The 55863-nt window shown below is 61.2% G+C and carries 60 protein-coding genes and 1 tRNA gene (1 of these 61 cut by a window edge); 45 read left to right on the forward strand and 16 right to left on the reverse strand.

The window, feature by feature from the left end; genetic code table 11:
• Positions 1 to 803 precede the first annotated feature (803 nt).
• From ASD50_RS16700 to ASD50_RS16775, 16 genes are all read left to right on the forward strand, one after another.
• The gene (locus ASD50_RS16700; RefSeq protein ID WP_056243429.1) at positions 804 to 2177 is read left to right on the forward strand and encodes a site-specific DNA-methyltransferase; all 1374 of its coding nucleotides are present in this window, start codon (positions 804 to 806) and stop codon (positions 2175 to 2177) included.
• Positions 2174 to 2728, forward strand: coding sequence for a hypothetical protein (locus ASD50_RS23425; RefSeq protein ID WP_056243431.1), 555 nt, complete (start codon positions 2174 to 2176; stop codon positions 2726 to 2728). The genes ASD50_RS16700 and ASD50_RS23425 overlap by 4 nt, the downstream gene beginning before the upstream one ends.
• Entirely contained in the window at positions 2670 to 4499 is a 1830-nt protein-coding gene (locus ASD50_RS16710) for a phage terminase large subunit family protein (protein ID WP_162252032.1), read from the forward strand. The genes ASD50_RS23425 and ASD50_RS16710 overlap by 59 nt, the downstream gene beginning before the upstream one ends.
• 2 nt (positions 4500 to 4501) lie before the next feature.
• The gene (locus tag ASD50_RS16715) at positions 4502 to 4723 is read left to right on the forward strand and encodes a phage head-tail joining protein (RefSeq protein WP_056243434.1); all 222 of its coding nucleotides are present in this window, start codon (positions 4502 to 4504) and stop codon (positions 4721 to 4723) included.
• 2 nt (positions 4724 to 4725) lie between these two features.
• Positions 4726 to 6177, forward strand: coding sequence for a phage portal protein (locus tag ASD50_RS16720; RefSeq protein ID WP_200952427.1), 1452 nt, complete (start codon positions 4726 to 4728; stop codon positions 6175 to 6177).
• Positions 6178 to 6196: 19 nt separating this feature from the next.
• Positions 6197 to 8155 (forward strand): ClpP-like prohead protease/major capsid protein fusion protein, encoded by a 1959-nt coding sequence (locus ASD50_RS16725; RefSeq protein WP_082549707.1) that lies wholly within the window; start codon positions 6197 to 6199, stop codon positions 8153 to 8155.
• A gap of 66 nt (positions 8156 to 8221) precedes the next feature.
• Positions 8222 to 8572: a DUF2190 family protein gene (locus tag ASD50_RS16730; protein WP_056243439.1), complete on the forward strand. Its 351-nt coding sequence runs from the start codon at positions 8222 to 8224 to the stop codon at positions 8570 to 8572.
• Positions 8573 to 8579: 7 nt separating this feature from the next.
• Positions 8580 to 9161, forward strand: a complete 582-nt coding sequence (locus tag ASD50_RS16735; RefSeq protein ID WP_156465141.1) for a hypothetical protein — start codon at positions 8580 to 8582, stop codon at positions 9159 to 9161.
• A complete protein-coding gene (locus tag ASD50_RS16740) occupies positions 9158 to 9817 on the forward strand; it encodes a hypothetical protein (RefSeq protein WP_056243442.1) in 660 nt (219 codons plus the stop codon). Before ASD50_RS16735 ends, ASD50_RS16740 begins: the two co-directional genes overlap by 4 nt.
• A complete protein-coding gene (locus tag ASD50_RS16745; protein WP_056243444.1) occupies positions 9810 to 10358 on the forward strand; it encodes a class I SAM-dependent methyltransferase in 549 nt (182 codons plus the stop codon). Before ASD50_RS16740 ends, ASD50_RS16745 begins: the two co-directional genes overlap by 8 nt.
• On the forward strand, positions 10355 to 11167 hold the full coding sequence (locus tag ASD50_RS16750) for a hypothetical protein (RefSeq protein WP_210168937.1): 813 nt from the start codon (positions 10355 to 10357) through the stop codon (positions 11165 to 11167). Before ASD50_RS16745 ends, ASD50_RS16750 begins: the two co-directional genes overlap by 4 nt.
• Positions 11164 to 11505 carry a hypothetical protein gene (locus ASD50_RS16755; RefSeq protein ID WP_056243448.1) on the forward strand — a complete coding sequence of 114 codons (342 nt, stop codon included), beginning with the start codon at positions 11164 to 11166 and terminating at the stop codon, positions 11503 to 11505. The genes ASD50_RS16750 and ASD50_RS16755 overlap by 4 nt, the downstream gene beginning before the upstream one ends.
• Complete coding sequence (locus ASD50_RS16760) at positions 11502 to 11957, forward strand: hypothetical protein (RefSeq protein ID WP_056243451.1); 456 nt, start codon at positions 11502 to 11504, stop codon at positions 11955 to 11957. Before ASD50_RS16755 ends, ASD50_RS16760 begins: the two co-directional genes overlap by 4 nt.
• Before the next feature lie 45 nt (positions 11958 to 12002).
• Positions 12003 to 12530 carry a hypothetical protein gene (locus ASD50_RS16765; protein ID WP_056243452.1) on the forward strand — a complete coding sequence of 176 codons (528 nt, stop codon included), beginning with the start codon at positions 12003 to 12005 and terminating at the stop codon, positions 12528 to 12530.
• On the forward strand, positions 12530 to 12925 hold the full coding sequence (locus ASD50_RS16770; protein ID WP_056243454.1) for a hypothetical protein: 396 nt from the start codon (positions 12530 to 12532) through the stop codon (positions 12923 to 12925). The genes ASD50_RS16765 and ASD50_RS16770 overlap by 1 nt, the downstream gene beginning before the upstream one ends.
• 2 nt (positions 12926 to 12927) lie before the next feature.
• On the forward strand, positions 12928 to 13125 hold the full coding sequence (locus ASD50_RS16775) for a hypothetical protein (RefSeq protein ID WP_056243455.1): 198 nt from the start codon (positions 12928 to 12930) through the stop codon (positions 13123 to 13125).
• On the opposite strand, the gene ASD50_RS16780 is transcribed toward ASD50_RS16775, so the two are convergent.
• Positions 13126 to 13413 carry a hypothetical protein gene (locus ASD50_RS16780; RefSeq protein WP_056243457.1) on the reverse strand — a complete coding sequence of 96 codons (288 nt, stop codon included), beginning with the start codon at positions 13411 to 13413 and terminating at the stop codon, positions 13126 to 13128.
• Between the two features lie 53 nt (positions 13414 to 13466).
• On the opposite strand from ASD50_RS16780, the gene ASD50_RS16785 reads away from it, so the two are divergent.
• A complete protein-coding gene (locus tag ASD50_RS16785) occupies positions 13467 to 14108 on the forward strand; it encodes a DUF6441 family protein (RefSeq protein ID WP_056243459.1) in 642 nt (213 codons plus the stop codon).
• A 7-nt stretch (positions 14109 to 14115) separates the two neighbouring features.
• Here ASD50_RS16785 and ASD50_RS16790 read toward each other — a convergent pair whose 3' ends face one another.
• Positions 14116 to 14388, reverse strand: a complete 273-nt coding sequence (locus ASD50_RS16790) for a helix-turn-helix domain-containing protein (RefSeq protein WP_244484559.1) — start codon at positions 14386 to 14388, stop codon at positions 14116 to 14118.
• A gap of 151 nt (positions 14389 to 14539) precedes the next feature.
• Here ASD50_RS16790 and ASD50_RS16795 point away from each other — a divergent pair, with 151 nt between their 5' ends.
• From ASD50_RS16795 to ASD50_RS24335, 18 genes are all read left to right on the forward strand, one after another.
• Entirely contained in the window at positions 14540 to 15151 is a 612-nt protein-coding gene (locus ASD50_RS16795) for a hypothetical protein (protein WP_056243460.1), read from the forward strand.
• A gap of 124 nt (positions 15152 to 15275) precedes the next feature.
• Entirely contained in the window at positions 15276 to 17972 is a 2697-nt protein-coding gene (locus ASD50_RS16800; protein ID WP_056243462.1) for a hypothetical protein, read from the forward strand.
• Positions 17973 to 18180: 208 nt separating this feature from the next.
• On the forward strand, positions 18181 to 18624 hold the full coding sequence (locus ASD50_RS16805) for a hypothetical protein (RefSeq protein ID WP_056243464.1): 444 nt from the start codon (positions 18181 to 18183) through the stop codon (positions 18622 to 18624).
• A gap of 3 nt (positions 18625 to 18627) precedes the next feature.
• The gene (locus ASD50_RS16810; protein WP_056243466.1) at positions 18628 to 20388 is read left to right on the forward strand and encodes a hypothetical protein; all 1761 of its coding nucleotides are present in this window, start codon (positions 18628 to 18630) and stop codon (positions 20386 to 20388) included.
• Positions 20388 to 20792, forward strand: a complete 405-nt coding sequence (locus ASD50_RS16815; protein WP_056243468.1) for a hypothetical protein — start codon at positions 20388 to 20390, stop codon at positions 20790 to 20792. The genes ASD50_RS16810 and ASD50_RS16815 overlap by 1 nt, the downstream gene beginning before the upstream one ends.
• Positions 20792 to 21457, forward strand: a complete 666-nt coding sequence (locus ASD50_RS16820; protein ID WP_056243470.1) for a hypothetical protein — start codon at positions 20792 to 20794, stop codon at positions 21455 to 21457. Before ASD50_RS16815 ends, ASD50_RS16820 begins: the two co-directional genes overlap by 1 nt.
• Positions 21458 to 21472: 15 nt before the next feature.
• Entirely contained in the window at positions 21473 to 22045 is a 573-nt protein-coding gene (locus tag ASD50_RS16825) for a hypothetical protein (protein WP_056243472.1), read from the forward strand.
• On the forward strand, positions 22042 to 22740 hold the full coding sequence (locus ASD50_RS16830) for a hypothetical protein (protein WP_056243476.1): 699 nt from the start codon (positions 22042 to 22044) through the stop codon (positions 22738 to 22740). Before ASD50_RS16825 ends, ASD50_RS16830 begins: the two co-directional genes overlap by 4 nt.
• An 11-nt stretch (positions 22741 to 22751) precedes the next feature.
• A complete protein-coding gene (locus ASD50_RS16835) occupies positions 22752 to 23057 on the forward strand; it encodes a hypothetical protein (protein ID WP_056243478.1) in 306 nt (101 codons plus the stop codon).
• Positions 23058 to 24026, forward strand: coding sequence for a putative Ig domain-containing protein (locus ASD50_RS16840; protein ID WP_056243480.1), 969 nt, complete (start codon positions 23058 to 23060; stop codon positions 24024 to 24026).
• 489 nt (positions 24027 to 24515) lie between these two features.
• Positions 24516 to 24758, forward strand: a complete 243-nt coding sequence (locus tag ASD50_RS16845) for a hypothetical protein (protein ID WP_056243482.1) — start codon at positions 24516 to 24518, stop codon at positions 24756 to 24758.
• The gene (locus ASD50_RS16850) at positions 24748 to 25344 is read left to right on the forward strand and encodes a lysozyme (protein ID WP_056243484.1); all 597 of its coding nucleotides are present in this window, start codon (positions 24748 to 24750) and stop codon (positions 25342 to 25344) included. Before ASD50_RS16845 ends, ASD50_RS16850 begins: the two co-directional genes overlap by 11 nt.
• Before the next feature lie 56 nt (positions 25345 to 25400).
• A complete protein-coding gene (locus tag ASD50_RS16855) occupies positions 25401 to 25661 on the forward strand; it encodes a hypothetical protein (protein WP_056243485.1) in 261 nt (86 codons plus the stop codon).
• A gap of 167 nt (positions 25662 to 25828) precedes the next feature.
• Positions 25829 to 26215, forward strand: a complete 387-nt coding sequence (locus tag ASD50_RS16860) for a hypothetical protein (RefSeq protein ID WP_056243487.1) — start codon at positions 25829 to 25831, stop codon at positions 26213 to 26215.
• A 124-nt stretch (positions 26216 to 26339) separates the two neighbouring features.
• A complete protein-coding gene (locus tag ASD50_RS24140; RefSeq protein ID WP_274533331.1) occupies positions 26340 to 26465 on the forward strand; it encodes a hypothetical protein in 126 nt (41 codons plus the stop codon).
• Positions 26462 to 26554, forward strand: coding sequence for a cell envelope integrity protein CreD (locus ASD50_RS24145; RefSeq protein ID WP_162252033.1), 93 nt, complete (start codon positions 26462 to 26464; stop codon positions 26552 to 26554). Before ASD50_RS24140 ends, ASD50_RS24145 begins: the two co-directional genes overlap by 4 nt.
• A gap of 31 nt (positions 26555 to 26585) precedes the next feature.
• Positions 26586 to 26933 (forward strand): hypothetical protein, encoded by a 348-nt coding sequence (locus tag ASD50_RS16870; protein WP_056243837.1) that lies wholly within the window; start codon positions 26586 to 26588, stop codon positions 26931 to 26933.
• A 328-nt stretch (positions 26934 to 27261) separates the two neighbouring features.
• Positions 27262 to 27543 carry a DUF982 domain-containing protein gene (locus ASD50_RS24335; protein WP_056243491.1) on the forward strand — a complete coding sequence of 94 codons (282 nt, stop codon included), beginning with the start codon at positions 27262 to 27264 and terminating at the stop codon, positions 27541 to 27543.
• Positions 27544 to 27830: 287 nt separating this feature from the next.
• Here the strand turns inward: ASD50_RS24335 and ASD50_RS16880 are convergent, their stop codons facing one another.
• The 8 genes from ASD50_RS16880 to ASD50_RS16915 form a co-directional block, all read right to left on the reverse strand.
• Positions 27831 to 28355 carry a ferritin-like domain-containing protein gene (locus ASD50_RS16880; protein WP_056243494.1) on the reverse strand — a complete coding sequence of 175 codons (525 nt, stop codon included), beginning with the start codon at positions 28353 to 28355 and terminating at the stop codon, positions 27831 to 27833.
• Between the two features lie 223 nt (positions 28356 to 28578).
• Positions 28579 to 29406: a Ku protein gene (locus ASD50_RS16885; RefSeq protein ID WP_056243840.1), complete on the reverse strand. Its 828-nt coding sequence runs from the start codon at positions 29404 to 29406 to the stop codon at positions 28579 to 28581.
• Between the two features lie 161 nt (positions 29407 to 29567).
• Positions 29568 to 29753: a hypothetical protein gene (locus ASD50_RS16890; protein ID WP_056243496.1), complete on the reverse strand. Its 186-nt coding sequence runs from the start codon at positions 29751 to 29753 to the stop codon at positions 29568 to 29570.
• Positions 29753 to 29995 carry a hypothetical protein gene (locus ASD50_RS16895; protein ID WP_056243499.1) on the reverse strand — a complete coding sequence of 81 codons (243 nt, stop codon included), beginning with the start codon at positions 29993 to 29995 and terminating at the stop codon, positions 29753 to 29755. Before ASD50_RS16895 ends, ASD50_RS16890 begins: the two co-directional genes overlap by 1 nt.
• On the reverse strand, positions 29992 to 30726 hold the full coding sequence (locus ASD50_RS16900; RefSeq protein WP_056243500.1) for an SOS response-associated peptidase: 735 nt from the start codon (positions 30724 to 30726) through the stop codon (positions 29992 to 29994). Before ASD50_RS16900 ends, ASD50_RS16895 begins: the two co-directional genes overlap by 4 nt.
• A gap of 8 nt (positions 30727 to 30734) precedes the next feature.
• On the reverse strand, positions 30735 to 31007 hold the full coding sequence (locus ASD50_RS16905) for a hypothetical protein (protein WP_056243502.1): 273 nt from the start codon (positions 31005 to 31007) through the stop codon (positions 30735 to 30737).
• A gap of 376 nt (positions 31008 to 31383) precedes the next feature.
• A complete protein-coding gene (locus ASD50_RS23235) occupies positions 31384 to 31806 on the reverse strand; it encodes a hypothetical protein (RefSeq protein ID WP_056243504.1) in 423 nt (140 codons plus the stop codon).
• Positions 31807 to 31906: 100 nt separating this feature from the next.
• Positions 31907 to 31982, reverse strand: a tRNA-Thr gene (locus ASD50_RS16915).
• A 224-nt stretch (positions 31983 to 32206) separates the two neighbouring features.
• On the opposite strand from ASD50_RS16915, the gene ASD50_RS16920 reads away from it, so the two are divergent.
• On the forward strand, positions 32207 to 33451 hold the full coding sequence (locus ASD50_RS16920) for a hypothetical protein (RefSeq protein ID WP_056243506.1): 1245 nt from the start codon (positions 32207 to 32209) through the stop codon (positions 33449 to 33451).
• A gap of 10 nt (positions 33452 to 33461) precedes the next feature.
• Here the strand turns inward: ASD50_RS16920 and ASD50_RS16925 are convergent, their stop codons facing one another.
• Both ASD50_RS16925 and ASD50_RS16930 read right to left on the reverse strand, forming a co-directional pair.
• Positions 33462 to 35060, reverse strand: coding sequence for a cisplatin damage response ATP-dependent DNA ligase (locus tag ASD50_RS16925; RefSeq protein WP_056243509.1), 1599 nt, complete (start codon positions 35058 to 35060; stop codon positions 33462 to 33464).
• A 58-nt stretch (positions 35061 to 35118) separates the two neighbouring features.
• Positions 35119 to 36129 carry a ligase-associated DNA damage response exonuclease gene (locus ASD50_RS16930; protein WP_056243511.1) on the reverse strand — a complete coding sequence of 337 codons (1011 nt, stop codon included), beginning with the start codon at positions 36127 to 36129 and terminating at the stop codon, positions 35119 to 35121.
• Positions 36130 to 36260: 131 nt separating this feature from the next.
• On the opposite strand from ASD50_RS16930, the gene ASD50_RS16935 reads away from it, so the two are divergent.
• Positions 36261 to 37175 (forward strand): class I SAM-dependent DNA methyltransferase, encoded by a 915-nt coding sequence (locus ASD50_RS16935; RefSeq protein ID WP_056243513.1) that lies wholly within the window; start codon positions 36261 to 36263, stop codon positions 37173 to 37175.
• Between the two features lie 754 nt (positions 37176 to 37929).
• Here the strand turns inward: ASD50_RS16935 and ASD50_RS16940 are convergent.
• A complete protein-coding gene (locus tag ASD50_RS16940) occupies positions 37930 to 38409 on the reverse strand; it encodes a VOC family protein (protein WP_056243516.1) in 480 nt (159 codons plus the stop codon).
• 199 nt (positions 38410 to 38608) lie between these two features.
• On the opposite strand from ASD50_RS16940, the gene ASD50_RS16945 reads away from it, so the two are divergent.
• Positions 38609 to 41335, forward strand: a complete 2727-nt coding sequence (locus ASD50_RS16945) for a ligase-associated DNA damage response DEXH box helicase (RefSeq protein ID WP_056243843.1) — start codon at positions 38609 to 38611, stop codon at positions 41333 to 41335.
• Positions 41332 to 42045: a ligase-associated DNA damage response endonuclease PdeM gene (gene pdeM, locus ASD50_RS16950; RefSeq protein WP_056243518.1), complete on the forward strand. Its 714-nt coding sequence runs from the start codon at positions 41332 to 41334 to the stop codon at positions 42043 to 42045. Before ASD50_RS16945 ends, pdeM begins: the two co-directional genes overlap by 4 nt.
• A gap of 98 nt (positions 42046 to 42143) precedes the next feature.
• Here the strand turns inward: pdeM and ASD50_RS16955 are convergent, their stop codons facing one another.
• The 3 genes from ASD50_RS16955 to ASD50_RS16965 all read right to left on the reverse strand — a co-directional run bounded on the left by ASD50_RS16955 (position 42144) and on the right by ASD50_RS16965 (position 47760).
• On the reverse strand, positions 42144 to 42920 hold the full coding sequence (locus ASD50_RS16955; protein ID WP_056243520.1) for a TIGR02186 family protein: 777 nt from the start codon (positions 42918 to 42920) through the stop codon (positions 42144 to 42146).
• Positions 42920 to 43843 (reverse strand): sulfite exporter TauE/SafE family protein, encoded by a 924-nt coding sequence (locus tag ASD50_RS16960; RefSeq protein ID WP_056243523.1) that lies wholly within the window; start codon positions 43841 to 43843, stop codon positions 42920 to 42922. Before ASD50_RS16960 ends, ASD50_RS16955 begins: the two co-directional genes overlap by 1 nt.
• Positions 43844 to 44022: 179 nt before the next feature.
• Positions 44023 to 47760 (reverse strand): peptidoglycan-binding protein, encoded by a 3738-nt coding sequence (locus ASD50_RS16965; protein ID WP_056243846.1) that lies wholly within the window; start codon positions 47758 to 47760, stop codon positions 44023 to 44025.
• Between the two features lie 462 nt (positions 47761 to 48222).
• Here ASD50_RS16965 and ASD50_RS16970 point away from each other — a divergent pair, with 462 nt between their 5' ends.
• The 6 genes from ASD50_RS16970 to ASD50_RS16995 form a co-directional block, all read left to right on the forward strand.
• Complete coding sequence (locus tag ASD50_RS16970) at positions 48223 to 48684, forward strand: MerR family transcriptional regulator (protein WP_056243526.1); 462 nt, start codon at positions 48223 to 48225, stop codon at positions 48682 to 48684.
• Between the two features lie 288 nt (positions 48685 to 48972).
• On the forward strand, positions 48973 to 50769 hold the full coding sequence (locus ASD50_RS16975; protein WP_056243528.1) for an acyl-CoA dehydrogenase: 1797 nt from the start codon (positions 48973 to 48975) through the stop codon (positions 50767 to 50769).
• Positions 50770 to 50799: 30 nt separating this feature from the next.
• On the forward strand, positions 50800 to 51969 hold the full coding sequence (locus ASD50_RS16980) for an acyl-CoA dehydrogenase family protein (protein ID WP_413813899.1): 1170 nt from the start codon (positions 50800 to 50802) through the stop codon (positions 51967 to 51969).
• 32 nt (positions 51970 to 52001) lie between these two features.
• The gene (locus ASD50_RS16985; protein WP_056243531.1) at positions 52002 to 53210 is read left to right on the forward strand and encodes an acetyl-CoA C-acetyltransferase; all 1209 of its coding nucleotides are present in this window, start codon (positions 52002 to 52004) and stop codon (positions 53208 to 53210) included.
• 14 nt (positions 53211 to 53224) lie between these two features.
• Positions 53225 to 55444 carry a 3-hydroxyacyl-CoA dehydrogenase NAD-binding domain-containing protein gene (locus ASD50_RS16990; protein WP_056243533.1) on the forward strand — a complete coding sequence of 740 codons (2220 nt, stop codon included), beginning with the start codon at positions 53225 to 53227 and terminating at the stop codon, positions 55442 to 55444.
• Positions 55445 to 55453: 9 nt separating this feature from the next.
• A protein-coding gene (locus tag ASD50_RS16995; protein ID WP_056243535.1) for a thioesterase family protein crosses the window boundary here: on the forward strand, positions 55454 to 55863 show its 5' portion. It continues 142 nt past the right edge of the window; the window shows 410 of its 552 coding nt (coding positions 1–410); its start codon is at positions 55454 to 55456; its stop codon lies beyond the right edge, outside the window.

The following is a 55863-nucleotide window of genomic DNA, read 5'->3' on the forward strand; positions in this document are numbered from 1 at the left end:
GACTGAGCACGCTGCTTCTGCGCGATACAGTGGCCGGCACACCAAGGCGAGACCACCTAACGACGCGGGCATATAAAGGGCGACGTCCCAGACCGTGCCACATCCGTCGCCCTCCGGAAGGCAGATATATCGAGGCCTGATTTCAACCATCGTAAGATCTCGCTTGAGCACGCCATTCATAGACGATGAACTCAGAACGGGTTTGCGCAGGAACAACCTGTTGCGATAGCGATCAGTAAATTTTTCATCGGACCCTCATTTCTCCACCTAAGAGGTGGAGGCCCCGAATAAACGGCGAATGGTAGCCGGCACCACCAAGTGAAGCCATGCCCAGCAGACCGCCAGTCCACCGCCCCCCGGGCCAAGGTGACAGGAAGCAACAGCGCCGCCAGTATGACCAGCAACGCGACAAACAGGAATGGCGCGGCTGGTACAAGACGGCACGATGGCAGGCCAAGCGTGAGGCGCAGCTAGCCGATGTGGTGAGGGCGTGGCGGGTATGACCAAGGCATCAACGGTAGCAGCAATGGTTGCCGCCATTCTACTTGCCGGGTGTAGTGACTATCAAGCCGGCGATGCGGTCGTCGCGAATGTTCAGAAAGACCCGGACGATCAATGCCGCATCATCATCACGGCGCACCTAGACGACATTCCGCCAATGACAGCGAGGGTTGATGGGTGCCCCGTCGCGGGTCCTTCCGGCCTCAAAATGTAATACGGGTCGGCGGCAGCGCAGAGCTTTCCTAGCGACAGACTTTGAAACACGTTTCGTTTCGCTACACCCAATTCTGAAATGAGGTCTCATGGCCGAAGTTGAGTGGCCTGCCGACAAGGTTGAACGCCGGTCGGTGGAGAGCCTGATCCCGTATGCCCGAAACGCGCGAACGCATAGCGAGCAACAGGTTGCGCAGATTGCCGCCTCAATTCGTGAGTGGGGCTGGACGGTTCCGATCCTGGTGGACGAGGCCGGCGGCATCATTGCCGGGCATGGTCGAGTTCTCGCGGCAAAGAAGCTGGCGATTACCGAAGTGCCCGTCATGGTGGCTTCGGGCTGGTCCGAAGCTCAGAAGCGGGCATATGTCCTGGCGGATAACAAGCTGGCGCTGAATGCCGGCTGGAACGAGGAACTGCTCAAGCTGGAGCTTGGCGATCTGGCCAGCATCGGTTTCGACCTGCATCTGACTGGTTTCTCAGAAGACGAACTCGCGCAGATCACGCTTGAGGATCGACCCGGCCTTACGGACCCAGATGATGCTCCTGAGGTGCCAGAGCATGCCGTCTCCGCACAAGGTGACGTGTGGTTACTCGGCGTGCATCGAGTTGCTTGCGGAGACTCTACAATCTTAGCTGATGTCGAGCGGGCCATGGGGACCGCTAAGGCGGACGCTTGCTGGACCGATCCGCCGTACAACGTTAACTATGAGTCGAAGCTCGCCGGCAAGATTCAGAACGACAACATGGGTGATGGCGCCTTCCTGTCGTTTCTCACAGATGCGTTTGTGTCAGCGTATGCGGTGCTCAAGCCGGGCGCTGCTGCCTATGTGGCCCACGCCGACACCGAGGGGTTAAATTTCAGGGCCGCATTCAAGGCGTCTGGCTTCAAGCTCTCAGGGTGTCTCATCTGGGCTAAGAACGCGCTGGTTCTCGGGCGTTCTGACTACCAGTGGCAGCATGAGCCAATCCTCTACGGATGGAAGCCTGGTGCTGCACATCGCTGGTATGGCGGCCGTTCCAGAACAACCGTGCAACAGTTTAACGGGCCTCCGTTCACGCTCAATGCTGATGGGACGGTGTCCGTCTCCATCGGGGCCGATAGCATCGTGATTAGTGGCCACGATCTGAAAGCTGAGGCCGTGGAATCGACGGTGATCCGGGTCGAGAAGCCGAAGCGGTCAGCCGATCACCCAACGATGAAGCCGACAGAGCTCATCACTCGCATGCTGAAGAACTCGACCCGAGAGGGCGATGTGGTGCTCGATCTCTTTGGCGGGTCCGGCTCCACCCTCATTGCGTGCGAGATGACGGGCCGGCAGGCGCGACTTGTCGAGTTGGACCCTCGCTTCAGCGACGTGATCGTAAAGCGCTGGCAGGACTTCACCGGCAAGGAAGCCATTCTGGAGGGCGACGGGCGCACCTTCAGCGCGATTGCCGCTGATCGCATCAAGGCTGCAGCATGAGCGCGGCCACATATCCGGTCGCCACCATCGCCAAGCTCCTGATGCTCACAGAGCGACGGGTGCAGCAGTTGACCAAGGAAGGCGTGCTGCCTAAAGCTGAACGCGGGCGCTACGAGCTCGCGCCAGTGGTGCAGGGTTATATCAGATACCTACGCGACCGTTCTGTCGGTGCGGATGCTTCGGACGGCGAAGGCAATCACAAGGCGCGGTTGATCAAGGCGCGGGCCGACATAGCCGAATATGAGGCGGCCCGCATGGCTGGCGATCAAGCGCCAGTCGAGGAAATCGAAAAGACATGGACAGATATGGTTTCGCGCTTCCGGCAGCGTTCGCTCGCGGTCGCGCCCAAGGCTGCGCCGCTGGTGGCTGTGGAGACGACCACGGAAGCATGTCACGAGATTATCGAGACGTTTATCCATGAGGCCCTTGCCGAGCTTGCCTCAACCTCCGTTGAGAGTGATCCCGCAACTAATGCGGGCGACGAAGGCGGGGATGACGACGGCGGCTCCACCGCCGAAGCTGAAGATATCGGAGTGGGCGGACAGATATAGGCGGCTGTCGTCGGAATCGAGCGCAGAGCCGGGCCAATGGATGACGCGGCGTGCGGAATATCAGCGCGGGATCATGGATGCGGTGTCCGATCCGGGCGTTGATCGCGTCGTTTTGATGACCAGTGCTCAGATCGGAAAAACTGAACTGCTCAACAACATCGTCGGGTTTCATATCTCGCAGGACCCATCGCCCATCCTGGTCATGCAGCCGACTCTCGACATGGCGGAAACATGGAGCAAAGACAGGCTTGCCCCGATGCTGCGGGATACGCCCGCACTATCAGGCAGAGTGGCCGATCCTCGGTCGCGTGACAGCGGAAACACGCTGCTCCACAAGCGGTTTAATGGAGGTCATGTAACGGTCGTCGGCGCCAATAGTGCGGCTGGTCTGGCTTCCCGGCCTATTCGAATCGTATTGGCAGACGAGGTGGACAGATATCCGGCAAGCGCCGGAACGGAAGGCGATCCTCTGTCGCTGGCGATCAAGCGCACAACGACTTTCTGGAATCGCCGTGTCGTCATGTGTTCCACGCCAACGGTAAAGGGCGTGTCGCGCATCGAGGCGGCATTCGAGGAATCGGACCAGCGGCGATATTTCGTGGCCTGTCCGCACTGCCAACATGAACAGCATCTTGTCTGGGCGCAAGTCCGCTGGCCGGAAGGAAATCCGGCAGATGCGCAGTATCACTGCGAGGATTGCGGGGCCGGATGGACCGACGCGGAGAGGCGCGCGGCGGTTCGGTGGGGGAAATGGAGGGCGACTCGCGCAAGCGATGTTGTGGGATTCCACCTCAATGAAATCTATTCGCCTTGGTCGTCGGTCGCCGACATGGCTGTTGCATTCTTGGCGGCCAAGCGATCGCCTGAAACGCTCAAGACGTGGGTGAATACCTCACTTGGCGAAACCTGGGAGGAAGATGCCGAGCGAGTGGACGGCCATTCGCTCATGGATCGGGTCGAGACGTGGCAGGAATGCCCGAACGAAGTTTTGGTCATAACCTGCGGCGTCGACGTGCAAGACGACCGGCTTGAGATAGAAAAGGCAGGCTGGGGATCGGACGAAGAATCGTGGTCGCTGGATCACAAGATCATTTATGGCGATCCATCCTCGCCGGACATCTGGCGCGAACTGGACGAATATCTGCTTGAGCGGACAAAGAGGGCGGACGGGACGGAATTGCCGGTTCATGCAGCATGTGTGGATTCAGGCGGTCACCATACGCAGGCTGTCTATCGCTTTGCCAAGGATAGGGTTCGCCGCCGCGTTTATGCGATCAAGGGCATGGGCGGGCCGGGTAGGCCGGTGTGGCCGAGATACGCTTCCAAGAACAACAAGGGCCGGGTGAACCTGTTCCTGATTGGCGTTGATGCTGCAAAGGATGCTGTTTACGCCCGATTGAAGATCAGGGATGCCGGTCCCGGCTATTGCCATTTCCCAAGCGGGAGAGAACCGCACTATTTCGAGCAGCTTACGGCCGAGGTGGTGCAGACCAAGTACGTCAAAGGATTCCCCCAGCGCGTTTATGTCCTGCCGGGTGGAATGCGCAACGAGGCGCTGGACTGCCGCGTCTATGCTTATGCGGCGCTGCAAAGCCTGAATGTCCGATGGGGCCATTTGCTGGCGGCTCAGGCCAAGGATAGGCCGCCGCCGAAGCCTTTGAACACAGAACAAATCGAAGCCGCGCCCGCCTCACCAGCGGGCGTATCCAATCCACCTGTCAATCGCCGTAACGGCGGATGGGTGGAACGGCGCTCAGGATGGTTGAGGTAGTCATGGCTTCACTCGCAACCTTGTATGCACGGCTTGAATCACTCGACGCAGCGATTGCATCCGGTGTTCTGACCGTGCGGCATGGCGAGACAAGCACCACATTCCATAGCATGTCCGATCTGCTGAAAGCCCGCGCACATGTGCAGGCGCAGATCGATGCGCTGGAGCCCGGTAGCGTATCGCGCCCACGCCGAACGGTAGCGACATTCGGAAACGGGTGCTGATCATGGGCATGTTGTCCCGTATCGGTGGGTATCTCACGCCGCAACGCCAGATGCGCAAAAATGCGCTGAACGAAGCGCGCATGGCCTATGACGCCGCTACTCGAAGCAGGCGTTCGCAGGGATGGCGCGTCGTCTCGACGGATGCAAATGCGGAACTGCTCGGTGCTTCTTCCCGGTTACGAGACGTGGCGCGCGATATGGTGCGCAATGTCCCGTTAGCGGCAAGGGCAAAGAAGGTCATCGCTCACAACGTTGTCGGGTCGGGTATTATCCCGACGATCAGCGCAGGCGATGAGCGGGTGAAAGATCGCCTCGAAGGGCTTCTGAAGGATCACTTCGACACGACGGCCTGCGATGCTTATGGCCGACATGACCTCTATGGGCTGCAAAACCTTGCTATGGGAACGATTGTCGAATCCGGAGAGGTGCTTGTCCGGTATCGACCGCGCCGCAAGGAAGATGGCCTTCCACTTGCTTTCCAGCTTCAGGTCATGGAGCCGGACTATCTGGATTCGTCGGTCTCCGGGCCGCAGCCGAATGGCAATTTCGCGGTGCAGGGCATCGAGTTCAACGGGTATGGGAAGATCGTCGCCTATCACCTGTTCCGGGAGCATCCCGGCTCAATGGCAACGTTTTCGCTGCCGGTATCTGATCCAGTCTCAGCCGAGCGCGTCAGCCACATCTTCTACACCGACAGGCCGGGGCAAGCGCGCGGCGTGACGTGGTTTGCTCCCGTCATCCTTCGTATGCGGGACAAGGCCGATTTTTCGGACGCGCACCTGATTCGCCAGAAGGTCGCCGCCTGTTATGCGGTCTTCGTTCGCTCTACCGAAGGCAATGACGGCATCGACTCGACGAAGGCCAACCCCTATCCCGTCGAAAGCCTCGAGCCGGGGATGATTGAGCGCCTAAACGACGGCGAGGACGTGACATTCGGCAGTCCTCCGCAGGTCGGAGACTACGGAGACTACATCAAGGCGCACGATAGGGAGATCGCGGCAGCGCTTGGCATTTCCTATGAAGCTTTGACCGGCGACCTGTCCAACGTGAATTTCTCGTCCGGTCGCATGGGCTGGCTTGAAATGCAGCGCAACATCGACGCTTGGCGCAACTTCATGCTGATCCCGCAGATGCTCAACCCAATCGGGCAAGCGTTTCTAAACATCGCTTCGGCTGCCGGCACAGTGGGGGATGCAACGGTTCAATGGACAGCACCACGCCGCGAGATGATCAATCCGTCAGAGGAAGTGAAAGCGTCCCGAGACGCGATCAGGACCGGTCTTTCGTCGCGCTCCAACGAACAGCGGAAGCTTGGTTTTGATCCTGTGGACCTGGATACGGAAATCGCCGCAGACAATCAGCGCGCGGATGCCCTTTCGCTGATCTTCGACAGCGACCCCCGCAAAGTAACGAGCGTCGGCAACCCGGCCACTCAGGGCCAGCCCGCACAATAACTCTACGAAAGGAAACGCTATGGCGCACCGACTTTTGGTCGGCGGCGAACTCGTGCTTTACGGGGACGTTGGCGACATGTGGGGCGATGGCTCCGGCTTTACCGGCAAGGACGTGATCGACGCTCTGGCCGAGCATGGTTCCGACAAAATCACGGTTCGGCTCAATTCCGGTGGCGGGTACGTCAGGGATGGCGTGTCGATCTACAACGCTCTGAAAGCCCATGCCGGCGAAGTGACGATCTCGGTTGATGCGATTGCAGCTTCATCGGCCTCCGTCATTGCGATGGCGGGCGACAAGATCGTGATGCGCACCGGCGCGCTCATGATGATCCATGACCCTTCCGGGATCACGATTGGCAATGCTGAAGCTCATCGCAGCACCGCAGGCGTCCTCGACAAGATGGCCGACGTGATTGCCTCGGTCTACGCCGCGCGCACCGGCGAGACAGCCGAAGCGATGCGCGAACTCATGAAAACGGAAACATGGCTCGATGCCGACGAGGCGGTCGAGTTCGGTTTTGCGACCGACAAGGACGACACGGCTGCCGAAGCGGTCGCGGCGTTCGATTACGAAATCTACTCCGCACTACCGGAGTCGATCCCGCAGGAAGCGCGCCGCGCTCGCCCTGTTCCTCCCGTGGCCCTCGCCACTTCACGAAAGGAGCCTCACATGGCTAAGACTGAAACCGTGACGGCCACGGACACCAATGCCGAAACCATCGTCGCGGTCAGCCACGCCGATGAAATCTTCGCCCGTTGCGAAGGTGCCAAGCTCACGATGGCGGAAACCGCTGTTGTGATGAAGGCCGCTGGCGGTGATCTGACGAAGGCCAAGGACGCCATTATCGATGCCCTTGCTGCTCGTGAAACTGACACAACCATTCGCCCGGTCGCCACGGTAACGGCGGATGCGCGTGATCGCTTCAAGGAAGGCGTCACCAAGTCGCTCATGACCAAGGCCGGTCTTGAAGGCGGCGAGGTCAACGAGTTTTCCTCGATGACGCTTCGTGAAATCGCCCGCGAAAGTCTTGCCCGCGCCGACGTGAAGATGGTCTTCAACGATCCGATGGCAATGGTTGGCGCAGCCTTCACCATGCAGCATTCGACCAGCGATTTTGTCGAAGTCCTCGCCAACGTCGCCAACAAGTCGATGCTGAAAGGCTACCTCGAAAGCGAGGAAACCTTTGAAAAGTGGACGGCCAAGGGCAACCTGTCGGACTTCAAGGCGACCAAGCGCGTTGACCTGAACCTGTTCCCGTCGCTGGCGGAAGTGCCGGAAGGTGCTGAATACAGCTATGGCACCATCGGTGATCGCGGCGAGACGATCCAGCTTGCCACCTACGGCAAGATGTTCTCGATCACCCGTCAGGCCATCATCAACGATGATCTGTCGGTGTTCACCCGCGTTCCGGCTCGCATGGGCCGCGCGGCTCGCCGCACCATCGGCAATTTGGTCTATGCCCAGATCGTCGCCGACGGCGCGGTCATGTCGGACGGCAAGACGCTGTTCCACAATGACCACGCGAACAAGGGCACCGGTGCTCTTACGATGACCAATCTTGACACTGCCCGTGCCAAGATGGCGCTGCAGAAGGACCCGGACAGCATTGCCAAGAGCGGCCTGAATATCCGTCCAGCCTTCCTGCTGGTTCCTGTTGAATTGCAGGGCAAGGCCACAGCCCTCATGGCTGCCGAGTTCGACCCTGCCGGTACGCAGCGTAACCCCAACGTTGTTCGCGGCATGGTCGAGGTCATCTCCGAAGCCCGCCTATCAACCGACTCGTCGGCGGAATGGTATCTCGCTGCGAATCCGAACCAGTTCGACACTATCGAAGTGGCGTACTTGAACGGCAATTCTTCGCCGGTCCTTGAGCAGAAGGACGGCTGGAACGTCGATGGCGTCGAGTTCAAGGTCCGCATTGATGCCGGCGTGAAGGCGCTCGGTTGGCAAGGCTTCTGGTACTCGACCGGCTCCTGATGAACTTCGGGGCGGGTAAATCGCCCGCCCTTCCTCCCTCAATTTCAAATCTGAAAGGAGCCAGTCATGGCTAAGAACTATGTTCAGCCCGGCGATCATATCGTCGTGGAAAATGCAGACGTGACGGACGCGGTTGCAATCTCGTCTGGCGACGGCGTTCTCATCGGCTCGCTGTTCGGTGTCGCGCTTGTCGATATTCCGGTTGGTGAGAGTGGCGCGATTGCGACGGAAGGCGTGTGGGAGCTTGCGAAAGTTTCCGCGCAGGCATGGACGGTCGGCCAGCGCGTTTATTGGGCGGTTGGCTCTGGTGCCACAACCACGGCAGGTTCCAACAAGCTGATCGGCGTGGCGGTGGAAGTCGCGAACAACCCTTCCGCTACGGGCAAGGTCCGCCTCACCGGCGCATTCACCATCTGACATGCGCATGGACTGGTCAGGACAGACCGCCTTCATTCTCGCGGGCGGGCCGTCCGTTCTGGACCTCGACCTGTCGCCTCTCAAGGGGCGGCGGGTCATCGCCATCAATTCTGCATATGAGACATGGCCACGGGCCGATGTGTGCTTCTTTGCTGATGCGCGGTGGTACATCGATGTCTATCCGAAACAGCCGAAATTCTTGGGCCAGTTTGCGACGACTTCGACGGGCGGGCCGCGCGACGTGCTTCGGTTCACCAAGATCGATCCGGCGAACGGGATAGCGACAAAACGCGATCAACTGGCTTTGTCCCGTACTTCGGTTTCAGGTGCCGCGAACCTTGCCCGCCATTGGGGCGCAAAGGCGATTGTCCTGCTGGGTGTGGACGGAAAGCTCGACGGGGCGAAGCGCCACAATCATAACGCTCACTATCCGTGGCCGCTGATGAACGGCTGCTTCGACCAGCATCGAAATGAACTTGCAGGCTTGTCGTCATCGCTTCGTGCCGAAGGTATCAGGCTCATGAACTGCTCGCCGGTCAACGTCATCCCCGGATGGGATCGGGCAACGTTTGACGAGGCGCTGGCATGAAATTCGTGTGCTGGCTGTGGCGCGGCAAGGGTTTCTGGAAACAGACTGCCCGCTACGACGAGGGCCATGTATCCACACTCGCCTCGATGCTGGCACGGCACGGCGGGCATGAACTGATTTGCGTACAGGACGGCAGCTTCGACATTCCCGGCTCGATCATCATGCCGGATGAGGTCAAGGCGCTGCCGGATTACTTACCTAAGCTTTGGGGCTGGTCGCCTGAGTTCCACGACATGATCGGAGAGCGGTTCGCGTCTATCGATCTCGATGTTGTCGTGACCGGCGATCTCGAACCACTGCTGAACGTCAATGAGCCGTTCGTCATTTGGGATCGTGCGCGGCTGGAGCCTTACAACACTTCGATGTTTTCCATCGAACCCGGCTATCGCAACGATGTCTGGACGACGCTTTCGCCTGAAAAGGTGGCATGGGCTCGGAAACGGGCAGCCTACTGGACCGGCGATCAATCGTGGGTCGCACATGTGCTTGGACCTGATGAACCGACCTTTGGCGAGACCGAAGGCGTCATCCAGTATCGCCCATCGAAACACAGGGACGCACCGCCGGAAGGCATGAAAGCCGCGTTCCTCTGCGGTCCCTACGAACCGCGTTCCGAAAGCGCGCATTCCAAATGGATGAGAAAAGCCTATGTCTGACCGGAAACGTCTCGCCCATCTGGTGAAGGCCACGAACCAGCGCGCCGTCATCATCGACCTGGTGAAGCAGCATGGATGGACCAGGGGCGCAGAGATCGGCGTTCTCCGGGGCAAGACGCTGTTTTCCGTACTCGATGCCTGTCCCGGCCTTTCGATGACCGGCGTCGATCAGTGGAAGGTTGTTCCGCTTCGGGAGGATGAGAACGCGGAGACCTATGTCGATTTCGACATGCGAGCGCTGGAACGCGACGTGGCGCTGCGGGCCAAGGGCTACGGCTATCGGTGCATCATCCTCAAGGGCGATTCCGTCGCCATGTCCAAGTCGGTCGAAAAGGGATCGCTGGATTTCGTATTCCTCGACGGTGACCACACCGAACACGGACTGAAACGCGATATCGCGGCTTGGGCTTCCAAGGTCCGTAGCGGCGGCATGATCCTCGGACATGACATTTCGTGGGCAACCGTCAACCGCGTTGTCTCCGCGAAGTATCCCGACTTCCAAGAGTTCGGCGAAGAAGTGTGGGGCGTCGTCAAGAAATGAAAGCTATCCTTCTCCCTCGCGCCGAACATCATCGCGAATGGTGCGGTCCTTTCGGTGAGGGGCTTAGACAGCACGGATGGACCGTGGAAGTCGCCAGCCAGTGGGAGCCGTGCGACCTGCTGGTGTGCTGGGGCGTCCGGCGCGCAGTCGAAATTCAGGCGCAGAAAAGCAGCGGCGGCGAGGTTTGCATCCTCGAGCGCGGCTATCTCGGTGATCGGTTCAAATGGACGTCGGTTTCCTTCGGCGGCGGCTTGAACGGTCGAGGGGAATTCCGCGGGACGCGTGCTGATCCCGGCCGCTTCCATGAGCATTTCGGCCCGCTGAAGCCGTGGAGACGCAAGGAAGGTTACGCGCTCATCATCGGGCAGGTTCCGGGCGATATGTCGCTCAGGTCCATCGGCGGTTCACTGGGCGGATGGTATCGCGAGACGGCCATGCGGTTGAAAGCAACCGGCCATGACGTGCGCTTCCGGCCTCATCCCGAAGCTGTGAAGCGCGGGGCGGGGGGAAGCATTGCCGGTGTCCAGACCATCGGCGGCGATCTGCAATCGTCGCTGGATGGCGCTTCGCATGTGGTGACCTGGAACAGCAACACGGCTGTCGAGGCGGTGATTGCGGGCGTTCCCGCCGTCTCGATGGATATCGGCTCAATGGCTTGGGCCGTAACCGGACATGAACCCGGCGAGGTCGTCACGCCCGACCGGCTGGAATGGGCCGCTCGGCTGGCGTGGAAGCAGTTCACGATGGCGGAAATGGCATCCGGCTACTGCTGGGATGTTGTGGGCCAGAGGATCGAGGCTGCGGCATGATCGACTATGCCTCTTTGCTCTATGGCCCGACCTATGACGTGATTGGTGTCCCCGCCACGCTGGCGCTCGACGTCTCCGATGCGGAGCCGGTGACGCTCACGGTGCTGGACAAGACGGCAGGCGTTGAAGTCGGCGACAAGATCACCGTGTCCACCATCCTGCCTGCGGCGATGGTGCGCGTTTCCGAACTGACTGAACGCAGTGTCGGCGTGGGAGAACTTCGGGGCGCGACGATCACGTTCAACGGCAAAAGCTGGTCGATCATGCGGCACGAATACCGTCCTTCGCCAAATGGCGAGGCCGATGGCGAACTGCTGCTGATCCTGGAGGCGGCATGACCGATATCCGCGAGCAAATCCTGTCGCGGCTTCAGGCGGTCGCGGCTGCCATCGATCCTGCATTGGACAGCCGCAGAAACGAGGCTGACTTGGCCGACACCGCCTTGCCAGCCGTCGTCCTTCTGGATGGCGAGGAAAGCGCCGTCGATGACGCCGGCACCCGTCCATTGATGACTGTTCGCATCGTGGAAATGACGCCGGAAGTGCAATTTCGGATCGCGGCCAAGGCCAAGGATATCGGCCCGAACCTCAACGAATGGCGGGCAAAGCTCATTCACGCCGTGCTGACCGATACGACGCTGGCGGGCCTGACTGTCAACCGGATCGGCATCCGCTATCGCGGCTCGGCAACCATTACCGAACGGGGTCGCTCCATGGAGGGCGGCATCGGTGTGGCCTTCACCTTCACCTACCGGCTCAACCCGTCCGATCTGGTCGAAACCACTGCGTAATCACCATGCCCGGTGACGGGCTTCAACACCCGAAAGGAAACTGACATGGCCACGTCTCCCAATCCGCTGAACTATTTTGTCGGCAAGGGTACCATCAAATTTACGCCGACCGCAGGCGTTCAGCGCGATCTCGGCAATGCGCCGGAAATCGAACTGACCCCGACCATCGAAAAGCTGGATCACTTCTCCAGCCGTTCCGGCGTTCGCAACAAGGATCGTTCGGTCGCTATCGAGAAAGGCATGACCCTTCGCGTCGTGCTGGAAGAACTGACGGCGGAAAATCTCGCCATGCTGCTGCTCGGCGGCGATATCGATGAGGCTTCGGATGGTACCAAGAGTTTCGCCATCTTCGCGGAAACGGAAATCACCGGGGCAATCTCGTTCACCGGCACCAACGATATCGGCGCGAAAGTGACCATGAGCCTGCCGAACGTGTCTTTCGGCCCGTCCGGTTCGTTCAATCCGATCTCTGACGAATGGGGTCAGATCGAGGTTACGGCGGAAGTGCTGGCGACCGAACACACCGATGGCACGTCCGACTTCGGCACCGTCACCGTTCTCGAGGCTGCCTGATGGCCGGATTGATCAATATCGCGCCGCTGACCGAAACTGTCGAGGTTCGCGGCGCACAGGCCACGGTGTGCGGCGTTGGCGTTCAGGCCATCGCGCAACTGCTGTTCCGGTTTCCCGACCTTCGCAAGTCATGGGGCAAGGGTCAGTTCGACCTCGCAGAAATCCTCGGCATGTCCGATGAGATCGTGAATGCGATCATTGCCGGTGGCGTCGAGGAACTGGACGAGGCGAATGCTTCGCGCCTTGCTCTCGATGAAAAGGCCGAACTGCTTACGGCGATCATTCGCGTGACCATGCCGCGCGGCCCGGTCCCTTTCATGGAAACGCTGACCGGAGTGATGGGCGCGGTCGGCGGCGGAGCATCGCCCAAGGCGCGGGCTACGACCTCGCAATAGCGGTGGAGCAACTCATCGCGTCGGGTCATCCGCCCGCTGCGGTGTGGAACTATACGCCTCGGCAGATCGCAGGCTTCCTGTTCTTTTCCTCGAAACGGAAGAACCGCGAAGATGCGTCAAGGCTCTCCATCGGAGCAATGGCGGCGCGGGGCGATCCGAAGGACGTGAAAAAGCAGGTCGAGAAGCTGGGTAAGGACTGATCAGGTCAAGCCAAGGCGGCGCATATCGCGCGTCACGTCTCCGTTGCCAAAACGGGAAGGGACCGGGCCGTCTGCTGTCTTGGTCGCGGCGGTTCGATCCATGAACAGATCATCAGGGACATGGAAATCCGAACGGGGCCACACATAGAAGGCCCCGATTGCCATGATGACCGTGATGCCGGTGAGGATGACGCCAGCCCCAACATTTGCAGGCGGCGCGGCGACGAGGCCAAACGAAAAGGCAATCGCGGTCAAGAACAACAGTGCGCTGACAATCCTGCGGAACATCGAACCCTCCCAAACTCGCAAACCAGTATTTCACGATATGGGAGTCTCGACAATTGGCTGCAAGGTTTCGTTTCGACGCCAAGAAAGGCGAGTTCGCGCGGGCGATGGTGCAGATTGCCGACCCGATTGCCTATGCTGGCACAAGCGCGATCATCGAGGCTGCGGAGATTGTGAAGCGGGAAGGCCGCGCGGACATTGCGTCAGCCGGCTTTTCGAAACGCTGGCAGAACACGCTTCGGGTTGATGTCTACCCAAAGCGCGGCGCTTCGATGAATGCCGCCGCCTTCATCTGGCACAAGATTCCATATGCCGGCGTTTTCGAAGATGGCGACACGATCAGCGGTAAGCCGCTTCTGTGGCTGCCGTTGAAATCGACCCCGCAGCGGATCGGCCGGTCGAAGATGACGCCGGCAGGCTACATCAAGAGCATCGGGCCGCTGGTCCCCATCAATCGCCCTGGCAAGCCTCCATTGCTGGCAGGCCAGATCGCAATCAACCGGCGCGGGCAGACGACTCCCGGCAAGGTCACACTCTCGGCCTTGCGGCGCGGCAACTCCGGCAAGGCGTCTCGGTTGGTGCCGCTGTTCATCGGCATTCCAAAGGCCAAGATGCCGGACAAGTTCTCCATCCGCGAAATAACCGAACGCGCAGCCAACCGGCTGGGTGAACTGTTCGTGAAGCATCTGAAGGTCTGAGGCATGGCTATCGTAACCGCACGCCGTGGCCGCCATCACGAACATCGCCGGGGTCGAGAAAGACAACACCTGCCTCCGCGAAAGCGCTTTGTATAGAGGCGAGCGTACTGCCGCGAGGGTCAGTAGCCCCGCGCTCGATGTTCTTGATTGAGATTTCCGAAACGCCAGAAGCGGAGGCCAAGTCAGACTGTTTCCAGCCGATCAGCGCCCTCGCGGCGCGGATTTGGGCCGGGGTGATCATGGCCGTAACGTATGCGACGGCATCGGGGCGGTCAATCATTATGAACTCCGCGTATATTTTTTGCTTGTAGTATAGTAAGATATACGTTAGGTTTGCTTTTGTAAACGCCAATGAGGCGCGGCTGCGTGAAGGGCGGTTTAGCGCGGCGAGGCGTTGCAACGAACGGCATAGCAAACCATGGAGAACTCCTATGAAAATAGCAGTCACGATTCAGGGTATGACGCCCCTCATCATGAACCGCTTCACCGAAGCCGCAGAGGTTGCGGTCTCGGGCGGCACGGCAGTCACGTTCAAGGGGGACAAGGGAACGCCCCGCCAGCAGGCCGAAGCGAAGCGATACGCCGATGCTGACGGCCACCTTTATATTCCCGGCCCGAATATCTTCGCCTGTCTCATCGCGGCGGGGACGTTCCACAAGGCGGGTAAGTCGAAGCTGACTACCATGAAAACGTCGCTGATCCCGGCGGGCCTCATGGTCGAGGATATGCTGTGCACCCTGACCAATGCGGACGGCGAGCCGCTGACGGAATGGGAGGTAGATAGCCGGTCGGTTGTTATCCCTTCGACCGGTGGCAGGATCATGTGCCATCGCCCGCGCGTCGATGCGTGGCAGACGCAGTTCACACTAGATGTGGACGGAGCGATGTTCTCTCCCGCACTTGTCCGCGCTGTCGTGGACGATGCGGGTAAGAAGATTGGGCTCGGCGATTTTCGCCCTGCCCGGAAAGGCCCCTTCGGTCGCTTTGTAGTTTCCCATTGGGAGATCGCGAAGGACGAGGAGACTTTGAAGAAAGCAGCATAGCACAGTCAAGCCGAGCATTCAGCAGCCTAGCGAGGTGGCGCGGGCTAATGCGAGGCATAGCTTAGCAAGGCAATCTGAACGTTGAGGCGGTTCTTCGGAGCCGCCTTTTCTCGTGGTGGTAAGTATGGCGAAAAAGACGATAGTCCAAAGAATTGCTTTGGACGGCGGTCGCGAGATTGAGAAGCAGCTCAAGGATATGGGCGAAGCCGGCGAAAAGGCTTTCGACCAGATCAGGAAAGCTGCGCTCAAGGCCGATCTGACGAAGTTCGGGGCCAGCCTCAAGACGTTCAGTTCGGACCTTGCCACGGTCGGGCGCAGGCTTGCCCTTGCCTTCACCGGCGCTGCCGCTGCCGCAACCGCCGTGGGTGCGGGCGCGCTGAAACTCGCAAAGGACAGCGCAGAAGTCGTTGACGGCATGGGAAAGGCAGCGGAAGCCGCCGGCCTGACCGTCGATGCCTATGGGCGGCTGGAATTCGCGGCGAAGATGGCCAATGTCGAACAGACTGAGTTCCAGGCTGGCATGGCGCGGCTCAACAAGGCGTTGGGCGATGCGGCGCGCGGTTCAAAGTCTGCCATCGACCTGTTTTCGCGGCTGGGCGTCAACATCAAGGGCACTGACGGGAAAATCAGGCCGACCGAAGCGATCCTTCAGGACATTGCCGAAGCATTCTCAAAAATGCCGGATGGTGCAGCAAAATCGGCAATCGCCATCGAACTGTTCGGGCGCTCCGGTGCGAAACTGTTGCCGCTGCTGAATTCCGGCAAGCAAGGACTGATTGATCTCGGCAAGGAAGCCGAAAAGCTCGGCATCGTGTTCGACAAGAATGCTGCCGACATTGCCGACGAGATGGGCGATGCGCTGGACGAGGTGTCATTTGCCGCAAAAGGTATCCGGCTTTGGCTGGGGCTGATCTTTGCGCCCGCTGTGACGGAAGGTGCGCGCCTGCTTCGCGATGTCATCGTGCAAAACCGCGATGCTATTCTCCAGTTTGGAAAGGCGCTGACACTCGGAACGGTGCGGCTGATCGGTGATCTGGTCAATGCGCTTGCCGGCAATGACGAGCGCGTGCGCAACCCTTGGATACTGAAATGGCGCGATGCGGTCATTGAGTTCGGCAGGAATCTCGCGGCGGTCGTCAACGGTGTAGTCCTCCCGCTGTTCAGGATGATCAGCGAGGGCGCGAGGCTGGTAGCCGACGGCCTCAACGCCGTGTTCGGCACGAAACTGACTGGAGGGCAACTTCTGATCGCTGCGGCGCTCCTGAAGCTCCTTGGCGTGTTCAAGCTGTTCGCATCCGCCATTCCCGTCATCATAAACGGCGTGAAGCTGCTCGGATCGGCCTTTGCCTTCCTTGCCGGTCGCGGCGCGATGGGAGCCATTGCCACGCTGTTTCGCGGCCTGGTCACTGGCGCGTTGTCATTCCTCGGACTGGTCGCAGGACTGGTCGGCTGGCCCGCGCTGATCGTTGCGGGTGTCGTTGCGGCCGGCGTGGCGATCTATGCTTTTTGGGATGACATAACGGCTGCCGCGTCGTCCGCGTGGGAGTACCTGAAGAACCTGTTCTCAGGCGACGGCATAGCCGCGATTGCGGAAAGTCTGCGCAACGCCGGGGCCGCTGCGGGCCAGATGTTCGTGGAGGCGCTGCAGCTCGCCCTGCAAGGCATCGGCGCGGTGTTCATCGGGATCGGGCAACTGATCGCGGGCTTCGTGGATGGGGCCGTATCTGCCATTTCCGGGCTGGCCGCTCAACTGTTGCCCACATGGGATCAGATCAAGGCTGGCGCATCTGCAATCTGGGACGAGATCACGGCGCGGGCGACAACGGCGTTCGACTTCATCGTTCAAAGCGCATCCGGTCTTGGCTCGCTTCTAAGCCCGGTGTGGACGGCCATTGCCAACACCGGCTCCGCTGTCTGGACAACGATTTCCGGGGCGGCTGCCGCTACTTTCAACGGGCTGGCGTCGGTAATTTCAACGACGATAGGCGGGGTCACCGATACAATTTCTACGGTGATCGGCGCGATTGTGGACGGCTTCACAGGTGCGACAAGCGCCGTTGTGGATGCCGCAAATGAGATTGCCGCCGCTATCAGCCGCGCGACGGAAGCTGCCGGGGATATCGAGGTTGCTTCGCAGCTTGCCGATGCGCTTGTCACGCCATTCCGGCAGGCCTCTACCGCTATTGACGGGATCATGGGTGGCATACGTTCGATGGTGGAAAGCGGGTTTTCCGCGCTCACCAATCTTGTCAACCAAGTCGCCTCGCAAATCCAGTCGGCCATTGATCGCATCCTGTCGGCTCTCAGGGCCGCAGCGGCGGAAGCGGCAAGGCTCCGTTCGGCTGCCGGATCGTCGGGCGGATCGTCCAGTACCACACAGGGCTTCGCCTCTGGTGGTCATGTACGGGGCGCTGGCGGGCCTACCAGCGATTCAATCCTGGCCTGGCTGTCCAATGGCGAGTTCGTCATGCGCGCTGCCGTGGTCAAGCGGCTGGGTGTCGATTTCTTCCATGCCATCAACAACGGCATTCTGCCATCGCTCAAGGGCCTCAAGGGCTTCAGTGTCGGCGGGCTGGTCGATGGGATAGGGCGTTCGCTCTCCGTCGATATCCCGCGCTTTGCCGGTGGTGGTTTTGCCAACATGCAGCTTGCCCCGGCTGCTTCGAGCGGTGGATTTTCGGGGACGCCTGTCACTATCGTCATGCCGGATGGTGAGAGGTTCGATACCGTCGCCCCGGTTCAGGTAGCGGCGAAGCTCTCGACCTATGCGACGGGCAGCGCCACGCTTTCGGCAGGCCGCAAGCCGGGGTGGTATAAATGAGGTCACTAGCCGATGAAGTCGCTGCCCTTGGCAGGTCGCAAAGCCAGTGCGTCGTGAGGATTGAGTTAGCGTCAGAGACGCATCCACTTTCAGGGCTGATCCGTGTCTTTACGGTCTGGCCAGATGGGCAGCGTGGTTATCCCTTGGGCCGGTTGTGGCGCGGACCAACCTATGACCGCCGCCCGCTTCCTCAAGCGAGATAGAAGCAATGACCGAACTGACCCTGCTGCGGCTAGATCCTATCGGCATCCCGCCATATTCGGCGCGCGGCATCACGCAGTCGCTCGAACTGATCGACGCGGCCTCACAGATGGGGCGCACGGTCAACGGGACGCTGATTGACCTGTCGGAACCGGCGTTTCGCAAGTATCGCTCGACCATTACCTGTACAGACCAGCAGCAACCGGCTTTAGATGGCGTCTGGCCGGGGCAGGTTCTAACCGTCGATTGCGCGGCAGAACTGTCCTATCTCACCTCTGGCGGCTCACCGGCCCGCCCTCTGGCATCGAACACGGATGATCCGGCCACGCGCACGGAAGGCAATTTCACCTTCTATCGCCCGCGCCTGACCATGATGGTGGTGAGCTACCGCACCGACTTCGATGAATGGGGAGCGGCTGTGAACTGGCAACTTCTCCTCGAGGAGCAATAGGCCGTGTTTCATTTTGCATGGGCCGACGCTTCCGAAACGAGCTTTGGGCCGGAACATGAGGTCGAGGACGAGGACGTTCTTGCGCTGCGCATTAGCCATCAGGAAGGCGACTTCGCTCAGTTGCAGGTCGATGTTCGCAATCCGCGTGTCGGGCTGCTTTCGACGGGCCGCAAGCGCTGGGCGTGGCTGTCATGGACTGACGACCTGAACCCGACTGCCGGGGCGACCGCGTTGTTTTTCGGGCGGCTAGTGGGCCTGCCGGATCAACTGGACGAGAATGTCGTCTCCCTGTCATTCGTGGCGAGGCCGGAAGACTTCGACACTCAGAAACGCGCTCTGGCCGAAACGCTGAAGGTTCAGCCCTACTATGACCCGCTGTGGCTCAACGAGGAAAGCCGCGACGATCCTGATGCAGTCCTAGAGGCAAGAACGCAGCTTTGGCACATCGACAGGGTGACACATGCTGTCACCGTCACCGATATCCTTCAAGGCGAGGACGGCATTGTCGATGTGAGCGGGGCTTTCCTGCGGGATTCGCTCACCGTCGATCTGGGCTCGGCTCCAGTGCGAAAGGTGAAGGTGACGGCGGAAGTAAGCTGGGATCAGACCGCCGTTGGCAATGTCGACCTGACTTCTACGCTTCTTGCTGCATTTGTCGCGGCTGGATCACGAAACGGCTTTGCCACCTCCTACACAGGCGAGGGCCTGATGCGGGATTGGCCGGAGGAAGGCGACCGGATCGGCGGCGGCTGGGAGTTCGGCCCCTGTTCGGTAGATCGTGTCGACGGAATCGCACTGCCGACCGTGCTTTCGCGCGCGGGGTTCAACAATGGACATGCGGATTTTCCGTTGTGGGCGCTTAGCCCGACGCTGACCGCAAATTATGACGTGGCTCGCAAGCGCATCGAGGTCGTGACCTTTACCCTCAATGCCGATTGTCAGGCGATTTTGACCGAACCTGGCGACGAGGAAGTCATAGAAATCGAGGTGGCAAGCGAGGATGCGGGTCTACCGATTGATCCCACAGATACCGACAATCCCGACGGCATCATGCCGATTGGCGATCTCCGTAACCGCGCCTATTTCCCGACCGACCGGGGCAAAAGGAGCCTCGAATATCTGATCGCCCTAGCGAGGGCGCAACTGCTGTCTCGAGCAAGGGCGGCGAATGTGTCTTTCTCCATCCCGTGGCGGATGGGCCTTGGCCTGTCTCTCAGAAAGAGCGCGACCATCACGGATCCTCGCCTGCCGGGTGGCACGGTATCCGGCAAGATCATCGGCTATGAGCTTTCGGCCAGTGGAACGGGTGAGTTCATTGCCCATGTCTCGCTGGGCTGCACGGTGGGGAAAGGGAACACGGTATCGACCGTGACGGGTTCTCCGGTCTATGTCGTTGCGGGCTATTCGGATGACTGGCAGCTTTATTCCGGGGCGACCTATGCGCCGATTGCTGGCGAAGTCACCTATGAGGAATTCGGCGACATTTTGCCGAACGACGATGGAGTAGATTTCTACAACATGCGCGCCGTCGATCTGGTCGAGCAGATGACGGTCTACAACGGGCAGAACGATCAAAAGCCGGTTCTCGATGCATTCCGGTCAGACGCCGCCGAAGCGATCAGCGCGCTCAACCAGGTGTTCACCGAAGTCGATTGCGATCTGAAGGTTCTGAAGGCAGGGCCGTTCACGACCGAATATCCGATCACGGTATCCGACCTCATGGTTGCCCGGACGATTGATCTGGAAGCGGGAGTGACGGCCTGATGCTCTCGACCATCACGATCAAGAAACCGCGCTTTGCCTCGCTGGAAAAGATCACGCGCCAGAGTGCAGCCGAAGCGATCCTTCAGCGGGCCTTGGCGCGGGTAAAGCCGGAAGGCGACGGCGAGGCGCATTTCCGTTTCGGCAAGGCCGCACGGTTCGAACAGGCAACGCAGCAATCCGGGCCTTCCATCCGCGTCGAATATCCCGATGACACGGGACAGATCGATGACCCTGAAATCGTCGTGCTGGATTTTGACGAGATCGACCGCGAAGAAGAAACCATCCGCGTCGAAAATCCGGCTGATGCTGAGCAGTATGTGATGGTCAAGCGGTGCAAGCGTATCCTGTTTCAAGGCAGGGCGGACGGCATCTATCGCCGTTTCAACTTCAAGTATGACGACTGATGGCGAAGGCTTACGGCTCCACCGGCAGGCCGGTCGTCCTCGATCCTTTTCGGCGCATCGTAGAGGTGCATTGGCGCGACAACACTACCCCGCCACTCGCTTTCGCTTTCATCGTTCGGCTGGGCGCGGTGGTGCGTCCTATCGATGAGAGCAGCGCCGAGGTCGCTCCTATCTACTATTCGCCGTTCGGCACTCCGAATACCGGACTCTACTATCCCGACGTGTCCGTACCAGTGAGTTGGGGAGGCTACGTGCTCACTGAAAAGGAAGGTTGGATCGGAGCGGCATCGCACACCATCGCCGGTTTGCCCGCTTTCGGGACTGGTCCGCTTTATGAAATCGGCAGCTTCGTTGCCTTGGAAGTGTTTCCATACGCCTTGTCATTGAAGTGGGTTGAGCCTACCGGCGACGTTCTGGATTTTGTTTCGCCGGTCACTGGCAGTGACGGGGGAAAGCCCAATTTCAAGGCCGGTGCCGCCTCAGTAACAAGCCTCAGTGGTGGCGCGGCTTCGCTGCTTTTCCCGACCGACATCGGCGTGGAGGCGGGGGCTTTCAGCTATGCCTATGCCGGTGCAACCACGGTTGCGAACATCATCTTGGACGATAGCAACAGGCTGGTTGATAACCGCCAGTTGATGATCCTCTGCCTGCCTGTCACCGCCTGACGGAGATTTCCGCACATGACTTTGACCTACCGGACTGCCGGCGCCTGGGGTGCCGGCAAGGGATCGAACCTGACCGCTGCCGAGGTGGACGGGAATTTTTACGATCTCGACCAGCGCGTTGTCGATCTGGAAGAAAACCCGCCCGTCCCGAATGAAATCTCCAACATCACCGTCTCTGGCACACAGATGACGATCTACCTCGAAGGCGGGGCATCTTTCGGGCCGTTCACGCTGCCGCAGGCGAATTTCCGGCCGTCAATCGTGGCGGCGCTGCCTGTTGCGACGGATGGCACCTATACGCCTGTGCTTTCCGACGCCAACAAGTATCTGCGCTGTATCGAGGGTGGCGGCTGCACAGTGATATTGCCATCCAACGCGGCGGTGGCGTTTCCGGTCGATACGGAAATCACCTTCCGGCAGGCCAGCGCTGGTGCTGTGATCTTCGACGCACCGACCGACGTCACGATCCATGCCGTTCCGGGCTACCTGCCGAAAACGGCGCAGGTCGGTGCTTCTGTGACGCTCAAGAAAATCGCAACCGACGAGTGGGAGCTTGTTGGCTGGCTCGCTGCGGACGTGACGGCATGATCCTTTCCGGTGCGGCGCAGATGCTCAATGCGCAGGTTGCTTCTCCATTGCCCGACTGGCTGCCGGCCGGGGCGACGGCATTCCTCGATTTCATGGCCGGCACATACTATGCGGGAGGCGCGCCGCGCAGCATCGGGTCGATCCTGACAGGCTATGAAGCCGGGGTTATTTCCGGCTCCGGCATGTTCTTTGTGTTCGAGAACGGCAATCATCCCGCAGCGTCGGGGCCATTGCTATCCGACTTCCAGTCGGGCCTTGCCGCCGGGATGACGATAATTCTCGATTTCGATTTCGTATCGCCTCCTTTCGGATTTGCGCTGTTCCTTGGCGATGATGTCAGTTGGGATGCATCAACCGACATGATCGTCGTTGCCGTTGACGACAACATGTACGATTCCGTCTCGCTCGGCCTTGGGGCGAGCCTGTCAACGACTGGCCGGCACACGCTTGCGGTGACGCTCAATCGCGACGTCGGCGGCGGCGATTATGAATATGCATGGTCGCTCGATGGAGCGTCTGCCCTGACGCAGACCGTGGGCTATGCAGCGTTTTCGTCATTGGCTTCGGTGCTGATCGGCCATGACGGCGGGGACTTCGGGGAAAATCTCGATTCCGTCTACCTGCGCTCGATCACGGTCTATCCGGCCAAAGACCCGTCAGAACTTCCAGCCCTTTCCGATCTTCCGACCTCATAGGAGACACCATCATGGCGACACTCATCGTCACCTTTGCCCGTATCGACGGGACCCATCACTACGTCGCCCCTGTGGCGCAGGGATCGAACGTGCGCACCGAAACCATCACCATGCCGGCGACGGGAACGTTGACGGTTGCTGCCCCCGAGGAAATCGTGGAGTTGCTGCCTGATGCCGATTGCTGGGTAGCGATTGGGCCGGCCCCGGATGCATCGGTGGGGACGGATGGAACGGCTGCGGCGCGCAAGCTGAAGGCGGATACGGCGTACACCTTCCATGTCAGCGTGGGCGATAAGGTTGCCGTGGAGGCTGCGTAAATGCCTGGATTGCATCTCGGCCTCGGCCTTGGCCTGCAATGGCGGGCGAGGGCAGCGGGTGGCGGGCCGACGCCTGATCCACTCGCCATTTCTGGCACTCCAGTCCTGACTGCGACGGAAGGCGAGGCCTATGACGGCTTCACCGTTTCCGCCTCGGGCGGCACAGCGCCCTACGTCTATTCGCTCATCGGCACATGGCCCGATGGAATCGACATAGACCCGGATACCGGCGATATTTCCGGCACCCCGACAGAGAGCGGCAACTTCACCGGGCTTTCGGTGCGGGTGACGGACGCTGCCAGTGATACCGATGATCTGGAGGTGTTTGATCTGGAGGTGACGGCAGCCCTACCCGATCTGACTTATATATCCACCAACAATAGCAATGGGGCAGGCACAACAACACAAACGATAACCGGGATGGCTATCGGGGCGACCGATGCTGACCGCAAGACATTTCTTTGCATCGCTTTCCGACATTCATCTTCGTCCCGCACGCTCAATAGTGTGACTGTTGGGGGGATCACGGCAACCCGCCTTGCAAACTATGCTTCCGGCACCTCGGGTAACTGCGAAATTTGGGCGGTCGATTCCGGTGCTAGCTCTAGCTTATCGGGAGCAACCGCCGCCAATGTCGTTCTCACATTCAGCGGGACAGGGTGCTCTTCCGTCGTCGGTATCTATCGCGGTGTTGGTGTGTCCATGACGGCAGCGGATACCGATGCGGCGCCAACAGGAGCGACCGTGACTGTGCCGGCTGGCGGGGCTGCGCTGGTTGTCGCGCAGGCTGGCGGCACTGGAGCTAATGGTCTCAGCAACGTCACTGAGAATTACAATGCGGTCAACGGGACTCTCTACCGTGCAATCATTGGGTCGAAGGTATCAGCGGCAGGTGAAGCACTTAATTCGGTGCTTACGGTGTTGCCATCCGGCGGGACAGTTACAGCGGTTGCGCTGCAAAGCGCATGATGGATGGGCCAGGTACTCCCCGGATGCCGGGTTTGCCGTTCCGACCGACGCATTTCCACGCAACGCATAGGGCCGGCGAAGCCATGTGCAATAGCCTTGGGAATCCAAACCGCCGGCCCTATGCGCTGGCTTCAACGAGCAGTGGAATATCTGGTTCCAGTGAATTCGACCGAACTTGGCACGAAAAATGATCAAAGAGCAGCCGACGCACTAGCGTTTGGGGGTCAATAGCGCGCCGGCCTTTGCAGCGTCTCTGGGAAGCCACGCGACAACCTAGCCGCCCTGACAATTCCTGACAACATTCAGGAACAAACCGTGGCTACGGCTCATGCCATGATGGCCCACGCAATGCCGACAATCGCGACGATCACCACTATCGCGTAGAACCATTCCTGCGTGGTGAAGTGCGATGGCGGCCCCATGCTTCAGCCCTCCAAAAGGGCAAGCCTAGCAAAATTGTAATTTCTGACAATCGGAAAGGACTAGACCATGCGTCTCGTTTCCAACTGGAAGCGGGTGCTTTCGCGCGCCTACAGCGTCTATTGCTCGGCCGGTAGCACTCTCTGCGGCATCGTCGTTTTCCTCGACTACCTCTGGCCGTTTCTCGATGGCTACCTGCCAGTTTCGCGGGTCGGCTTTGGCCTGATCGGAGCGCTGCTGGCGCTCGCGGCAATTCCTTCGCGCGTCGTCGTTCAGGATAGCGTTTCAGGAGGGCGAGACGATGCTGAATAAGCGCCTCACGCCTTCCAAACGCGCCAAGGCGGCGATTGCCGCCGTCGTTGCGGCTTCGACCTCCATCGGCGGCGTGCTGTATGTGGTGCGCTCCGGTGAGCCGCCTATCCCTGACGACGTGGTGCTGGCCTCGGAATACCTGGTGAAGCCGTGGGAAGGCGAGGAACTGCGCGCCTATCTCGACGTGATCGCTAAGCCGCCGGTCTGGACCATCTGCAACGGCGACACCGAGAACGTGCGCAAGGGCATGGTGGAGACGCCGGAGGGTTGCAAGAAGCGCCTGCAAAAGCGGCTCACCAAGGATTTCCGGCCGGCGCTGGTCAAGTGCATCGAGGGGTTCGGCGCCAAGCCTCTGTCGTGGCGGGCGATGATGCTTTCGCTCTCCTACAATGTCGGCATCGGGGCGGGCTGCAAGTCCACCGCGGCGAAGCTCGGGCGGCTCGGCCAGTACGTCCAAAGCTGCGTTGCCGCCACCGCCTTCAACCGTGCAGGTGGCAAGATGATCGTCGGCCTCGCCAAGCGCCGTGAAATGGGTGACGCCACCCGGATCGGCGAAGGCGAGCTTTGCGTGTCGGGGCTGGACTGACCGCTTCCAATCCCGTGCCGGCCGGGATCGCCGGTAATATATAAAGGAGAAGACCGATGACGGTCCGAGCAATGTTCTACGTCAAGCAGATCAATCACCACACGACTGCCGATGAGAAGTCGGTGAACGTGGAGGTGAAGATGGGCGCCGCGTTTGGTGGCTATCTGAAGGGCCTCGCGGAAGGAAATGGCGACTGGTCGAAGTGGACACCTTCCGGGGAACTTTCGATCACCATCACCAATCCGGCCGCGATCGCGCAGTTCGAGCTTGGCGAGGTCTATGAGTTGACCTTCGAAAAGGCCTCCAAGGCTGCCTGACGAAACACCCGAGCCCGGCCGGGTGAGCCGGGCATCCACTTCCAACAATACAGGGGGATTTCCATGATCGACCCTCGCGTACTCTTGTCCAGCTTTCTTGGCGCGGCAGCCGGAGTGTCTTGTGTCATTCTGCTCCTTGTCCCAGCATTTTTCATTTGGCTGGCGATATGAGCGCCCTCGCTCTCTGGTTCATTCAGGACAAGCTCGGCCGGTTCGTCGGAATCGTTCTGCTGTGTTTGGCTGCCTACGTCGGTGGCAAGGCGTTGCTGGCATGGCACGACGCCAATGTCCGTGGCGAAGCGCTCGCCGGGTACGTCCTGAAATCCCAACTCGACGCCGCTGAAGCGACCAACAGGGAAATCGCCCGCCAACTCGAAGCCGGACGGAAGTCCGCCACCCTCTATGCCGAGCTGCTTGCCGAGGCGCAGGAGCGCGAAAGGCTGGATGACGAACACGACAAACAGAGGAATGCCATCTATGCCGCACAGCTCGCCGCTCAGGGCCGTTCTTGCCGTATCACTCAGTCTGATCGTGACTTCGTGCGCGAACGATAAGGCGGCGCTGCATAAGGCTGCGGTCCAGAAAGGCAAGGTCGAGGCCGGCATAAACCTTCCGCCCCTGCCAGATGACTGCCGCAAGCGGGAACCGCATGCGCCCGACGCTGTTGGAGATGAAGCCGTGGTGCTGTGGAAAGCGGAGCGCCGGGCAACCAACCGTGCCAACGACCGTGTGATCCGCTGCGCGCAGAACTACGACAACGTGGCTACAGCATTGGCCGGCAAACCTGATCGAGAAAAGCAATGAAGTGGCATCCGGTGAACATCGCCTACGTGCTGGCGGCGCTGGCAATCATCGCCGGCCTGATCGGCATCTATCTCATGGCAGTGCATTAACAGGGCAGTGGGGCTCATGGCGGATGAACCTATGGAAGTCGAGATCGCGCGTTTTGATGAACGACTTAAATCTATCGAGAGAATGCTTTCAGAAGTCGTCGCAAGTCAGAAGGAAGCTTCTGAAGGCCGCCGCCGCGGCTATGAAGCACAGGAGCGCACAGAGCGCGAGGTGATCGGCATCAACCATCGCCTCAGCGCTGTCGAGAAATCAGTTGAAGCCATCCGTCCCACGACGCTCGAGCTTGAAAGGGTGCGCGACCGCGTGATCTTCGCGGGATCACTGGGGAAAGCGATGTGGGGCATTGGCAAGGCGCTTTTGTCGGCTGCCGCCGGCGCCGCTGCAGCCTGGTATGCCATGACCGGTCGACCGCCGCCCTGACCATCCCCTGGATTTGCGAGCATTGGCGCCCGCTCGGCGTCGGCTGGGTGGGTCTTTGCTCTCAACAACCGTTCTGGCTTGATCCCGAGCGCTATGGCGAGCGCTTCCAGAGCGAGCGTGGCGAGGCATCATCAGTCTTGCGCACTGGCAGCGGCAATACTGGAATTCAGGGATTGATCCGGCTCGAAACACCAACTGTGTGAAAATCTGATTATTATAAGTGAAATCAGCTTCTGGACCAAGAAACATGCCGGACAGCGGTCTAAATTAGCATCCTTTGAAGCACAGGCGCAACCGCCGCTGCTAGGCTAAGGTTGCGCTAGAGTCCATGCCCGACGCGAATTTTGATATCCCGGTCTTGATCCGTTCGAGGCGATGGAACTGTGATTTAAAGATCGCCAGGGTAGCTCAAGCGGCGGTCGAATTGTCCTACCGTTGGCCGACTGACAAACGGGGGCCAACCTACAAGCGCGCGATTGCTTCTGTCGCCGGGGCTTTGGCGCGGCGCGTCGATGTCGGCCAAGCGTGTTCTGACTTTGTCGAGGCAGCGCGAGAGGCCGGGCTGCTGATTGAGGATGACACAAAAAAACCGCCTCAGGGGGAAGGTTGAGGCGGGCACTTGTCACTGAGCGGATGTATCCACCGCCCATGTCTGATTGGATCACGCTGGTTAAGCGACAACTAAAGCAAACCCGTCTTCGGGCCGGCGAAGACGGGTTTGCTATTCACGATACTCATCACTTGTTCGCTGCCGCCACTGTGGCGGGTTATGGTAAAGACGCGGTTAAGACTCAAAAAAAGCCGCCCGGCGTCATGGCCCTTTGTGCTGATTTACGACTGTCTCGAGGTGCGCCACGACCCCGGCAAAGCGCCAGGGTCGATATCCGCAGGTCTTGATTAGGCAGCTTCTGCCATGGCTCGTTGGTTGACCCCGCCTTCACCCAACGCGTTCAGCGCTTCGTCGGTGGCGGTTTCTTCTTCCAAAGTAGCCTGCAACAGCGATACGGCGTCGCTCATGCCGAGTTGCTCGGCCCATGCAATCAGAGTTCCGTATCGCGCAATCTCGTAATGCTCGACGGCTTGCGCAGCAGCCACCAGTCCTGCGTCAATAGCAGGAGAGCCCTTGTATTCTTCCAGCACCTCGGAGCCTTCATCGATGATGCCGTCGATGGCTGGGCACGTCTTGCCACGTGCCGGTTTGTCGAGAAGGTCAAATACCTGCTCCAATCGCTCGACCTGACCCTCGGTTTCCATACGGTGCTTTTCGAAAGCTGCGGCAACGTCCTTAGACTCAGCCCCCTTGGCCATCTTTGGCAAGGCCTTCAGAATCTTCTTCTCCGCATAATAAATGTCTTTCAACCCATCCAAGAAAAGGTCTTCAAGATCCTTGGATGAAGCTTTCGCAGATTGTTTGGCCGGCATTTTTCTCTCCATTCTGTGGAAGCCCCCCATAGAGACCCAACAACTCGCCAGAGGAAGGAGAGTTCCCGCTTGCGAAAGAACAATTCCACGTCCGGCACTTCGTCCGAACTGACCAAAGTCGTCGGCGCTCTCCGTCAGAGGGTTAGGCGACTCCCGCCCCCTTCTTAGGTCCGACTTGCAAATGGAGCACCCATCCAAGCCAAATGCTCATTCACTGCCAACTTCAAGCTGCCTTGGTCTTCTTGCCACCCTTCGCGGGGACGTTTCCGCCTTCCTGTTCGAGGCTCTTGCGCAGCACCTCCGCCAGGTTGACGACGTTCTTCGGCTCTGGCGGAAGAGCCTTTTTCGGCGGCTTCTTGCCTTTGCGCTTGGCGTCGATGAGTTCGATCAAGGCTTGCTCGTATCTGTCTTCGAACTTCGCCGGATCGAATTCGGTCAGCTTTTTGTCGATCAGCATGCCGGCGATTTCCAAAAGCTCGGGGTCTTGCTTGCCGGTCGGTATTCCTTCGAATACCGATCCTTCATCGGCCATTTCGCTGTGTGGCCGAAGCCACGTCAGAAGCATGCCTTCGCCGTACGGCTGGATGACGATCTCGTGGCCGTGCTGGTACATGACGACACAAGACCGCGCCGCCATCTTCTTGCTCTTCATCGCGTCCCTGAGAACCGCGAACGCTTCCATTGAAGGCTTGTCGGCTGGAATGAGGTAGTAAGGCTTTTCGAGGTAGCGCGTGTCGATATCGGAAATCGGCACGAACTCGTCGACTTCGAGCGTATGCTCTGAAGTCAGCTTCAGCTTCGTTATATCCTCGGCGTCGATGGGGATGAAGTCGTTCTTGTCGGCTTGCCAGCCCTTGATCTGTTCGTCGGCCGGCACGATGTCGCCTGTCACCTCGTCGGCATAGACGCTGTTCACCCGGTTGCCGGTCTTGCGGTTCAGGATGTTGAAACGGATCTTCTCGGCTTCTGTGACGACGCCGACGATCTTGACGCCGCAACTCACCGAACCAACTCGCAGGAAGCCTTTCCAGGCGGCACGCGGCGCAACCATGCTGATCTCCATCACCGAAGCGATTCGAACGGATGGGATAAGGAATCGTTCCGCCTATGTGACCAGCCAGCCAAACGCGGCCCACAAACCGAAAGCGACGATGGCGGCAATGACCAGCTTGCCGGCCGGGCCGATCTGCGGTTCGTAGGGGCGTTCGGGTGTCACAACACGCCTTCACCGTCCTGGCGATGCTCGTAGCAAAACCATCGCGACACGTCCGTTTTCAGCCGGGCGTAACCATAACCTCCCCACTTCTTGCAGCCCGGATGCTCGCACCAGTGTTCGAACAGGGTGCTTTTCGAGATCGGCGCAAAGCCTTCGGGCAGGCGGATAGGGTCTTCAGGCATCAACGATTTCCAACTCTCTGGGCGGCACGGATCAGCGCAAGTGTTGTTTCGACCTTGGCATTCTCGACATCCGCGACCTTGTGGGCGGCAATGAGCTTGCGCAGCGCCCGGCGCGCCTCGTCCGGGCTCCAGCCATAGGAGAGGGCGTCCACCATCAAAAGCTGGAACGCTGGCTCCAATGCCTCCTGGCAGTCGATATCACGATCCGGGTAGTCATCCTGGCTGCGGGGCGGGTCGATCATAGCAGCGTTCCGACCGGCTCGGGCTTCGTTGGCGGTTCCACGACAACCAGCATGTCCGCTGGGAGAGGGCGTTGCAGGTGCTTGACTTCATCCCAAGGCGCGGAAAGCCACAGGTCGACTTCTTCCGGTGTCGTCAGGATGACCGGCATGGCCTTCTGGTGGATCGGCTGCACCACCGCATTAGGTTGCGTCGTCAGGAATCCGTAGAGGTCAATGGTCACCGGACCTTCCTTGATCTTGCGGACCGAGGTCCACATCGGCACCCATATGCCGGCGAAGAATGCGAGGGGCTTGGTAGCATCGAGGGCGAACCAATGGTTCTTCTTCGTGATGCCGTGCGGCTCGGCAAAGCTTGTCATCGGCACGACGCAGCGGCTTTCGACGCCAAGCCATCGCTTCCAGTGCTTGCTGTCAACATTGCGGACGTTGGTGGTGCCGCGATCCGGCTCCATTTTCAGCAACTCGGCAAAATCTACCTTCTCTCCTGATTTCGCTTCCAACTTGGCGGCGCGTTTCTTGGCCGCCTGCATCAATGCGAATTGGGATGAGGGGAGGCCCCAGCGCACGCGCAGTAGTTCGCGTTCGCCGTCGGTGCTGTTTCGCACGATCGGTCCGAACGTATCCGGATAGACATCGATCGACGGCTCCAGGTTGCCCGACAGATCGCGCAGGGCGCGCGTCCATTGCAGTATGGCCTGTTGCGTCGTTGTCAGGTTGTAGAGGTTGCACATACGCTGACCTAGTTTATCCCGCCTCTAGACGCGGTGAGATTGATGTTCACCTGTTCCCGAAATGCATCCGACAGGGCCAAGGCCATTTCGTCATCATCAGGATATACGGTTCTGATCCATATCGCAGTCAATTGGCAAATCGCATGCTTTTGAGCCAAGCGGTCAAGCTTCATGATGGGCCGTAGCGACCGTTTGGCGGTTCGCATGATCTCGTTCCACTGTGGCTCGATTTCGGCGTAGGCGTCTGCCAGTTCCTCTTTGGTTGGGGTTACGCGCGGCATGGGCTTTCTCCATCACTTTGAAAGAAAGTGAACGGAATGAGAACAAAAGAGTCAAGCCACCTCTTGACCGCGTAGGAAAATGATCCTCTTTCATGAGGTATGCCGGAACCGTATTGGCCGAAAACGAAAGGGTATGTGCTGTCGAACCTGAACGACGGGCAACGGTTCGTGCGCATTCGGTGCCCATCGTGCAAAAGGACGCATCACTACTTCCCTACAGACCTGATTGCGGTCGTAGGCGATGTGGATGTGGATTCGCTCATGTATCGAATGAAATGCGGATGCGGTGGCTCTCACGTTCTCGATGTCACCACGGTCATCCCATCGGGGTCGGAAGCGGTAGGGTTAAAAATCCGTCGCCTGGTGGCGATCAAGGTCAAGCGGGTTCCGGTCTGGAAAGACGACTAGCTTTCACATAGCGGCGCTGCCGCCAATCGTATTTGACGCCGGCCGGGGCCTGAAAGCCTCGCGCCGGCTTTTTCGTTTCAGGTGTGGTCATGATGGCCATACCTTGGGGGGAATATGTGTGACGCATATTCCTTGGCATCCCCGCCTCTGCCTGCCGCTTGGCCTTGGCGATCCGGGCCACGTCGATCTTGTCCTTCTGCCGCCTGCAAGCTTCATGTGCTGGCGCGCAGTTCCTGTTGAGGTCGGGGCCAAGCAGCCCGAGCGCGATCAAATGCTCGATGGTCCACTGGTCGTTGTGCCGGTGGATCGGCTGGCCGCACAGGCAGCAAGGGGCGATGTTGTTGGCGGTGCAACGCTCGCCGAAAATGTGCTGGCGGCACTTCTGCGACATGCGCTGCCTCGGAGTGGTTCCGCCGTGGTTCCGCGTCTTTCGAAAGCCTCTCGGTCGCTGCCGTGGCATCGTCGCAAGTATATGATTTCTCGTGGGTTTTTGGTGCCGCTTAGGTGACTCGAACACCTGACCCCATCATTACGAATGATGTGCTCTACCAACTGAGCTAAAGCGGCCCGGGAGGCAATACCTCCAGAATGGCGCGGTTGATAACCGCAAGCCCGAATAAATTCAAGATGCGTTGTCGCCAATTCGATGTTGTCGACCCAGAATAGAGAATGCGCGAAATCGCTGCCGCGCAATGCTTTCGGCGGTGAATGCTGTACCTAGCCCCGTTGATTGATCGTCATTCAACGTTTAACGATCATGAAAATGGGGGCGGCTCGCAAAGGACATCTGCTTGGACGCGATCGAAAAAGCGATTCGCAACGCCTTCGAGAAGGGCAACGCCGAGGACAGGTCGTTCCGCGAAAAGGTGTATCGTTCGGCCTTCGCGGCGCTTGACCGTGCCTTGCAGGCCAATCCAGGCGTCACCGTCGAAACGGCGATCAACCGCCGCAAGGCGATGCAGGCCAAGATTGCCGAGATCGAATCGGAATTCCTGCCTGCAATCGAGGCGGCGCCGCAGGCTCCTCCGCAGGTCGTGGAAGACGGCGCCTCGGAAGATGAGCCGGCGCCCGTCTTCGAGGCGACACCTTCACAACCGAATGCGTCCGTGCCGACGATCGACATGCCCGGCGGGGCGGACGAGGCCGGCAACATTCCAGCGCACGAGGCTCCCGCCCTTGGTGCGGCGTTGAGGGAAGCAGCGCCCGGGTCTGTTCAGGAAGCCGTCGAACCGCCGCTTTCAGTCGCCGCCACAACCGATGCCCCGCGCGGGCGTATCATGCCGGTGGTGCCGGACATCATGCCGGAGCGGCCTTTGCCGGGTTCCGCGCCCTTGGCCGGCTCGACGGCTGATGTCGCGCCAGATCGCGACGAGCGCCGGGCGAGAGGCAAGCGCCGTGGCATACCTGCCCTGTTTGTCGGCCTGACGTTGCTCGTCCTGATCGCGATTGGCGCGTGGTGGCTGTTCCAGGCCGGCGTGTTCAAGACGCTGGAAGAGCGCGGTCAACTGCCGTCGCCGCCAGCAACTGTCGAGGATGAGGACTTCACGCCATCGTCTGATGCGGGCGCACCTCAGAAGCCCGGACAGGCCGACACCTCCGGAACCTGGATCACCGTGTTCACGCCGAAGGACCCGACACTGGTCAATGCGCCTGCCGACGCCAAGGCCGATGTGATGGAGGACGACACCGGGTCGTTCCTGCGCCTGCGCTCGGGCAGTTCCGGTTCCGCCGTCAGTTTCGACGTTGGGCAGGGCATCCTTGAGCAGCTTGCCGGCAAGCATGCGGTGTTCGTCATCAGCGCACGTGCCGAAGAAGGCCAGGAAACGCAGCTTTCCGTCGACTGCAATTTCGGCGAGCTGGGCGACTGCGGCCGTAAACGCTATGCCGTCGGTCACGAGCGCAACGAATATCTGTTCGACGTAGAGATGCCGGACAAACAGCCGGGCGCTGCCGGCACTATCGCCATCAATTCGGATTTCGAGAACAAGGGCAAGTCGGTCGACATCTACGAGATTCGTGTCTCGCCAGCCGATTGATCCCACTTCGCTATGTGTCAAGCAGCGCCCTCAGCGTCTCGATGCGATCGGCCTCGGCGGCTGGCTTATCCCAGCGCAGCCGCGAGATGCGCGGGAAGCGCATCGCCACGCCCGATTTGTGCCGGGTCGAGCGGTTGAGCCCCTCGAAGGCAACCTCCAGGACGAGGCCGTTGTTGCGGTCGGCGCGTACCGAGCGCACCGGTCCGAAGCGCTCGATGGTGTTGTCGCGCACATATTTGTCGATCTGGCGCAGTTCCTCGTCGGTGAAGCCGAAATAGGCCTTGCCGACCGGCACCAGCTCTTCTGCGCCTTCCGCCCCCGACCAGACTCCGAACGTATAGTCGGAATAGAAGCTCGAGCGCTTGCCATGGCCGCGCTGGGCATACATCAGGACGGCATCGACCGTGTGCGGATCGCGCTTCCACTTGAACCACGGTCCTTTCGGCCGCCCGGCTAGATAGGGCGAGTCCCAGCGCTTCAGCATCACTCCTTCGATGATCGGATGCGGGGGTGCGGCGCGCACCGTTTCAAGCTCCGGCCAGCCCCCGAATGCGACCAGCGGCGACAGGTCGAAGCGCGTCGGGTCGAGTGTCTTGACGAAGGCTTCCAACCGCTGCCTTCGCTCGTGAAACGGCAGGCCGCGCAGGTCTTCGTCCTCGATCTGCAACAGGTCGTAGCAGCGCATGAAGGCCGGATAGTCGCGCAGCATCTTCGGCGACACCGTCTTTCGGTTCAGCCGCTGTTGCAGGTCGGAAAAGCTGCCTGTCGCCGATGGCGTGCCGACCAGCAATTCGCCGTCGATCGCGCCGGAAAAATCCATCGCCTCGGCAAGGTCGGGAAACGCACCCGAAACGTCGTCGCCGGTACGCGAATAGAGCCGGTGCACACCACCCTCGCGCACCGCCTGCACGCGGATGCCGTCCCATTTCCACTCCGCCGCATAGTCGGCCGGGTCGAGCTTTTCGAGGTCGCCGTCGCCCACGGCATTGGCCAGCATGACCGGCCGAAACAGCGCCCGCGCCGACTTCTCGGGCTTGGCTGCACGCCCTTCCAGCCAGGCAAACAGGTCTGCATAGGGCGGGGTAAGCCCATGCCAAAGCTCCTCGATCTCGGCGACGTCGACCTTGCCAAGATCGGCCAGCGCCTGCTTGGCGAGCCGGGCCGACACGCCGATGCGCAGGCCGCCGGTGACCAGCTTGATGATGGCAAAGCGGGCCGAGACGTCTGCCTCGTCGAGCAGCCTTGCCAGCACTTTTGGCCCGTCGGAGCGACTTGCCGCCTGCAACTGCCGGACCACCCCGGCCAGCGTCGGCGGAACCCGGTCCTGTCGTTCGCTCGGTGCAGGCCACACCAGCGAAACGGTCTCGGCAAGGTCGCCGACATAGTCGTAGGAGTAGCCGAACAGCACCGGGTCCATGCGCTCGGCCACCAGCGTGCGCAGCATCGCCGGCTTGACGGCGGCGATGTCGAGATTGCCGGTGATCGCCGCCAGCGCCAGCCCGCGGTCCGGGTCTTCGACGGCGCGGAAATAGTCGGTGAGCAAAGTCAGCTTGCCGTTGCGCGACGGTGTCAGCACCAGCCGGTCGAGCAGTTCGGCGAAGCGGTTCATGGCTTTTTCTGCCGCGTGGTCCTGGCCGGAAGCCGGCTTTGACTTTCCGTCCTCATGCTCAATCCCCCTCGTCTTCGTAGCCGACGAGATGCAGCGGCCGTGCGGCGATGCCCTCGAGTTCGCACCAGCGCACCAGCGCTTCCTCGCGGCCGTGCGTCACCCACACCTCCGAAGCGCCGGTGTCGCGGATCGTCGCCGTCAGTTCGTCCCAGTCCGAATGGTCCGAAATGATCAGCGGCAGTTCCACCCCGCGTTGCTTCGCCCGCTGGCGGATGCGCATCCAGCCTGAGGCGAAACAGGAGACCGGATCGGGAAAGCGCCGCGCCCAGCGGTCGGAAAAGGCGGCGGGCGGCCCGATCACCACAGCGCCGGCAAAATCGGCCTTGCCGCCGCCTTCGACGGTCGCCGGCAAAAGCTCGCCAAGGTCTATGCCTGTCGCCTGATAATACTCGCTGATCTTCGCCAGCGCGCCGTGGATGTGGATCGGCTTGTCGTAGCCAGCCTGCCGCAGAAGGCTCATCACCCGTTGTGCTTTGCCCAGCGCATAGGCCCCGACCAGATGCGAGCGTTCGGGAAATTGCGCCACCGATTTCAGCAGCAGGCCGATCTCGTGATGGTCCGGCGGATGGCGGAACACAGGCAGGCCGAATGTCGCCTCGGTGATGAACACGTCGCACGGCACCACCTCGAACGGCGCGCAGGTTGCATCCGGCTGGCGCTTGTAGTCGCCGGAAGCGACGATGCGCGTTGCCTGGTGCTCGACGCGGATCTGCGCCGATCCGAGCACATGGCCAGCCGGGTGAAACGAGACTTCGACGCCGTTCAGCCTCACGCGCTCGCCCGGCTTTGCCGCCTGCGTTGTCTCGGCAAAGCCCTCGCCATAGCGCAGCGCCATGATGGCAAGCGTTTCGCGTGTGGCCAGTACCGAGCGGTGGCCGGCGCGGGCATGGTCGGAATGGCCATGCGTGATCAGCGCGCGCTCGACCGGGCGCACCGGATCGATGAAGAAATCGCCGGGCGGGCAATAGAGCCCTTCCGGGCGAGGATGAAGCAGGTCGCTGGCGCGCATGGCTGAAACATAGGCAATTCCAGCCGTTCGGGAAGGCCGCTTCGTCAGCTTGCTGACAGCATCTTGAAATCCGCCAAATCCTCAAGCATAGCAGCGCTCCCGGCAATTCCTGCCGGCGGAACCCGTTACCCATGAAACCGCTCCAGGCCTCGTCCGGCGACCTGATCGCCGACCGCCGTGCCGATTTTGCGGAAATGCTGCATGCCGCCGGCGACCATGCCCCGGCAGCCGACCTCATGCTGGAGGCGCTGGCGCTCGCTCCCGGCTGGGCGGCGGGCTGGTTCCTGCTGGGCGAGATGCAGGAAGCCGCCGGGCGCATCGACGAGGCGGCATCGGCCTGGAACAAGGTGCTGGCGCTCGACCCTTCCGACCGGCTCGGCGCCACCTTGCGGCTTGGACTGATCGGCGAAGCGACCGATCTGGCAACGCCGCCGTCGGCCTTCGTGGAGACCCTGTTCGACCAGTATGCCGACACCTTCGATGCCGCGCTGGTCGAGAAACTAGCGTATCGCGTGCCGGCGCTGCTGTCCGAAGCGATCCACATGCAGGATGGCCGCATGTTCGGCCTCGCGCTCGACCTCGGCTGCGGCACCGGCCTGATGGGCGAGATGCTGCGCCCTTTCGTCGGGCGGCTGGAAGGCTATGACATTTCCGCCAGCATGTTGAAGAAGGCCGAGGGCAAGCGGCTCTACGATCATCTGGCCAAGGCCGACCTGCAAGTCTTTCGACATGACGGCCCCAGGGCCGATCTCGTTACCGCCGCCGATGTCTTCATGTATCTCGGCGCGCTCGACAACATCGTCGGCAGGATCGCCCCGCTGATTGCCGCCGACGGGCTGTTTGCCTTCTCGGTCGAAAAGCTGGCGGGACCGGGCGACTATGCCTTGCAGCCTTCGCGCCGCTATGCGCATTCGGAAATCTATCTTCGCAGGCTGCTTTCCGCCAACGGCCTTGCCGTGCTGTCGCTGGAGGAAAAGGTCATTCGCAAGGACCGCCTCGAGCCTGTTGTCGGCCTGATCGTCGTGGCAAGGCCCTTCGCGAATTAGGTGGCTGGCACCGATTGCGCCTGTTCATCGCCACGCACTTAGACCCCCTCACCGCCTCGCTTTGCTCGGCACCTCTCCCCCACTTCGTAGGGGCGAGGAAACGCGTCCGGATGTTGTACGGTCGCTTTCCTCTCCCTCGGAACGGGGGAGAGGTGGTTCGCGCAGCGAACCGGTGAGGGGGTATGCTTATTCATCGCCACGCTGCCTTTCGGCCCTGGCCATTTTCAAAGAGCTGACCTCTGATGAGAGGTCGGGAGGACGGGCGGCCGTTCGGTCGCTCGTTTAGGTAAGTAGTGCGGCCTTGCGGCCGCCCGTCCGGTGGTCTTGCCTCCCTGAGGGGGCGCTGCCGTCCAATGCGGCCCGCTGGCTCAGTCGAGGCCCGGACTTGGGGGCTCATCACCCAGCCGCACACCGTTATGCGACCAATCCGGCACCGACGCCCCTCCCTGATACCCGGTGCGCACCAGGTCTCCCGCAAGGGCGATGGCAGGGATTATGGGGGAGATGCAGCGGGTGGGGAAAAGTGGGACGGAAGATTTTGTGAGACGTGAGTGGGATCAAGGGGTTGGGAGAAGTGTGGCCGGAATTTGATCCACGCCGGTTAGCTCAGCGCTGCCCTCACCCTTACCCTCTCCCCGTAAACGGGGAGAGGAAGACGTCAGCGTTTGCGCTCAACCTCCCATCCTCTCTCGCTTCGCCCGAAAGAGAATTCCGGGATGACGAAGCGGCGGGGTGACGCTTCAACCCGCTGCCCTCAGCCGCGTCGCGCGGCATCGATCGCGGCGACGTCGATCTTCTGCATTTTCATCATCGCATCGAAGGCACGCTTAGCCTCTGCTCCGCCAGCCGCCATCGCCTCGGTCAGCGTGCGCGGCGTGATCTGCCAGTTCAGGCCCCAGCGGTCCTTGCACCAGCCGCACTCGCTTTCCCTGCCGCCGTTTCCGACGATGGCGTTCCAGTAGCGGTCGGTTTCCTCCTGATCGTCGGTGGCGATCTGGAAGGAGAAGGCTTCGCTTTGCGGGAACTGCGGACCGCCGTTCAGCCCGATGCAGGGGATGCCGCAAACGGTGAACTCGACCACCAGCACCTCACCCTGTTTGTTGGACGGATTGTCGCTGGGCGAGCGCCAGATGGACCCAACTTTGGAATCCGGAAAGACGCTGGCATAGAACTTCGCCGCGGCCTCGGCGTCCTTGTCGTACCACAGGCAGATCTGATTTTTCGGGGCAGGCATGGATGGGTCTCCTCGTTGGTCAAACTGCACGTCCCTAAACGACGCTTGGGCGTAGGACGTTCCGTGATGAGCCAAGCCGACATGGTGAGCCGCCGAAGAGGCAGAAAATTTTCGAATGTAAAAGTGCCGATGGATAGATGATCACTTTTTGTTCCAGTTTTCTCTTGGCCTTCCCGCGCGCTCGCGCTACCTCTGGCGCGTGACCGCCAAGCCGCGCCCCACTGACGAGAGTGCCGAAATCCGCTTGCCCGAGCCGTTCGTAAGATGGTTCGCTACAAAGGGTTGGGCGCCGCGTGCCCACCAGATGGAACTCTTGGCGCAGGCCCAAGCCGGGCAGTCGGTGCTGCTGATCGCGCCGACCGGGGCCGGCAAGACGCTGGCCGGCTTCCTGCCGACGCTGACGGAGTTGGCCGAGCGGCCGAAGCGCAGGCCCGGTGAGGGGCACAGAGGCATCCATACGCTCTACATCTCGCCGCTGAAGGCGCTGGCCGTCGATATTGAGCGAAATCTCGGCAAGCCGGTCGAGGAAATCGGCCTGCCGGTCACCATCGAAACGCGCACCGGCGACACGCCGGCCCATAAGCGCCAGCGCCAGAAACTGGTGCCGCCCGACATACTGCTCACCACGCCGGAGCAACTGGCGTTGCTGATCGCGGCATCCGACGCGAGGCGCTTCTTCGAGGATTTGCGCTACGTCATCTTCGATGAGCTGCATTCGCTGGTGACCTCCAAGCGCGGCCACCTTCTCGCGTTGGGGCTGGCGCGGCTGCGGACATTCGTGCCGGACCTGCGCGCCATCGGCCTTTCGGCGACGGTGGCCGAGCCGGACGAGTTGCGGCGCTGGCTGGTTTCCCAGAATCCGCTTCACCATGCACCCCCCTCTGGCCTGCCGGCCATCTCCCCCTCAAGGGGGGAGATCAGACCGACCCTAGCGCCGCCTTCAATCGCCGACGGTAGAGAACGCGTGGCGCCGCGAAAACTGCTGATCTCCCCCCTTGAGGGGGAGATGGCCGGCAGGCTAGAGGGGGGTGTTTCAGCGTCACCCGCCAAGGATGACCGACTCGCGGGCCTCATCACCGTTGCCGGCGGCGCCAAGCCGGACATCTCCATCCTCGATTCGCGCGAGCGGGTGCCGTGGGCGGGCCATTCCGCGCGCTACGCCATAGCCGAAATCTACGAGGCGATCCGGCAGCACAAGACGACGCTGCTGTTCGTCAACACGCGCAGCCAGGCCGAACTGCTGTTCCAGGAACTATGGCGGGCGAACGAGGACGCCTTGCCGATCGCGCTGCACCACGGCTCGCTAGATGTCGGCCAGCGCCGCCGGGTCGAAAAGGCCATGGCCGACAATGCGCTGAGGGCCATCGTCGCCACCTCGACGCTCGACCTCGGCATCGACTGGGGCGATGTCGATCTCGTCGTCCATGTCGGCGCGCCGAAGGGCGCCAGCCGGCTGGCGCAGCGCATCGGCCGCGCCAACCACCGCATGGACGAGCCCTCGAAAGCCGTGCTCATTCCCGCCAACCGCTTCGAGGTGCTGGAATGCCGCGCCGCCCTCGACGCCAATTACATCGGCGCGCAGGATACGCCGCCCCTGCTCGACGGCGCGCTCGACGTGCTGGCGCAGCATATCCTCGGCACCGCCTGCGCCGCGCCTTTCGATGCCGACCTGCTCTACGAGGAAGTGACGAGCGCCGCGCCCTATGCCGGGCTGGACCGGCAGACTTTCGACCGTGTCGTGGATTTCGTCGCCACCGGCGGCTACGCGCTGAAAAGCTATGAGCGCTATGCCCGCATCCGCAGGACCAGAGAGGGGCTGTGGCGGGTGACCCATCCGCGTATTGCCCAGCAGTATCGGCTCAACATCGGCACCATCGTCGAAATGCCGGAACTCAATGTGCGCTATGTGCGCCAAGGCAGGGTGGCGGGCTATGGCGGGCGCGTGCTCGGCAAGGTCGAGGAATATTTCGCCGAGACCTTGCGGCCCGGCGACAACTTCCTGTTTGCCGGCAAGGTGCTGCGCTTCGAGGGCATCCGCGAAAACGAGTGCATCGTCTCCGGTGGCGGCGGCAAGACGCAGATCATCGTACCCTCCTATGCCGGCGGCAAGTTTCCGCTGTCCACCTACCTTGCCGATCAGGTGCGCGCCATGCTGGCCGATCCCGACCGCTGGCATACGCTGCCAGAACAGGTCGAGGACTGGCTGCGGCTGCAGAGGGAAAAGTCGGTGCTGCCGATGCGCGGCGACCTTCTGGTCGAGACGTTTCCGCGCGCCGACCGCCACTACATGGTGGCCTATCCGTTCGAGGGCAGGCTGGCGCACCAGACGCTCGGCATGCTTTTGACGCGCCGGCTGGAGCGGGCTAATGCGCGGCCGCTTGGCTTTGTCGCAACTGACTATTCGCTTGCCGTGTGGGGGCTGGACGACATGGGCGCGCTTTTCGCCGCCGGCAAGCCTTCGCTTGGCGCCCTCTTCGACGAGGACATGCTGGGCGACGACCTCGAGGCATGGCTGAATGACAGCTGGATGCTGAAACGCATGTTCCGCACCTGCGCCGTCATCGCCGGCCTGATCGAGAAACGCTTTCCGGGCCAGGAGAAGACCGGGCGGCAGGTGACGGTGTCGGCCGATCTCATCTACGATGTGCTGAGAAGCCACGAGCCCGACCACATCCTCTTGCAGGCGACGCGGGCCGATGCCGCCGCCGGCTTGCTCGATGTCAGCAGGCTTGCCGACATGCTCTCGCGTATCCGGGGGCGAATCGTGCATAAGAGGCTGGATCAAATTTCGCCGCTGGCGGTGCCGGTCATGCTGGAGATCGGCAAGGAATCGGTGAATGGCGAAGCCAACGAGACGCTGCTGATGGAGGCGGCGGATCTTGTCGAGGAAGCGATGGGGGCAGGATTGGCAGGCGGTTCGCGATGAACCTGGCGATCAGGACAACGGCAATCTTGCCGGCCGATCTCGTCACGGTCGCCGGCGAACGCGCGGTGTGCGACCCGCGCGGCGTGCTCTATTTTCCCGAACTGTCGCTGCTGGCCGTTTCCGATCTCCATCTGGAGAAGGGGTCTTCGCTGGCGAGGCGCGGGGCGCTGATCCCGCCCTACGATACCGCTGCGACGCTTGCCCGCCTGCAGGCGGTCATTGCCGACTATGCGCCGCGCATCGTCATCAGCCTCGGCGACAGTTTTCACGATGGCGAAGGCGCCAGCCGCCTGCACGACGATTTCCGCGAGCGGCTGGAACAGTTGATGGCGGGCCGGGACTGGTTCTGGATTGCCGGCAACCATGATCCGGACGCACCGGCCGACCTGCCCGGCGAGACGGTCAGGGAACTGGCGGTCGCCTCGCTGGTGTTCCGGCACGAGCCGTCGAAGGGGCAAGCCGGCGGCGAGGTTGCGGGGCACCTGCATCCGTGCGCGCGCATCGTGCAGCGCGGCCGCTCGGTGCGCCGCCGCTGTTTTGCCGGCGATGGTTCACGCATGATCATGCCTGCCTTCGGCGCTTATACCGGCTCGCTCAACGTTCTCGACCGCGCCTATGCCGGCCTGTTCAACCGCGAGAGCCTTGTCGCCTACATGATGGGCAAGGACCGGATTTTCGCGCTGCCGGGCGCGATGCTAAGGGCCGGTTAGAGCATTTCCAGCAAAAGTGTGCAGCGGTTTTGCGTTCGGCAATGCGCCTGGACAAAAGACTGGAGCGGTTTCGCCGTTTCCACTGAACTCGGAACACCCTAGTCCCTGCGGAAGACGATCCGCCCGAGCCAGCCCGTGACGATGGCAAGGCCGATCGACAGCATGCCGTAGGCAAAACCGTGATTGTGGGCGAGGCGGAATATGGCCTGCTCGAAGCCGGATTTGCGGATTTCAAGCTGGGCGGAGCTTTCCTTCACGAACATGCCGTTCTTGAACAGGAAGGCGCGCGCCTTGTGCGTCCCGACCGGAACATCCGGCGCGAGCCTGACGGTTGCGCGGAAGAGGTTCTGCGACAGGAAGCGCACGCCCCCGACATTTTCGCTGTAAAGGCCGATGGCCGTCTTGCTTTCGCGCAATGCCTTGGTGAACTCGGCGATGGTGAACGGGTTCTGGCTGCGGTCGGCGGGCTGCATGTAGATGTTGTTGGAGCCGAGCGACAGTTGCTTGTAGCTGTTCGGTTCGGTGATGTCCTGCAAGGCGCGGGTCGTGGCCACCGAGTAGGACACCGGGACGTTTTCGAACTGCTCGGATTCAAGGTTCATCCATACGCCAAGCACACGGTCCTTGCGCCGCACGACGACCGGGCGCGCGGGCCCTTCGAGCACCACGACGACATCGTAGCGGCCCTGCCGGGAGACTTGCGGATCGGCATCTTCCAGCGAGCCGAAGATGGTGAGGTCGGCGCCGGCAAATCCGGCGGTTATGGCAACGCTGTCGGTGGAAAGGCCGATCTGGATGTTTTCCTGATGCGGCGACTGCGCATATGCAGGAAACGCCAACAGCAAAATCGCAGACAATCCCCAGAAACGCCGCATCAGCTCAACCCCGGCGTGCTGAGCGAATAGAGATTGGGCGGCGTCACGAACAGGTCGACGGCAAGGCGTATGGCAACCGCGAGCACGAGAAGCGCCAAAAGCGCGCGCAGTTGCTCGCCGCGCAGCTTCTGGCCGGCCTTGGCGCCGTACTGGGCTCCGGCAACGCCGCCGATCATGAGCAAGAGGGCCAGCATGATGTCGACGGTGTAGTTCGTCGAGGCGTGAATGAGTGTCGTGTAGCCCGAGGTGAAGATGATCTGGAACAGCGACGTGCCGACGACCACGTTGGTCGGCACGCGCAGGAGGTAGATCAGCGCCGGCACCATGATGAAGCCGCCGCCGACGCCCATGATCGAGGACAAAAAGCCGATGGCCGCGCCCAGCGCGAGGACCGGGATGACGCTGACGAACAGCTTCGATGTGCGAAAGCGCATCTTCAGCGGCAAGCGGTGGATCCAGTTATGCTGGCCGGACTTTTTCAGCGTGGGTGCTGCGCCGCTGCGTGTGGCGCGCAGCGCGTTGACGCTTTCAAACAGCATCAATCCGCCGACGCTGCCCAGCAACGCCACGTAGAGCAGCGAAATGAACAGGTCGAGCTGGCCAAGGCTGCGCAGCACGGAAAACACATAGACGCCGGCCGTCGAGCCGACGATGCCGCCGGCCAGCAACACAAACCCCAGCTTGAAGTCGAGCGTACCTCGCTTCATGTGCGACAGCGCGCCGGAGAAGGACGAGGCGATGACCTGGTTGGCGCCGGTGGCGACCGCGATGGCCGGGGGGATGTTATAGAAAATCAGCAGCGGGGTGATCAGGAAGCCGCCGCCGACGCCGAAAAGACCCGACAGGAATCCGACCGCCGCGCCCATTGCCAGCAGCACGAACACGTTGACGGATATTTCCGCAATCGGGAGATAGATGCCCACCCGCTCGTCTCGATCACTTGTCGCCCCTCGGCAAAACATAATGCCGAAAAGCTAATCTGTTCTTGCACGATCGCCGCAGCGGGAATTTTTGCCCGCTACGGTGCTGAAAAAAGAAGTATGTCAATCAGTTAACAGGCAAATGTGTGGCAGCGGCGTCGCAGAAGCGACGCCGCTTGCACTTATTTGCGCGCAAGGAGTGCGTTTACCAGCTTTTCATCGACTTCGCCGGTCTGCGCCATGTCGTGGTCGGCCTGGAACGCCATGATGGCATCCTTGGTCTTGCCGCCCATGACGCCATCGGCGGTGCCGGCCGAGTAGCCGTTCTTGTTGAGGATCAACTGGATGTTCTGGACGGCCTTGGTCATGTCCACGCTTGCCGTGGTGGTGGGCGCATCTTGCCAGCCGTCGGGCAGTTCGACCGCATTTGCCGAAGGATCGACAGGCTTGGCTTTCCAGAGCTCGGTCGTCGCGCGGGCCTTTTCCAACTGCTCGGGCCGCAGCACCTTGGCGATTTCGTCGCGCTTGGCGGCAGCGTCCTTGTCTCCGGTCTTGGCGACGAGCGCGAACCATTTGTAGGATTCCTCGAGGTCCTGTTTCATGCCGACGCCTTTCGCCGACAGGATACCGAGATTGAACTGGCTATCCTTTACGCCGAGGTCCGCCGCTGCATGGAACCAGCGCGCTGCCGCATCGTTGTCAGCCGTACCATCGGCACCCATCGCGAGCAGCACGGCAAGATTGTGCATCGCGCTGGCGTTTCCCTGCTGGGCGGCCATTTGATACCAGGTCTTGGCCTTGCCGACGTCGCGGGTGACACCGATGCCCTTCTCATAGAAATTGCCGATGCGGTACTGCGCCGGCGCGAGGCCTTGTTCGGCGGCCTTTTCATACCACTTGGCCGCGGCCTTCAGGTCTTCCTTGACGCCGCGCGCTTCGGCATAGCGAGAACCGATCTCGAAAAGCGCCTTGGCATCCCCGCCGGCGGCTGCCTCACGCATGGCAGGCGTGCCGATTTCATCAGGGATGTCGATGTCCGCTGCGGTGGCGGCGACCGTCTTGGTTGGCGCCGTGTCCGAAAGCGTTGCGGTGGAAGAAGGAGCCAGGGCCTTCGCCGACGGGGTCAAGGGAGCCGGCGTCTTTGCAGTGGGTTGCACCAGCATAGCCGCACCGCTGTCTGCCTTCGCAGGTGCCGCCGCACTCTTTATGTCCGGCTTGGCCGGCTTCGCGGCGGCGGTCGTTGTGGCATCCGTTGCCCTGGAGGCCGAAACCGGCGCCGGCTTTGCCTTTGCCGCTGCGGGCTGGGCCACTTTTTGCGACGTTGCGGGAACTACCGTCTTTTGTGCGACCTGTGCCGGGTCGGACAGGAAAGCCTTGCCGAGCTGAAGGCCGGCGAGCGCAAGCATGATGGCACCGGCCGCCATCAGGATCGGCTTGCGGCGCGACTTGAGCAGGTCTCCGATGCGCAGCGCCTTGACCGGGCCGCCGATCGTCGATTGCCGCTTCAGCGTCTCGGCCTCCACAGCCGCTGCCTGCGCTGCGCGCCGTGCCGCTGCTATGAAATCGGATTTGGCAGCTTCGGCTTCCTGCCGCTTTTCCGGAACCCCGCGCTCATCGCGGACCCGTTTCATGATCGCGCTGAGATCGGGAGCGCCGGAGCCGGGCTCCAGCGGGCGATTGATCAGGGCCGGTTCAAGCTGCTGCTCCGGATCGACTGCCTGAAGCTCTGCAACAGGCTCCGAGCCGGCAAGTGCCGGAACATCGGTGTTCCTGCGGCCCTTGAAGGCACGGGCGATGCCGCCGAAGAGTGACTTTTTGGGGCCCTTTTCCTTTTCACCTTTACCATCTGCGCCCGCAGCCGCTTTTGCAGCGTCGGCCGCCGCTTCGGCAGGAGTGCGAACCGGCCCGTCGCCGCGCATGACGGCGGCTACCAGATCCTCATGCTCGTCAAATGTTTCCGACAGCGGCAGTGGCTCGTCCAGGTCAAGGGTCGGTGCTTCATGCACGGTGATCTTGGCGGTGGTTTCGGCCTGCGCCTCGTCTTCGGCAACCGGCGTTTCCAGCGAGCTCAGGCGCTCGACGATTTTCAGAAGCGTGTCGTGGATGGCTTCGAAGGTCTTTGAATTGCGATCATCCGAGCGCCGCGTCAGCGTCTCGAGCGTTTTCAGGTCTTGCGCGAGGCCGGCCACGGCCGCATTTTCCACCGCAGTGCCACTCATCGAGCGGACGGCGCTTTCCGCAGCTTCCCTTGCCGCGTCGAGAATGGAATCGCGGGTGCCGCTGATTGACTGCTCGATCTGGCTAAGGCGCGGGCCGATGTCGTCGAAGTCCGGCAGCGGCATCCCTGGCCGCGACAGGTGCGCCGAAAGCCCGGCCACTTGCGTCTCAAGGCTGCGGATCAGATCGGGATCGAGCCCTGCGAACTGGGCCGTCGAACTGTCCAGCCGGTCCGATATCTCGGTGAGCCGCGATTCCAGCGCGCGAATGGCCTTCTGGCTTGCCGCGTCGTTGGCGCGCGCTTCCAGTCCCTCGGTAAGGATGTTGAAACGGGCGTCGATGGCTTCGATCACTCCGGCGCTATCCAGTCCGGATTGCGGCGCCAGATGGCCAAGCCGGTCTGCGACTTCATCGAGCCTGCGCTCAAGATCGCGGAACAGGACATTGCCCTGCTCGATGGCGTCGCCCTGACGCCGTTCCATCATGGCTGCCAGCACATCGAACCGCTGTTCCAGCCCTTGAACGATACGGTCGGCATCGGGCATGGCAGGCGCACGGTCGATCTTGTCGGCGATCATCGCGATCTGGCCGGTAAGCCGTTGCATGGCTTCTTCCGGCAAATGACTGTGCGAGGCGAGTTCGTCGACACGCTGCGAGAGCACGTTGAGCCGCTCTATGACTTCGCCGCCTGGCTTGTCTTCCGACACTTCCTCGATCTGCGCGGCAAGAGCGGCGACGCGCTGCTCGATGCGCTCAAGCGCCGACGGGTCGAAGGCATTTGCCTGAATGGCCACGGTCGAGGCGAGAATCGCCCTGGAAATCTCGTCGAGGCGCTCGTCGATGAGGCTGACGGTTTCCCCCGCCTGCCCGCTTTGCTGGGTGGCGAAGTGATCAAGGGCGCCGGCGAGTGTGCGGACCTTGTCTTCGAGCGAACGTAGCGGCAGCGATTCGGGAAGGGTCTCCACGGCGCGGCTGATCTGCTCGAGCCGCTCGCCCAGCAGGGCGATGCCCGGATCTTCTTCCGACGCCTGCTGGCCGGCGTTGAAACGCTCTTCGAAAGCGGTCCATCGACGGTCGAAATCGTCCCAGCGCGTGTCCACGGCGCGCACGCTTTCGTCGCGAGCCAGGGTTTCGATGGCTGCTTTCACCTGCTCGATCTCGAGGCGAAGCATGCTGATGCTTCTGTCGTCGCTTTTTTCGGCCAGTGCCTGGATCGTGCCTGACAGCCGCTCCAGTTCGAGACCGAGTTCGGCGCTGTCCCTGGAAGCCTCGTCGGGTTGGCGGGTCAGTTCGATGTCGTGGCGAAGCACCTCGAATTCCTGGTGCAGGCCATCCGTCATCTGGTGGCGCAGTTCCTCGCGCAGGCTGCGCAATTCAATGGCGATCTTGCTGACCGCGGCGAGGCTGTCTTCCTGGCCGCGGACGCGATCGATGTCGCGTGCGATCGTCTGGTAGTTTGGCCCAAACGCCGAAGCAGCCTGTGGCTCTACAGGCTGCGAGGAAAAGGATGGATCGCGGAATGGACGGCTCTCGTAGCGGGGCTGTTCCGTATCATCCGGCAAGTGACTGTCGGTTTCCCGGCGCGAGCGCTCCAGCCGCGCCTCCAGCGCGGCGAGCGAACTGTTCAACTGTTCCAGCGTTGTATGTGGCTTGCGCTGCCGGTTGGTGTTGAGACTTTCGAGATAGGATCGTTTGTTGCTCATCGCGACGCCCATTTCTGGAAGTGGCTGGCACTGAGCCAGATTCCCCTCAAATATTCCGTCGGCGACGAATGCGGCCCCGCCAATGCCATACGGCACGAGCACTGGCTTCCTGGGCCTTGGCCCACGCTTCGAAAAACCGTGAAAACTTCGCTACAGGATAACAACGGCGAACCGACATGCGCACAATTCGCCCAACGTGGTAAACAAGATGTTAATCAAACTTAAGAAGCTTAACCTTTATTGAGAAAATCCTTCGATTGGTCGCGCGCCGCCTCGTGATCGAACGGTGTTGGGACCCTCTTGAATTTTTTTGCCGATGCAAGTACATCCTTACGTAAACGTAAGCGGAATTGCGATGCGCCGCTTTAGTGGAAGTTGAAACCAGAACCGGAAGTTGAAACGCGCTTCCGCGTAAGCGGCAGGCCCTGTGAGCGCCGTGCTGCAACCCAGGATAACCCAATGATGAAATCGATGCCGGCCGTCGACACAGCGGCCTTTCAAAATGACATTCTGAACCATCCGGCCGGCGAGCTGGAGCGTATCGGCGAAATGGCCAAGCAATTCGGCGTGACCTTGCGCACCTTGCGCTTCTATGAGGACAAGGGCCTCATCAGCCCACTGCGCGATGGTGCGACAAGGCTCTACACGCACCGCGACAAGGCGCGGCTCAAGCTCATCCTGCTCGGCCGCAAGGTCGGCTTCTCCCTGCGGGACGTCAAGCAGTTGATGGACCTGTATGATCCGTCCGGCGCCAACATCAAGCAGCTCAAGGTGGCGCTGGACAAGTCGGACAAGCAATTGTCGCGCCTGCACAAGCAGCGCGCGCTTCTCGACGAAGCCATCAACGAGTTGAGCAACTCGATGGCGGATATCCGCCGCATGCTGGCCGAGCGGTCGGCGGCGTCGTCGGGCGCCGCCAACTAGGGCAGGCGTTTCCGGTCAGGCAAAAAAGCCGTTCACGGCTCGACGGGCATCGGCCAAGCCGGTGTCATCGGGCCGTCGCGGCTGTTCGACATGTTTGCGCTGGCGGCAATTTCTCTCCAGATTGACCGCGGCGATGCTCGTGGCTGGACGCGGGCATCCAAAATTTGCCGTGGTTCCAATATTGACGTTTACGCAAACGTCAATATTTGCTACAGGGACGCATCGCCGGACCAGTTGCGACCTGACGCGGTCGGACATTGGCGGCACAGGGGCTGGAGGAAAGACAGGATGCCGATCTATCATGCGCCGGTTCAGGATACGCTTTACCTGCTGAACGACGTGCTGGGCTACGGACGCTATTCGAACCTGCCCGGCTTTGCCGATGCCTCGCCCGACGTGCTCGAGGCGATTCTGGCCGAAGGCGCGAAGCTTGCCGAGAACGTCATGCAGCCGGTCAACAGGATTGGCGACATGGAAGGCTGCGAGCGTCACGACGACGGATCGGTGACGACGCCCAAGGGCTTCAGGGAAGCCTTCGACCAATATCGCGACGGCGGCTGGATGGGGCTTGCTGCTCCCGCAGAGTTCGGCGGCCAGGGCCTGCCATATACGGTGCATACGGCGGTGGGCGAGTTTCTCTCGTCCGCCAACATGGCGCTGATGATGTATCCCGGCCTGACGCAAGGCGCGATCGCGGCAATAGTGGTTCATGGCAGCGACGAGCAGAAAAAGACTTTCCTGCCGAAGATGATCGAGGGTGCGTGGACCGGGACCATGAACCTGACCGAGCCGCATTGCGGCACCGATCTCGGCCTGCTGCGCACCAAGGCGGTGCCGAACGGCGATGGCACCTACAAGATTTCCGGCCAGAAGATATTCATCTCTGCCGGCGAGCACGACATGGCCGACAACATCGTGCACCTCGTGCTGGCCCGCATCGAAGGCGCGCCCGAGGGCGTGAAGGGCATTTCGCTGTTCATCGTGCCGAAGTTCCAGCTGGACGGCGCCGGGAACCCCGGCGCGCGCAACAAGGTTTCGTGCGGCTCGATCGAGGAGAAGATGGGCATCCACGGCAACGCCACTTGCGTCATGAATTATGACGAGGCGCAAGGAACGCTGCTCGGCGAGGAGAATGGCGGCCTGAAGGCGATGTTCGTGATGATGAACGAGGCGCGTCTCGGCGTCGGTCTGCAGGGGCTTTCGCTGTCGGAGGTCGCCTACCAGAACGCCGTGAACTACGCCAGGGAGCGCCTGCAGGGCCGCTCGCTGACCGGCCCGAAGAACAAGGACGGCAAGGCCGATCCGATCATCGTCCACCCCGATGTCCGCCGCAACCTGATGACGATGAAGGCGTTCAACGAGGCCGGCCGCGCGCTGTTGTTGTGGACGGCATTGAACTCGGACGTCGCCCATCGTTCCGGCGACGACACGGACCGCCAGGCGGCGGACGACCAGCTCAGCCTCATGACGCCGATCGTGAAAGGCGTCCTGACCGACAAGGGCTTCGACCATGCGGTCATGGCGCAGCAGGTGTTCGGCGGCCATGGCTATATCGAAGAACACGGCATGAGCCAGTTCGTGCGCGATGCCCGTATCGCCATGATCTACGAAGGCGCCAACGGCATCCAGGCGCTCGATCTGGTCGGCCGCAAGCTGGCGCAGAACGGCGGCCGCGCCGTGCAGGCCTTCTTCAAGGAGGTCGGCGATTTCTGCGAGGAAAATCGCGGTGAAGAGAAGCTGGCCCCGTTCACCAAGGCGCTCAAGAAGGGCCTCAACGACCTGCAGGCGGCAACGATGTGGCTGATGCAGAATGCCATGCAGAAGCCGGACAATGCAGGTGCGGCCTCGACCGACTACCTCCATCTCTTCGGGCTGGTGGCGCTCGGCTACATGTGGGGCCGCATGGTCAAGGTCTCGCAGGCGAGGCTTGGCGAAACCGCCGATGGCGTGGCATCCTTCCATGAGAACAAGATTGTCACCGGCCGCTATTTCATGGAGCGTGTCATGCCGGAAACGGCGGCGCATCTCGCCCGCATCTCTTCCGGCGCGGACACCATGATGGCGTTGCCGGCAGAGGCGTTTTGATCGGGTAGATATTTTCAGGAGCAGCTTGCCTTGGCCAACCCGTCGGAAATCCTGTCCCTGCCGAAGCCCGACTGGGTAAGTGAAGATGTCGCCATGCTCTACGACATGGCGAACCGCTTCATGGCGGATGAGATTGCACCGCATTACGACACCTACGAGAAGAACGAGGTGGTCGATCGCTCCGCCTGGAAGAAGGCCGGTGAGGCAGGGCTTCTGTGCGCCTCCATGCCGGAACAGTATGGCGGCGCGGGCGGAACCTTTGCGCACGAGAGCGCGATCATCGAAGCCATCGGCCATGTCGGCGTCGACGGCTTCGGCATCGGCCTGCACAACGCCATCGTCACGCCCTACATCCTTCATTACGGCTCGGAAGATCAGAAGAAGAAGTGGCTGCCGCGCCTGGCGAGCGGCGAACTGATCGGCGCCATCGCCATGACGGAACCGGGTGCGGGTTCGGATCTGCAAGGTGTCAAGACGCGCGCGGAGCGGGACGGCAACCAGTATCGCATCAACGGCTCCAAGACCTTCATCACCAATGGCCAGCTGGCCAATCTCATTGTCGTCGTCACCAAGACCGATCCGGCCAAGGGCGCCAAGGGCACGTCGCTCATCGTTGTCGAGACCGACGAGGTCGAAGGCTTCGAGCGCGGGCGCAACCTCGACAAGATCGGGTTGAAGGCCAACGACACCTCCGAGCTGTTCTTCAATGACGTGCGCGTGCCGACCGCCAATCTGCTGGGAAATGACGAAGGCCAGGGCTTCGTTCAGCTGATGCAGCAACTGCCGCAGGAACGCCTGATGATCGGCACGACGGCGATTGCCATGGCGGAACGCGCGCTCGCGCTCACCATCGACTACGTCAAGGAACGCAAGGCCTTCGGCCAGAAGATCATCGATTTCCAGAACACCCAGTTCAAGCTGGCCGAGCTCAAGACCGAAATCACCATCGGCCGGGTTTTTTACAATGACTGCGTGAAACGCCACATCGCCGGCGGCCTCGACCCTGTTACGGCTTCGATGGCCAAGTACTGGCTGTCCGATCTTCAGGGCAAGGTGATGGACGAGTGCCTGCAACTCCACGGCGGCTACGGCTACATGAACGAATATCCGATTGCGCGCATGTGGCGCGATGCCCGTGTGCAGCGCATCTATGGCGGCACCAACGAAATCATGAAGCTTTTGATCGGGCGCTCGCTGTGAGCAGCCGGGTCTACATAACAAGGAGCTGAAAAATGGCTGAAGCTTATGTCTATGACGCCGTGCGCACGCCGCGCGGCCGTGGCAAGAAGGACGGGGCGCTGCATGAGGTGCCGGCGGTGCGCCTGACGGCGAAGACGCTGGAAGCCATCCGCGACCGCAACGGCATGGATACCGGAACGGTCGATGACATCATTTTCGGCTGTGTCGATCCGGTCGGAGAGGCCGGTGCGGTGATCCCGCGCGCCGCCGCTTTCGAAGCCGGCTACGACGACAAGGCGCCCGGCATGCAGATCTCGCGCTTCTGCGCCTCTGGGCTGGACGCCATCAATTTCGGTGCGGCCAAGATCGCGCAGGGCGCCGACGACATCGTCATTGCCGGTGGCGTGGAATCGATGAGCCGCGTCGGCATGGGCGCCGCCGGCGGCGCATGGTTCATGGACCCATCGGTGGGCCTGCCGGGCTGGTTCGTGCCGCAGGGCATTTCGGCCGACCTCATCGCCACCAAATACGGATTTTCCCGCGACGACGTCGATGCCTACGCGGTCGAGAGCCAGAAGCGCGCCGCGCACGCCTGGGACAAGGGCTGGTTCAAGAACTCCGTCGTCCCGATCAAGGACCAGAATGGCCTGACCATTCTCGACCGCGACGAACACATGCGGCCCTCGACCGACATGCAGTCGCTGGCCGCGCTCAATCCCTCCTTTGTCATGCCGGGTGAAATGGGCGGTTTCGATGCCGTCGCCGTGCAGAAGCACCCGGAGATCGAGGAGGTGAACCACGTCCATCATGCCGGTAATTCATCCGGCATCGTCGATGGCGCTGCTGCTGTGCTGCTGGGCTCGAAGAAGGCCGGCAAGATGCTGGGCATGAAGCCACGCGCCCGTATTCGCGCCTTCGCCAATATCGGCTCCGAACCGGTGCTGATGCTGACCGGGCCGGTCGATGTGACGGAAAAGCTTTTGAAGCGCGCCGGGATGAAGATTTCGGACATCGACCTGTTCGAACTCAACGAGGCCTTTGCCTCGGTGGTGCTGCGCTACATGCAGGCTTTCGACATTGCGCATGACAAGATCAACGTCAACGGCGGCGCGATCGCCATGGGCCATCCGTTGGGGGCCACCGGTGCGATGATCTTCGGAACGGTGCTGGATGAGCTTGAAAGGCGCAACCTCAACACCGCCTTGGTGACCTTGTGCATCGGTGCCGGCATGGGCACCGCCACCATCATCGAACGCGTCTGACCGGAGGCGGAACAATGACCTACAAGAATTTCACGCTGGAAACCGACGCCGACGGCATTGCCCTGATCACCTGGGACATGCCCGACCGTTCGATGAATGTGTTTACCGAAGAGGTGATGCGCGAACTGAACACCATCGTTGACCGGGTGACCGGCGAGGCCGGCATCAAGGGCGCGGTGATCACGTCGGGCAAGGATACCTTTTCCGGCGGCGCCGACATCACCATGCTGCAGACGATGCTGAAGACCTACGCCAAGGAGAAGGCCGGCAATTTCGAAAAGGCAACGCAGAAGCTGTTCGAGACGGCCGGCTACATGACCGGCCTGTTCCGCAAGCTCGAGACCTGCGGCAAGCCGTGGGTCTCGGCCATCAACGGAACCTGCATGGGTGGGGCTTTCGAGCTTTCACTCGCCTGCCACGGCCGGGTCGCCGCCAACTCGGACAAGGTGAAGATGGCGCTTCCCGAGGTGAAGATCGGCATTTTCCCGGGCGCCGGCGGTACCCAGCGCGTGCCGCGCCTTGCCGACACGCAGGCTGCCCTGCAGATGCTGACCTCCGGCCAGACGCTGACGCCGCAGAAGGCCAAGGGCATGGGGCTTGTCCATGAAGTTGCTGAGCCGGCCAAGCTGGTCGAGACGGCAAAGGCGATGATCAAGAACGGCCTCAGCGCCGTTGCGCCATGGGACCAGAAGGGTTTCAAGATCCCCGGTGGGCCGGTTTACTCGATGGCCGGCGCAAACCTGTGGCCACCGGCAATCGCCATCCTGCGCCGCGAAACATACGGCAATTATCCGGCGGCTTCGGCGATCCTGAAATGCGTCTATGAAGGCCTTTTGGTGCCGTTCGATACGGCGCTGCGCATCGAGCAGCGCTATTTCACCGAGATCATGCAGACCAAGGAAGCGGCGGCTATGATCCGCTCGCTGTTTGTCTCGCTGCAGGAATTGAACAAGGGCGCGCGCCGGCCGGAAGGCGTCCCGGACACCAAGTTCAGGAAAATCGGCATACTGGGCGCAGGCTTCATGGGTGCGGGCATCGCCCATGTCACCGCCAAGGCCGGCATTCCGGTGGTGTTGCTGGACCGCGATACCGCGTCCGCGGAAAAGGGCAAGGCGCATTCCGCCGAGCTGATGGACGGGCTGATCAAGAAGGGCCGGACCAAGCCTGAAGAAAAGGAAAAGCTTTTGTCGCTGATCACGCCGACCGCCAGCTATGCGGATCTGGCCGGCTGCGATCTCGTCGTCGAGGCGGTGTTCGAGGATTCGGCGGTCAAGAAGAGCGCCACCGAACAGGCGGAGGCGGTGTTGAAGCCGTCGGCGGTTTTCGCTTCCAACACCTCGACCATTCCGATTACCGCGCTTGCCAAGAACTCGGCGCGGCCGAAGAATTTCGTCGGCATCCATTTCTTCTCGCCGGTCGACAAGATGATGCTGGTCGAGATCATCCTCGGCAAGAAGACGGGCGACAAGGCGCTGGCAACGGCCATCGACTTCGTGCGCGCCATCAAGAAGACGCCGATCGTCGTCAACGACACGCGCGGTTTCTACGTCAACCGCTGCGTGCTGCGCTACATGTCGGAAGCCTACAAGATGCTGATCGAGGGCGTGCCGGCACCGATGATCGAGAATGCCGCCAAGGCTGCCGGCATGCCGGTCGGGCCGCTGGCGCTGACCGACGAGACGGCCGTCGATCTCGCCCAGAAGATCATGAAGCAGACCATCCGCGACCTTGGCGAAAAGGCGGTGGACCCCAAGCAGATGGCGCTCATCAACACCATGGTCGACACCCATCAGCGCTTTGGCCGCAAGAACGGCAAGGGCTTTTACGACTACCCCGCCAAGCCGGCAAAGAAGAAGCTGTGGCCGGGTCTCAAGGACCTCTGTCCTCAGAAGAAGGCCGAAGAGGTCGACTTCGAGGAACTGAAGCAGCGCCTCTTGACGGTGATTGCGCTGGAAGCGGCACGCGTCATGGAAGAAAAGATCGTCGTCGATCCGCGCGAGGCCGATGTCGGCTCGATCCTGGCGTTCGGTTTTGCGCCCTATACCGGCGGCGCGCTGTCCTACATCGACGGTATTGGCGTGAAGGAATTCGTCCAGACAGCCAAGCGGCTGCAGAAGAAATACGGCGCGGAGTTCAAGGCGCCCAAGCTGCTGCTCGACATGGCTGACAAGGGCGAGACCTTCTATCAGCGTTTCAATCCCTATGGCGGGGAGCAGGCGAAGAAGGCAGCCTGACCAGCCGGCATGTATGTCTGGGCGCGACTTGCGCGGGTCGTGGCCACGGCACGAAGCCGTGGCCCTTATGCCCCCGGCGGGGAAGGCCGGCTGGCCTTCCGCTGCCTGCCGAGCGATATCGATTCCAACCTGCATCTCAACAATGCCCGCTATATGATGCTGGCCGACCTTGGCCGCATCGACATTTTCGTCCGCGCCGGTCTGCTCGGCGTTGCGCGCAAGCGGAAGTGGGCGCCGATGCTGGGTGGGCTGCAGGTCGTCTATGCGCGCGAGATCAGGCTTTGGCAGCGTTTCGAGGTGTTGTCGTCGATCCAGACCTGGGAGGGGACGCAGGTCATTGGCAAGCACCGCTTCATCCTCGAAAACGGCGAGGTTGCCGCAACGGTGATGACGACCGCCGGTGTCTACGATCGTTCCCA

The sequence above is a fragment of the Mesorhizobium sp. Root552 genome (assembly GCF_001427285.1).
Classification (GTDB): Bacteria; Pseudomonadota; Alphaproteobacteria; order Rhizobiales; family Rhizobiaceae; genus Mesorhizobium.

Coding starts and splice junctions, on each gene's coding strand:
- ASD50_RS16700 (WP_056243429.1), top strand. CDS start 804: ATGGCCGAAGTTGAGTGGCCTGCCGACAAGGTTGAACGCCGGTCGGTG.
- ASD50_RS23425 (WP_056243431.1), top strand. CDS start 2,174: ATGAGCGCGGCCACATATCCGGTCGCCACCATCGCCAAGCTCCTGATG.
- ASD50_RS16710 (WP_162252032.1), top strand. CDS start 2,670: ATGACGACGGCGGCTCCACCGCCGAAGCTGAAGATATCGGAGTGGGCG.
- ASD50_RS16715 (WP_056243434.1), top strand. CDS start 4,502: ATGGCTTCACTCGCAACCTTGTATGCACGGCTTGAATCACTCGACGCA.
- ASD50_RS16720 (WP_200952427.1), top strand. CDS start 4,726: ATGGGCATGTTGTCCCGTATCGGTGGGTATCTCACGCCGCAACGCCAG.
- ASD50_RS16725 (WP_082549707.1), top strand. CDS start 6,197: ATGGCGCACCGACTTTTGGTCGGCGGCGAACTCGTGCTTTACGGGGAC.
- ASD50_RS16730 (WP_056243439.1), top strand. CDS start 8,222: ATGGCTAAGAACTATGTTCAGCCCGGCGATCATATCGTCGTGGAAAAT.
- ASD50_RS16735 (WP_156465141.1), top strand. CDS start 8,580: ATGGACTGGTCAGGACAGACCGCCTTCATTCTCGCGGGCGGGCCGTCC.
- ASD50_RS16740 (WP_056243442.1), top strand. CDS start 9,158: ATGAAATTCGTGTGCTGGCTGTGGCGCGGCAAGGGTTTCTGGAAACAG.
- ASD50_RS16745 (WP_056243444.1), top strand. CDS start 9,810: ATGTCTGACCGGAAACGTCTCGCCCATCTGGTGAAGGCCACGAACCAG.
- ASD50_RS16750 (WP_210168937.1), top strand. CDS start 10,355: ATGAAAGCTATCCTTCTCCCTCGCGCCGAACATCATCGCGAATGGTGC.
- ASD50_RS16755 (WP_056243448.1), top strand. CDS start 11,164: ATGATCGACTATGCCTCTTTGCTCTATGGCCCGACCTATGACGTGATT.
- ASD50_RS16760 (WP_056243451.1), top strand. CDS start 11,502: ATGACCGATATCCGCGAGCAAATCCTGTCGCGGCTTCAGGCGGTCGCG.
- ASD50_RS16765 (WP_056243452.1), top strand. CDS start 12,003: ATGGCCACGTCTCCCAATCCGCTGAACTATTTTGTCGGCAAGGGTACC.
- ASD50_RS16770 (WP_056243454.1), top strand. CDS start 12,530: ATGGCCGGATTGATCAATATCGCGCCGCTGACCGAAACTGTCGAGGTT.
- ASD50_RS16780 (WP_056243457.1), bottom strand. CDS start 13,413: ATGTTCCGCAGGATTGTCAGCGCACTGTTGTTCTTGACCGCGATTGCC.
- ASD50_RS16790 (WP_244484559.1), bottom strand. CDS start 14,388: ATGATTGACCGCCCCGATGCCGTCGCATACGTTACGGCCATGATCACC.
- ASD50_RS16795 (WP_056243460.1), top strand. CDS start 14,540: ATGAAAATAGCAGTCACGATTCAGGGTATGACGCCCCTCATCATGAAC.
- ASD50_RS16800 (WP_056243462.1), top strand. CDS start 15,276: ATGGCGAAAAAGACGATAGTCCAAAGAATTGCTTTGGACGGCGGTCGC.
- ASD50_RS16805 (WP_056243464.1), top strand. CDS start 18,181: ATGACCGAACTGACCCTGCTGCGGCTAGATCCTATCGGCATCCCGCCA.
- ASD50_RS16815 (WP_056243468.1), top strand. CDS start 20,388: ATGCTCTCGACCATCACGATCAAGAAACCGCGCTTTGCCTCGCTGGAA.
- ASD50_RS16820 (WP_056243470.1), top strand. CDS start 20,792: ATGGCGAAGGCTTACGGCTCCACCGGCAGGCCGGTCGTCCTCGATCCT.
- ASD50_RS16825 (WP_056243472.1), top strand. CDS start 21,473: ATGACTTTGACCTACCGGACTGCCGGCGCCTGGGGTGCCGGCAAGGGA.
- ASD50_RS16830 (WP_056243476.1), top strand. CDS start 22,042: ATGATCCTTTCCGGTGCGGCGCAGATGCTCAATGCGCAGGTTGCTTCT.
- ASD50_RS16835 (WP_056243478.1), top strand. CDS start 22,752: ATGGCGACACTCATCGTCACCTTTGCCCGTATCGACGGGACCCATCAC.
- ASD50_RS16840 (WP_056243480.1), top strand. CDS start 23,058: ATGCCTGGATTGCATCTCGGCCTCGGCCTTGGCCTGCAATGGCGGGCG.
- ASD50_RS16845 (WP_056243482.1), top strand. CDS start 24,516: ATGCGTCTCGTTTCCAACTGGAAGCGGGTGCTTTCGCGCGCCTACAGC.
- ASD50_RS16850 (WP_056243484.1), top strand. CDS start 24,748: ATGCTGAATAAGCGCCTCACGCCTTCCAAACGCGCCAAGGCGGCGATT.
- ASD50_RS16855 (WP_056243485.1), top strand. CDS start 25,401: ATGACGGTCCGAGCAATGTTCTACGTCAAGCAGATCAATCACCACACG.
- ASD50_RS16860 (WP_056243487.1), top strand. CDS start 25,829: ATGAGCGCCCTCGCTCTCTGGTTCATTCAGGACAAGCTCGGCCGGTTC.
- ASD50_RS24145 (WP_162252033.1), top strand. CDS start 26,462: ATGAAGTGGCATCCGGTGAACATCGCCTACGTGCTGGCGGCGCTGGCA.
- ASD50_RS16870 (WP_056243837.1), top strand. CDS start 26,586: ATGGAAGTCGAGATCGCGCGTTTTGATGAACGACTTAAATCTATCGAG.
- ASD50_RS24335 (WP_056243491.1), top strand. CDS start 27,262: ATGCCCGACGCGAATTTTGATATCCCGGTCTTGATCCGTTCGAGGCGA.
- ASD50_RS16880 (WP_056243494.1), bottom strand. CDS start 28,355: ATGCCGGCCAAACAATCTGCGAAAGCTTCATCCAAGGATCTTGAAGAC.
- ASD50_RS16885 (WP_056243840.1), bottom strand. CDS start 29,406: ATGGTTGCGCCGCGTGCCGCCTGGAAAGGCTTCCTGCGAGTTGGTTCG.
- ASD50_RS16890 (WP_056243496.1), bottom strand. CDS start 29,753: ATGCCTGAAGACCCTATCCGCCTGCCCGAAGGCTTTGCGCCGATCTCG.
- ASD50_RS16895 (WP_056243499.1), bottom strand. CDS start 29,995: ATGATCGACCCGCCCCGCAGCCAGGATGACTACCCGGATCGTGATATC.
- ASD50_RS16900 (WP_056243500.1), bottom strand. CDS start 30,726: ATGTGCAACCTCTACAACCTGACAACGACGCAACAGGCCATACTGCAA.
- ASD50_RS16905 (WP_056243502.1), bottom strand. CDS start 31,007: ATGCCGCGCGTAACCCCAACCAAAGAGGAACTGGCAGACGCCTACGCC.
- ASD50_RS23235 (WP_056243504.1), bottom strand. CDS start 31,806: ATGTCGCAGAAGTGCCGCCAGCACATTTTCGGCGAGCGTTGCACCGCC.
- ASD50_RS16925 (WP_056243509.1), bottom strand. CDS start 35,060: ATGAACCGCTTCGCCGAACTGCTCGACCGGCTGGTGCTGACACCGTCG.
- ASD50_RS16930 (WP_056243511.1), bottom strand. CDS start 36,129: ATGCGCGCCAGCGACCTGCTTCATCCTCGCCCGGAAGGGCTCTATTGC.
- ASD50_RS16935 (WP_056243513.1), top strand. CDS start 36,261: ATGAAACCGCTCCAGGCCTCGTCCGGCGACCTGATCGCCGACCGCCGT.
- ASD50_RS16940 (WP_056243516.1), bottom strand. CDS start 38,409: ATGCCTGCCCCGAAAAATCAGATCTGCCTGTGGTACGACAAGGACGCC.
- pdeM (WP_056243518.1), top strand. CDS start 41,332: ATGAACCTGGCGATCAGGACAACGGCAATCTTGCCGGCCGATCTCGTC.
- ASD50_RS16955 (WP_056243520.1), bottom strand. CDS start 42,920: ATGCGGCGTTTCTGGGGATTGTCTGCGATTTTGCTGTTGGCGTTTCCT.
- ASD50_RS16965 (WP_056243846.1), bottom strand. CDS start 47,760: ATGAGCAACAAACGATCCTATCTCGAAAGTCTCAACACCAACCGGCAG.
- ASD50_RS16970 (WP_056243526.1), top strand. CDS start 48,223: ATGAAATCGATGCCGGCCGTCGACACAGCGGCCTTTCAAAATGACATT.
- ASD50_RS16975 (WP_056243528.1), top strand. CDS start 48,973: ATGCCGATCTATCATGCGCCGGTTCAGGATACGCTTTACCTGCTGAAC.
- ASD50_RS16985 (WP_056243531.1), top strand. CDS start 52,002: ATGGCTGAAGCTTATGTCTATGACGCCGTGCGCACGCCGCGCGGCCGT.
- ASD50_RS16990 (WP_056243533.1), top strand. CDS start 53,225: ATGACCTACAAGAATTTCACGCTGGAAACCGACGCCGACGGCATTGCC.